Raw genomic sequence first — 56,628 nt, 5'->3', positions numbered from 1 at the left:
AGACGTCGGTGCTCCTGTCGGAGGCGAGCCACCAGACGACGACCAGCAGCGCCGGGAGCGCGACGGTGAACAGCGCCCGCAGCAGGAGGCCGCCCCACGGGTTCGGCCTTCCGGGCCCGGCCGGCAGGTCCTTCACACCGACACCTCCCCGCGCACCGACTGGTGCCAGGCCAGCGCGTAGCGCTCGATCGACCGCGCGCCCACGTTGATCAGCAGCCCGAGCAGACCCGTGACCACGATCAGCGCGTACATCTCGGGCACCGCCTGCGAGGTCTGGGCGACCGCGATGCGCGCGCCCAACCCCGGTGCCCCGATGACGAGTTCGGCGGTCACCGTGAGGATGAGCGCGACGGCCGCGGCGAGCCGGACGCCCGTCATGACGTACGGCAGCGCGGTCGGCCACAGCACATGACGGACCCGGGCCCAGGCGTCGAGCCCGTACGAGCGCGCCGTCTCCTCCGCCACCGGGTCCACGTCCCGCACGCCGTACATGACCTGCACGAGTACCTGCCAGAAGGACGCGTACACGACCAGCAGGAGGACCGACCTCAGTCCGGTGCCGTAGAGGAGGACGGCGAGCGGGATCAGGGCCACCGAGGGGATGGGGCGCAGGAACTCGATCGTCGAGGCGGTCGCCTCGCGCAGGTACGGCACGACCGAGACGAGCACCCCCGCCACGACGCCCGCGCCGACGGCGATCGCGAGGCCCAGGGCCCAGCCCGTGAGGGTGTCGCCGAGATCCGTCCAGAAGGCACGGTCGGTGATCTCGTCGCCGAGGGCCCGCGCGATCCGGCTTGTCGGCGGGAAGAACTGCTCCTTGACGATGCCGAGCCGCGGCACCGCCTCGCCGAGGGCGAGGAAGGCCGCGAGCCCGGCGGCGCCCAGTGCGGCGTTCACGGCCCGGTCGGTGGAGCCGCCGCGCGCTCGCGTCCGTGTCACGGCAGCAGCTCGTCCAGGTCGGGCGCCGTCTTGAAGAGGCCGTCCTGCTCGCCCAGCTTCTCCAGCGCCTCGATCGAGGCCCGGTTCTCCTCGGCCGGCCACTTGGGCAGGGTCACCTCGGCCAGCACGTCCGCCGAGATCTTCGTGTACGTGGTGACGATCTGCCGGACCTCGTCCGGGTGCGCGTCGGCGTAGGCCAGGGACTCCGCCGTGGCCTCCTGGAACTTCTCGACCACGTCGGGGTGTTGCTGCGCGTACTGGTTCGAGGTGAAGTACATGGCGACGGTGAGGTTCTTCGCCACGTCGACCAGGGAGGAGGCGATCTCGGTCGCTCCCTGGCTCTTGACGGTGGCGAGCGCCGGCTCGACCACCATCGCGGCGTCGATCTGACCGCTGTCGAGGGCCGCGGGCATCTGGTCGAAGGCGAGCTCGACGAACTTCACCTCGGAGGGATCGCCGCCCGCCTTGCGCACCGACTCGCGCACGGCCGTCTCGTTGATGTTCTTCAGCGTGTTGACGGCGACCTTCTTGCCCTCCAGGTCCTTCGCCGACGTGATCGCGCTGCCCTTCTTCACCGTGATGGCGCCGAAGTCCGCGCCCGTCACGCCCGTCGAGGCGACGCCGTTCGCGATGGCCTTCACGGGAACGCCGTTGGACTGGGCGATCATCAGCGAGGTCACGTTGGAGAACCCGAACTGGAACTGGCCCGAGACGACACCCGGGACGATCGCCGCGCCGCCCTGCGCGGCCGTCATCGACAGGGTCAGCCCGTGCTTCTTGTAGAAGCCCTTCTTCTGGCCCAGATAGACGGGGGCGACGTCGACGATGGGGATGACGCCCAGCTTCACGGTGGTGGTACCGCCGGACGAGGAGTTCTTGTCCGAGGCGCCACCGCCGTCGGACGAACCGCAGGCCGACGCGGCGACCAGCAAGGCTCCGACCGCGATACCGGCGAGCAGACGACGCATGGCTCCTCCTGTGCAGACGAGAGTGTTCCGACAGGGCGTGCGCACACCGCACAATGGTGCTCAGCGCGAAGGTAGAACCCCGTCCGTGCCGGGTCAATGGCTATGGCTGACAATATTGTTGACAGTTATCGGAATGCTCCCGTTCCGTGCGAGGGCGTTCCGTGCGTCCCCCTGGAGGCGACGATGCCTGCAGCAGACCGAGCCCCCCACTTCGTCCGCTCCTTCGAGCGAGGACTCGCCGTCATCCGCGTGTTCGGCGCCGAGCGGCCGGAACTGACGCTCAGTGAGGTCGCGCGCGGCTGCGGCCTGACCCGCGCGGCGGCGCGCCGCTTCCTGCTGACCCTGGTCGACCTCGGATACGTCCGCACGGACGGCCGCGTCTTCCGGCTCACCCCGCGCGTGCTGGAACTCGGCTACGCCTATCTCTCGGGCTTCACGCTCCCCGAGCTCGCGGAGCCCCATCTGAAGCAACTCGCCGAACGGGTAGGGGAGTCGAGCTCGCTCTGCGTCCTCGACGGCGACGACATCGTGTACGTGGCGCGGGTCCCGGCAAGGCGCATCATGACGGTGGCGATCACCGTCGGCACCCGCTTCCCCGCCCACGCCACCTCCGTGGGCCGGGTGATCCTCGCGCACCTCACCGACGACGAGATCGACACCCGGCTGGAGCGGGCGGACCTGCGCCCCCTGACCGCGCGCACGATCGTCTCACCGGACCTGCTGAGAGCGGAACTGGCCCGGGTGCGGCGCCAGGGGTACGCCGTCGTCGACCAGGAGCTGGAGGAGGGACTCCGCTCTGTCGCCGCCCCCGTGCGCGGCCGGGACGGCACCGTGGTGGCGGCCGCGAACATCCCCGTGCACGCCAGCCGCAACACCCTGGAATCCGTCCGCCGCGACCTGCTGCCGCACCTGCTGGAGACGGTCGCGCGGATCGAGCGGGACCTCGCGGTCACAGGTCCAGGACGAGCCGCTGCCCGCGACAGCGGGACACGCAGATGAGCATGGTTCCGCCCGCCTCCCGCTCCTCGTCGGTGAGCACCGAGTCCCGGTGGTCCGGGGTCCCTTCGAGCACGTCCGTCTCGCAGGTCCCGCACGTTCCCTCGGCGCAGGAGTAGAGGACGTCGACACCGGCGGCGCGCACGGCGTCGAGGACGGAGACCCCCGGGACGACGACGACCGTCCGCCCCGAACGCTCCAGGGCGACCTCGAACTCCGTCTCCCCGTCGAACTCCGTCTTCCCGTCGCCTTCCCGGTCCTTCGGCCGGAACCGCTCGACGTGCAGCAGGGCGGCCGGACAGCGCTCCTCGACCGCGTCGAGCAGCGGTCCGGGACCGCAGCAGTAGACGAGGGTGTCCCCGAGGACCCCGCCGAGCGCGCAGGAGAGGCCGAGGGGTCCGGTCTCGTCCCGGGGAGCGAGGGTGACCCGGTCCCCGTACCGCCCCAGTTCCTCGGTGAACGCCATGGAGCCGCGGGTCCGGCCGCCGTACAGCAGGGTCCAATCGGCGCCCGCCGTCTCGGCCGCGGCGAGCATCGGCAGGATCGGGGTGATGCCGATCCCGCCCGCGACGAAGAGGTAGCGCGGGGCGGGCACGAGCGCGAAGCGGTTGCGCGGGCCCCGGACCCGGACCTTGTCGCCCTCGCGCAACCGGTCGTGCACGTACGCCGATCCGCCGCGCCCGTCCGGTTCGCGCAGCACCGCGATCCGCCACGTCCCGCGGTCGGCCGGATCGCCGCACAGGGAGTACTGCCGTTCGAGCCCGGGCCCGAGCAGCAGGTCGACATGGGCGCCCGGCTCCCAGGGCGGGAGTCCGCCGCCGAGCGGATGCCGCAGGATCAGCGCGAGCACGTCCGCGGCGACGGACTCCCGCCGCTCGACGACGAGTTCCCGCTCGTGCGCGCTCTCGCGGGCCGGACCGGTCACCGCACCCTCTCCGCCGGCTTGTCGCCCTCCTCGACCAGGCGGGCCAGGACGCGCCGGGCGGCGAGACCGCCGGCGTCGATGGCGATGCTCAGCTCCTGGTGGCCGACGCGTTCGGAGGCGAGGGTCCGCTGGAGGAGGTTGAGCGCGTCGACGTCCTGCATCACGACCCTGTGGTTCAACTCCCGCATGAAGGAGCTGACTTCGTCGTCCGAACGGGCGAAGTCGCGCGAGACCGCCCAGAAGTCGTACACCTTTCCCTCGCGCGACGGCGTGATGGCGTAGGTGATCTCGGTGTGGAAGGCGTTCGGATCACCGCCGTCCGTCTCCGGCGGCACGCCGGCCGGAGCGATCCTGCTGTGCAGCAGGTACAGGCACGGCGCGTGGTACTCGATGTCCTGCCAGCGCGTGACGCGGCCCTCGATGCCGGTCGACCGCGCGTAGAAGGGCGGGCACTCGGCGTCGCCCATGCGCCGGGAGACGCGCACGATCCCCGCCTCCTCGTCCACCTCGGTGGTGATCGGCGTCTCGGCGACCTCGGGCGTGCCGATGTAGCCGCCGTGCAGGTACGTCTCGTGCGAGAGGTCGAGGAGGTTGTCGACGAGGAGTCCGTAGTCCGCGTCGACGGGTTCCATGCCGCTGACCGTCGTCCAGCCGGGCGAGTCCATGTGCGGCGCGCGCGGGACGGACGCGGGGTCGGCGAGCGCGGGGTCGCCGATCCAGACCCAGACGAACAGGTCCTGCTCGACGACCGGGTAGGAGGCGATACGGGCGGTGCGCGGTATCCGCTTCTGCCCCGGCACGTACACGCACGCGCCGGTCGGGTCGTAGGTGAACCCGTGGTAACCGCACACGATCCGGTCACCGTCGAGACGGCTCTCCGAGAGCGGGAAACGCCGGTGCACACACCGGTCCGACAGCACGACGGCCGCCCCGTCCTCCTCGGTCCGGTAGAGCACGAGCGGCTCCCCGAGGACGGTCCGTCCGACGAGTTCGCGCCCGATCTCGTAGGTGAAGGCGACGACGTACCACTGGTTCCTGGCGAAGGCGGTCATGTGCGGCATGGCTGCGGCTCCCGTCGTTGGGCGGCGGCGACCTCGTCCGGAAGGGCGTCACGGGGACGCGACACGGCTTCCGCCCTGCCACGGTAGCCAGGGCCGCACGTCGTGCACAGATTCCGGGTGTGCCGATTCGGCGGCCCCGCGCCGCCGTTCCCCGGACCGTGGTCCTCGATCGCCTTCGGCGCCGGAGCCGCTGAGGGGCACCGCCGGCCGGTGCGGGAGGGTGTCGCTCCCGCACCGGCATGACGGATCGTCAGGAGGCTTTGTCCATGGGGCAGTCGAAGCGGCCTCCGGGGCCCCAGTGGGTGACGCTCTTCGCGCCCTGGGAGAGCACTCCGCAGGTCAGTTCCGTGTGCTTCTTCCCGTCGGGAGTGATCTCGCGGACATGGATCTCCTTGTCCGGGGGGTAGTGGTGGTCGCGGTCCAGGGTGATGATCCCGGACTCTCCGGCGTAGTCGTGGACACCGGGATCCTGCAGCCGGGTGACCAGTGCCTTCGACGAGAAGTCGTCGTCCGTCGCGAAGACGGCGTTCATGGTCGAGGAGAGGATGCCGACGGCGTCGTAGCCGAGCGCGGCGTCGTTCTCGGCGGACAGGTGGAATGCCTTGCTGAACTTCTCGCCGAACGGTCCGTCAGGCGGGGGCAGGCTGAACTGGTTGTAGAAGAGCCTCAGCGCGTAGTAGTTCACCGTCATCCGGCTCGGATGCAGAACGACTTCCGGAGCCGGGCTCTCCGCCAGCACCGGCACCGGTGTCCAGGGGCCCCGGCAGTCCCGGTTGCGTTGCATCGCGTCGAACAGGTCCTCCATGACGCTGGCGCGGCCCGCGTACAGGACGAAGCCCTTGGTCCGCTGGACGAGACCGCAGACCTTGGCCGCGGTGTCCTGCGTCAGGCGCCCGTCCGCCGCTTCGGGGTAGTCCACGAGGTGCACCGGCCCGGTCGAGCGGTAGGCGTCGCCGAAGCGCTGGGCGAGGTCGGCGCTGAAGTACTCGTCCTTGGGGTCGTGGACGACGACGGCGGCAGGGCCGGAGCTGCCGGGAGCCGGTTTCGTCAGAGCGCGCAGTCCGGGGGAGTTGCGGGCGAAGGTGGCCATGACCTCGGCGATGCGCGCGTCGGGCGGTGAGAGCTGGAAGTACGACACGGGCGAGCCGCCGTCGACCATGCGCTGGCCCGAGACGCCGGTCCCGAGGACGGTGATGCCGTGTTCTCCCAGTTCGATCGCGGCCTGCTGGGACTCCGGGCGGCTCTGGGCGAGGCCCATGACCGCCGCGATGTGGTCCCGTTCCGCGCGGTCGACGATCATCTGCGCGACGTCCACACCGCTGTCGTTGCTCGTGTTGAGGCCGCCGCGCGAGCCGTAGCGGAAGTATTCGCCCGCGTTGGCGACGAGCAGTCGTACGGGCACCTGGACCTTGAGACGCCGGTCGTTCACGTCCTTCTGGGCGAGCAGCGCGCCGCGCAGTGTCTGGAAGCCGATGGGCGCGGTGCGCTTGGACTCCGAGCCGACGCTCAGCGGCGCGAAGAAGACGATCGTGCGGTACGGCTTGTCCGTGTTCACCTGCGCGTTCTGCCGGCCGAGGATCTTCTCCAGCTTCCGCAGGTCCGCCGCGTACTCGCCGTGGGCCAGGTCGCAGCCGTCGTTGCCGTCGGTCAGACCGACGACCTCTCCTTTCTCCACGTGGCGGCAGGAGTCCGCGAGACTCCCGTCGGGGAGGAACCCCATCAGCTCCCGGGCCAGTACCAGACCGCCCGTGCACAGCATCGCCGCGGCGGTGGCGGCGGCCACCGGGCGCCACCAGTCGAGGACACGGGGACGACGGAAGTCCATCGCGGGAGGCGGGGGAACCTCCGCCGCCGGAGTGCCGTTGTCCGGTGCGCCCCCGTCGGGGGTGCCGTTGCCCGGGGTGCCGCCGTCGGACGTGCCCTCGTCCGGGGTGCGCGGCAGGGGCAGCACGTGCACCGCCTCGGTGGCGGTGCCCGCCGTCGCCGCCGAGAACAGCGCCGTCACCGCCTGGCCCAAGGGGTGCGCGTCGGATGTGCCTCTCTGCGCGGGCAGGGCCTGCGGCGGCGGACTCGCGGCGTACGGGGGGAGCGCGCCGGTGGCGGCGTCCAGCACCAGGAGCGGACTGCTCTCGATGCCGCCCGAGACGGCGGCGTAGGTGTCCAGGAACTCGCGGCAGGCGGATCCCGCGCCGCCCACCGTCGGCAGGAACACCACGAAGGCCCAGGTGCGCCGGGGGCGGAGGTGACTCCACGCGCGGGGCCGGGCCGCCCTGGCGAGGTCGCGGATCAGCGCGGTGAGGAGGATCTCTCGGACCAGCTCCGCCTCGCGCGACCCCGCGGGCCGCACCGCCTCCCGGGCCAGGGCGATCCGGTGCGTCACCCGCAACTGCACCGCCGCTCTGAGGAAGCTCCGGCCGGGCAGGTCCAGCATGCGGCTCACCCACAGGTGGCGCTTGTCGACGCGCATGCCGTACCACTGGCGCCACAGCCAGGCGGTCACGGCGCCGAGCAGGCGGAAGGGGGCGCCCCACAGTCCGTCCAGGGCGTTGCCGAGCTGGGTGACGGGGACGGACTCCTGGAACCTCTGGGAGTACGTGTCGCACAGCAGCTTCCGCAGGGCGCGCCGCTGCCCCGCCGCGTCGTTCTCCCGGACGGAAGCGCGCAGCACGGACAGACAGGCGTCGAACGCGGGCAGCCGCAGCGTCCCGGCACCTTCCGGCATGGACTTCCTGAGCTGCTCCGCGACATCCTCCAGTGGCAGCGGGCGCGGGTGCGGTCCGTCCGCCTGCACGTCGGGTCCGTCCGCCTGAGTGCCGGGCTCGTCCGTCCTCGCGTCGGGCTCGTCCGGCAGTGCGCCGGGTCCGTCCGGCAGCGCGTCGTCGACGACCGCGTGCGGGACGAAGTAGGTGCTCCTCGCCTCGGTCCTGGAGGACTTGAGGCGTTTCACGAACTCCAGCAGGAGCGCGGTGAGTTCCGGATCCGGACCGGCGGCGTCCGTGGCCGCGCCGCCGTCCGGGCCGTCCGGCCGGGTCAGCAGGAGGGCCGGGAGCCGGTGTTCGCGGGGCCCGTTCCGGCGGGGCGAGCCGGCCCGGCGGTCGGTGACGTACGGGTCGAGCACCCGGACGATCGAGTGGAAGTCGGTGGACACGACACGGGGCCGCTCGTCGTCGAGGGGCGGATGCGGCAAGGACAAGGGGAACCTCCAACTGGCATATGTCAGGAGGGTGTTGTGCGAGTCTATGGACGGAATGCGCGGTACTGCGGATTTGTCGCTAGTCGACCGCTAATGAAAAGGCGCGCACGCGGTGCGCTCGTATCGCGATCGCCCGCACGCCGCCTCCCTCGTCCTGGCCGGGCGCACGGATCTCTCCGTGGCCGGGATCACCCGCTCTCCGATGTCGCTCTGATCATGTCCACCTCAGGCGTTCGGGTAACCGCCCGAGGTCAGGCGATTCCGGTGGAACGCGTGTGGTCCGGCACCCGTCTTGGCGTGCGAGGGGCCGTCGGCCCGACGCTCCGTCAGCACCAAACGCACCGCAAGGAATTCGCCATGCTCTTCGTCGCCGTCGTTGTCGTCGTCATCCTGTCCGCGATCGTGGTCGCCCCGGTCGTGGCGGGTGTGGCGGCGGTCAGGAAGGTGCGTCGGCGGACACGGGCGCAGCGGCACGGTCTGCGTACCGAGGGCAGATGCATACGGGTCGAGACGGTGCGGCGCTACGGCGGGGGCCGCGCCCCCTCGACGCGGCGCCACTACCTCTTCGAATACGTCACCCACGACGGCCGGCAGGTCCGGTTCGAGGACGCCGCCCCGCACACCACCGTGCCGGGCGACCTGCTCACCGTCTCCTACCTGCCGCAGGATCCGGAAGGGGCCACGGTCGCCCTGCCCGGCGACCGGACGGCCCAGCGGGAACTCGGCTGTCTTCTGGCCTTTCTCGGCGTCGCGTTGGTGGTCTCGCTGGTCATCGCCGGGGCCGGGATCGGCGTGGTCTCCCTGTTCGCGTCCGGAGGCTAGTGCGGGACGGGGGTCCGCCCCGGCCGCTCCGCCGACCGGAGCGGCCCGTCGGCCGGAACGGTTCGCCCGGCGTACCGCCGACCTTCACGCACGGGACAGTGGGCCCTTTCCTGACGTTCGGTGCGCTTGGAAAACTCCCTTCGCGCACGGTCCATCACCCTCCGGCCAAAGGGCCCGTCAGGACAAGAGGTCACCCACCCATGCCCCAAGTGAATCGGCGCCGTTTCTTCCAGATCGCCGGCGGTACGGCGGCGTTGACCGCGCTGGCCGGCAGCGTCCAGCGGGCGGCGGCCCTGCCGGCGCACCGTCGTTCGGGCACGATCGAGGACGTCGAGCACATCGTCGTCCTGATGCAGGAGAACCGTTCGTTCGACCACTACTTCGGCTCGATGAGAGGTGTCCGCGGCTTCGGCGACCCGCGCCCGGCGTCCCCGGCAGGCCCCAAGCCGGTCTGGTACCAGTCGGACGGCACCAAGGACGTGCTCCCCTTCCGCCCGGAGCTGGACGACCTCGGTCTCGCGTTCATCAAGGACCTGCCGCACGGCTGGAGCGACGGGCAGGCCGCGTTCAACAGGGGCAGGTACGACAAGTGGATACCCGCCAAGTCGGCCACGACGATGGCGTATCTGACGCGCGAGGACATCCCGTTCCACTACGCGCTGGCCGACGCGTTCACCGTCTGCGACGCGTACCACTGCTCGTTCATCGGCTCGACGGACCCCAACCGCTACTACATGTGGACGGGGTACACGGGCAACGACGGCAAGGGCGGCGGCCCGGTCCTGGGCAACGACGAGACCGGGTACGGCTGGACGACGTACCCGGAGCGGCTGGAGGAGGCCGGGATCTCCTGGAAGGTGTACCAGGACGTCGGCGACGGACTGGACGCGAACGGCTCCTGGGGCTGGATCCCCGACGCCTACCGGGGCAACTATGGCGACAACTCGCTGCTGTACTTCGACCGTTACCGCAACGCCCGGCCGGGCGACCCGCTGTACGACAAGGCCCGCACCGGCACCGACGCCCGCAGGGGCGAGGGGTTCTTCGACCGGCTCAGGGCCGACGTGCGGGGCGGCACACTGCCGCAGGTCTCCTGGATCGCCGCTCCCGAGGCGTTCAGCGAGCACCCCAACTGGCCCGCCAACTACGGAGCCTGGTACATCTCGCAGGTGCTGGACGCGCTCACCTCCGACCCCGGGGTGTGGAGCAGGACGGCCCTGTTCGTCACGTACGACGAGAACGACGGCTTCTTCGACCACCTGGTGCCGCCCTTCCCGCCGCAGTCACCGGCACAGGGCAGGTCCACGGTCGACGTCGGCCCGGATCTGTACGCGGGCGACGCGACCCACGCGGCCGGACCGTACGGACTGGGCCAGCGGGTGCCGATGCTCGTCGTCTCGCCCTGGAGCAAGGGCGGTTACGTCTGCTCCGAGACGCTCGACCACACCTCGGTCATCCGGTTCATGGAAGCCCGGTTCGGGGTGTGCGAGCCCAACATCTCGCCCTGGCGGCGCGCCGTCTGCGGCGATCTCACGGCCGCCTTCGACTTCTCCCGCGAGGACACCGCTCCGGTCACCCTGCCCTGCACCGACGGCTACCGGCCGCCGGACGGCGACCGCCACCCCGACTACGTGCCGACCCCGCCCGCGAACCCCGCCCTGCCCCGGCAGGAGCGCGGCTCGCGTCCGACCCGTCCGCTCAAGTACGCGCCGTTCGTGGACGGTTCGGCGGACACCGCGGCCGGCACGTTCACGCTGGCCTTCGGCTCCGGCGCCGGGGCGGGCGCGGCCTTCCTCGTCACCTCCGGCAACCGCGCCGACGGCCCCTGGACGTACACCACCGCGGCGGGCGGCACGGTCTCGGACACCTGGAACCAGGCCCGCTCGGGCGGCTCGTACGACCTCACGGTGCACGGTCCGAACGGCTTCCTGCGCGCCTTCAAGGGTGCGGGCAAGGCGGCGGAACCGGAGATCACCGCCCGCCACACCGGCGGTGACGTGGAGCTCACCTTCGTCAACAAGGGTGCCGCCACGGCGACGCTCAGGCTCACGAACGGCTACGGGGGACCGTCCAGGGTCTTTCGGGTCCGGGCGGGCGCGACCGTGAAGCACATGGTGGACCTGCGGGCGAGCCGGCGCTGGTACGACCTCGGCGTGGCCGTCGACGGCCGGGCGGGCTTCCTGCGGCGGTTCGCCGGACACGTCGAGAACGGCCGTCCCGGCGTGAGCGACCCGGCCCTCGTCACCGTCTGACGGGACACGGACGCGACCGAAGGGCGGCCGCGGAGAGCTCCGCGGCCGCCCTTCCGGCGGGTCCCGTCCGCCACCCGTGCCCGGTCTCCCGGGGCGACGTCCTGGCGTACGGCCTCCTACCGGGGCGTCAGACGGCCCGAGCCGTTCTGCCGGGGCAGCAGCGGGGGCTCGTACGCGGCCCCGTGCGCTCCCAGGGCCAGGACGGCGGCGACCGGGTGGTCGTCGTCCGCCGGGCTCTTCGGACCGGTACCCGTCGGCGCCGCGGCGGGCTCGGGCGTCGAACGGGACAGCGTCACCACGCCCCACGCGGCGATCGACGCTCCGCCGAACGCGAGCAGCAGGCCCGCCGCGCCGCCCTGGAGGCGCTCGCCGAGCAGGGACAGCCCGATCGCCGCCGCGGCCAGCGGGTTGGCGAGCGTCACGACGGCCAGCGGGGCGCCGAGCCCGCCCTGGTAGGCGGTCTGCGACAGCAGCAGCCCACCCGCCGCGAAGGCCGCCACGAGCAATGCCACCACGACGACCTGCGCGCTGAGCGGTGAGTCCGAACGGTCGGTCGCGGCGACCGTCACGGTCTGGGTGAGGGCCGAGGCCACGCCCGAGGCGAACCCCGAGCCCGTCGCGTGCCGCAGGCCCGGCCGGGCACCGCGCGTCAGCGCGCCGATCACCGCGGCGGTCGTTCCCGCGACCGCGAGCGCCTGCGGCAGGCTCAGCGTCTTCTCCGGCGCGGACCCCGACGCCGCGACGAGCAGTGCGGCGAGGCCGGTCAGCGTGAGCGCCGTGCCGCGCCACTCGACCGCGCTGACCCGCCGCCCGGCGGCCCGCGCGCCCAGCGGCACGGCGGCCACCAGGGTGAGCGCCCCGAGCGGCTGGACCAGCGTGAGGGTTCCGTACCTGAGGGCCGCCACGTGCAGCAGCGCGGCCGAGGCGTTCAGGGCCACCGACCACCACCAGGCGCCCCGGGCCAGCAGGCGCAGCGTGCCCGAGCCCGCCGACCGGGCGGCGAGCCGCTCCTGCGCGACGGCCGCGGAGGCGTAGGCGACGGAGGAGAACAGGGAGAGGACGACGGCGACGAGCGTCGGGTTCATCGCCCGGCTCCCGCGGGTCCGGACGGATCGCGTACGGGGTCCCCGACGGGCCCGCGGCCCGGGCGCGGACGCGTGGGGGCGGCCGCGCCGTGCGGCGCGGCCGCGGGTGTCGCCGCGTCGGGCGGCTCCGCTCGTGACGCGGACCCGGATGCCGGGTCCGCGGGCTCGGTTCGGGAATCCATCCCAGGTCCCCTTGCTGACGGTCTGGTCTCGTGAGGTGCGCGGTGAGCCCAGGACGGGAGCCGGTCGGGCTTCCCGGCGCGGGACGACCGGCTCCCGTCCGAGGCTCATCGATACGGTAGTGTACCGATACGGCAGTGTACCGATACGGAGGTGTACCGATACGCTTGTGTATCGATACGGACTCGTACCGGTACCTTCCCGTGTCGATTACACTGAGCGCAAGACCGCACCGGCATCGGCCGGTTGGAGCTAGGAGAAGCGCCATGACGTCGCAGGCCGCGGACGGACCGGAGACGGTCGTCGCCTCGCGCCGCTCCAAGATCACGCCCGAGCGTGAGCAGGAGTTCTACGACGCCGTGCTCGAACAGATCCGGGAATGCGGCTACGAGGCGCTCACGATGGAGGGCGTCGCCGCCAGCACCCGGTGCAGCAAGTCCACGCTCTACCGGCAGTGGAAGACGAAGCCGCAGTTCGTGGCCGCGGCGCTGCGCAACAACCGCTGTCCGCGGTTCACGGGGATCGACACCGGCTCGCTCGCCGGCGACCTCCGCGCGGCGGCCGCGGCGGCGGGCGAGTGGTCGGCCCGGGACGGCACGCAGCTCCTGCAGGGCCTAGGCAACGCCGTGATGCAGGACGCGGAGCTCCAGCGGGCGCTGCGCGACGCGCTCGTCGAACCCGAGGTCGCCGAGCTGCGGGAGATGATCGGCCGCGGTGTCGAGCGCGGTGAGGTCGACGCGGGTCACCCGGCGCTGGAGTTCATCCCGGCCCAGATGCTCGGTGTCCTGAGGGTGCGCCCCCTGCTGGAGGGGCGGTACGCGGACGCGGCGTACCTCACGCGGTTCGTGGAGGCCGTCGTGCTGCCGACGCTCGGCCTCGACTGAGTCTCAGGCCGTCGTCCGTGGGATGACCGGACGTCGGCCTGTTCGCGCCGCACCGTGGGGACGGGGGCGGCGCACACCCCCCGGCCGGGTGGGGTTCCCCTTGAGCGGAGGGGCGCTCCACCCGGCCGATCCACGTCCGCGGTGTCCCGGCGGCGGGACGGGGCGTCAGGCGTCCGATGTCGGCGTTCTCAGACGTTCTGCCCGTTTCCGCCCGCTCCGGCCGCCACCTTGATGCCCTTGGTGATCTTGTCGATGACCGACTGCTCGGGGGCCTTGGAGCTGATGTCGAGGCCGAAACGGACGACGACGAGCGAGCCGGGGACGGCGGGGGACGGGAACACGAGCGACTGGACGTACCCGTCGTCGCCCTTGCTCGTCACGACCTTCCAGCGCACCAGGTAGCCCTTCTCGCCGGCCACCGTGACGGCCTTCGAGGCGAGCTCCGTGTGCGAGGTGATCGAGCCGTAGCCCTTGCCGTACGACTCGGTGGCGTTCTTGGAGATGTCCTCCTTGGCCGCCGCCTCCGCCGTCGTGGACTTCAGCTTCTGCGCCGACGCCGGGGCCGAGTAGGCGCCGCCGCGCTGGCAGTTCTGCGAGGTGTCGCCGGGGCATTTGTAGGTGTCCTCGGTGGAGACCGCCGCCGTGCCCGCACCGCTCTGGCCGGTCCATCCGTCCGGCACCGGGATGCTGATGCCGTTGTAGACGTCCGTGGCGTAGCCGGGGTCGGTCTGCGGCCGTCCCGGCTCGCCGGGCGCCGGGCTCTGCCCGTCGGAACCGCCCGAGCCCCCCGAGTCGCCGCGGCCGTCCGAGCCGCCGGGCCCTCCGTCCGGGCCGCTCTCCTGGCCGCCGGGGCCGCCCCGCGGTCCGCCGCGGCCGTCCGGCCCGGTGGAGCCGGAGGACGCCGTGCCGCCGGGCCCGTCGTCGCCGGCCAGCGCGTACACGCCGCCGCCGATCCCCGCGAGGACGGCGACCGCCGCCGCGACCGCTATGCCCGTACGGAGCCCGCGCCGCGGACCGCTCGGGGCGTACGCCGGGTAGGGGGCGGTGCCCGCCGGGTACGCCGAGTACGCCGAGTACGCCGGGTGCGCCGGGTATGCCGGGGGACCCCATGCGGCCGCCGGCCCGACGGGACGGACCTGGTCCGTCCATGCCTTACCGTCCCACCAGCGCTCGGTGGCGGGAGCGTCATCTGTCTGCCCGGGGTCGGGATACCAGCCGGGGGGAGTCGCCTGCGTCATGGGCCCACCGTATGAGGCCAGGGTGAAAGGCGGATGAGAGGGTTCCCCGAAGCCCGCTCCGGGACTGCTCCGGGACTGCTCCGGGACTGTCCCCGGGGTCGCTCCAGGGCGGCTCCGGGCTCGCTCCCGAGCCGCTTCATGGCCTGACGCGGCCATGCCGATGAGGGCCGGCGGGTACGGAGATCCACCGGACGGATGAAGAACGCCAGTGCCAACACCGCACGTCCCTCGTCCCTCGTCCCGGCCGGCTGCCGTCCTCCGGGGACGAGGTGCCGGAGACGGGGGCGCCGGACCCGGAGGGTGGCGGACGGACGTCCGCGGCACCCGGGGGCGGGGTCGCCGGGAGCACCGGAGGAGAGGGCGCGCAGGTCACGGCCGCGCGCGGGGGCGCTCGTGCCGGTTCTCCCCGGAGGCGCGGCGCCCGCCGGCAGCCGCGCGGGGCGAGCGGACGAAGGAGGAAAATTACCTTCATTTTTCCAGTGTTTGACCAACCGTCAGTTCCCTTGCCGGTCACGGGCCGTCCGGTCCCGTCGCGGTCGCGAGTCCGCCGTCACCCCTCCCGGCAACTGCTGCCGGGTCCCGCCTCCGCCACGGCTTCCAGGAGGCTAGGCTCGTTGCAGTTAAGTCGTTTGGGCGACCTGGGGAGGTAGCGGGATGACGGAGGTACGGCCCGGAGCGGTCGCCTCGGCTTCCCTGTGGGAGCGCGAGGGCGAGGTCGCCGTTCTCGAAGAGGCGATCACCGCGCTGCGAGCGGACTCCGCGACCTCGGGCACCCTGCTGGTGCTCAGCGGAGAGGCGGGTCTCGGCAAGACCGCCCTCCTCGCCGAGGCCCGCAGGATCGCGGAGGGCAACGGCTGTTCCGTGTGGTCGGCGCGCGGCGGGGAGACCGTCACGTCCGTCCCCTTCAACGTCGTACGGCAGTTGCTCCAGCCGGCCCTCGTCTCGCTGCTCCCGGAGGAGGCGCGCGAGTACCTGGGAGACTGGTACGACATCGCGGGACCCGCCCTCGGCATAGTCGAACCGGGTGACCGGCAGCCCGACCCGCAGGGCGTCTGCGACGGCCTGGTCGCCGCGGTGCGGCGCCTCGCGAAGCGGGACTGGCCGCTCGTACTGCTCATCGACGACGCTCACTGGGCCGACCAGGAGACCCTGCGCTGGCTGGCCGCGTTCGCCGAGCGCCTGGACGACCTGGCCGTCCTCGTCGTGGTGGCCCGCAGGGTGGGCGGGGTCAGCGGCGAGAGCGCCCGGCTGCTCGACGCGGTGGCCGCGGCGGGCCGTCCGGTCTCCGCCCTGACCGCGCTGACCCCGGCCGCCACCGAGGGACTGACCCGCGCCACGCTCGGCGAGCACGCCGACGCGCCCTTCTGCCGCGAGGTGTGGGCGGTCACCGGCGGCAACCCGTACGAGACCGTCGAACTGCTCGCCAAGGTCCAGGACAGCGACCTGGAGCCGGTCGAGGGCTCGGCCGCCGAACTGCGCGACCTGAACCGCTCCGCCCGCGGCCGCGGACTCGTCGCCCGCCTCGAAGGACTCGGCGTCGACGCCACCCGGTTCGCCTGGGCGGCCGCCATCCTCGGCACCGGGATCTCCCTCGACCTCGCCGCCCAACTCGCCGGAATGCCCGACGAGGACGCCTCCCGCTGCGCCGAACTGCTCGGCGCCGCCCGCATCCTGACCTCGGCCGGATCCACGGGCGGCCACCGGCCGGACGGCGAGCTGGAGTTCGTGCACCCGCTGATCGAGACGGCGGTCTACCGCTCGATCCCCGACGCCCTGCGCACGGCGATGCACGGCCAGGCGGCCTGGGCGGTCACCGAGTCCGGACGCGGTGCGGCCGCGGCCTCCCGCCATCTCCTCGAAGTGCATCCGGACGACGACCCCGAACTCGTCGAGCAGATGCGCGAAGCCGCCCGCGAGCACCTCGCCGTCGGCGCCCCGGACGCGGCCCGGCGCTGCCTGGAGCGGGCGCTGGAGGAGCCGCCGCTGCCCGAGGTGCACGCACGGGTGCTCTACGAACTGGGCTGCGCCACGCTCCTGACCGCCCCGTCCACGACCATCGGCCATCTGCGGGCCGCGCTCGAACGGCCCGGACTCGAAGCCGCCGAGCGGGTCGACGCCGTGTTCCGGCTCTCCCAGGCACTGGTCCACAACAACCAGCTGGACGAAGCCGTCCGCACGGTCGACGCCGAGGTCGAGCAACTGGAGCCGGGGCCCGCCCGGATGCGGCTCCAGGCCGTGCACTACATGTGGGAGGGCATCCAGGCGGGCGAGGAGCGCGCCGGACACTCCAGCGGTCTCGCCGAACTGGTCACGACCTGCACGGGCCGTGACAACTCCGAGCGCGCGCTGCTCATACTGCGCGGCTTCGACGCGATGACCCGCGGCGAGAACGCCGAGGAGGTCGTGGAACTCTGCGACCGGGCCCTCGTCAACGGCCGCCTCGCGCCCGGACTCGCCTGGACCGACACCGAGTGGGGCGTCGAACTCCTGCTGATGCTGGGCAGCGCGTACGCCTACACGGACCGGCTGGACCGGGCCGAGAGCCTGTTCAGCGAGGCCCTGCACGCCTATGTGAAGGCGGGCTGGAGCGGCGGTCACCTCTCCCTGGCCAACGCCTACCTCGGACTCGCCCACCGCAGGCGCGGCCGCCTCGCCGACGCCGAGCACTACCAGCGCGAATCGCTGCGCCTCGCGGAGCGCGTCGGACGCGGACTGCCCCTGTACTGGTCGGCGACCTGCGGTCTCATCGACACCCTGCTGGCCCGCGGGCACGTCCAGCAGGCCGCGGAGATCGCCGAACGCCACGGCTTCGCGCCTCCCTACCCCTCCACGATCGTCCTTCCCGACACCCGCTCGGTGCGCGGCCGGCTGCTGCTCGCCGTCGGCCGCACCAAGGAGGGCATCAACGAACTGGAGGCCGCGGAGAAGGCCGCGGCCGCCCGAGGCCACCACAACACGGTGCTCGCGCCCTGGGCCGTCGACCTCGCGAGGGCACTCGCCAACGAGGACCCCTCGCGCGCCGCCTCGCTGGCCGGCGACGCCCGCCGCCAGGCCGAGCGCTTCGGCACCGACACGGCGATCGGCGAGGCCCTGCGCTGCGCCGCCGCCCTGGAGACCGGTCAGCGCGCGGTCCGGCTGGCGGCCCAGGCGGTCACCTACCTCGAATCCTCCCCCTGCCGGTACGAACACGCGGCGGCCCGCGTCGAGTACGGCATCGCGTCCCGCTCGGTGATGGAACTGAACAAGGGCCTGACCCTGGCGCGTGCCTGCGGGGCGGACGGCCTGGTGACGAAGGCGGAGGCCGCACTGAGGGGCCTGTAACGAGCCCCGGCCGGGAGCGCGGCCCGCGCACCCCGGCCGGGGCGGTTCGCGGATGCCTTGCCGACCGGGGCGGCGGCCCGTGTGCGGCCTGGCCGGGGCGGCAGCCCGCAGGTGTCTCTTCCGGCCGGGGCGACGGCCCGCGCGTGCGCCTGCCGGGGCGCCGCCCCGCGGGGGCCCCTGGCCGGGGCTCGGCCTGCGGGTGCCCTGACCGGGTTCCGGCCCCGGTGTCGGCGCCGGGACGGGGTCAGCCCGCGGAACCCGTCGGGGAGGCGCCGCCCTCCGCGTGGTCCTCCCCGTCCTCCTCCGCGCAGGGCTCCGCCAGAACCCGCTGCGCCACCGCGAACGCCGAATTGGCGGCCGGGACACCGCAGTAGACCGCCGTCTGGAGCAGCACCGCGCCGATCTCCTCGGGCGTGAGCCCGTTCCGCCGGGCGGCACGGACGTGCATCGCCAGCTCGTCGTGGTGGCCGCGTGCCACCAGCGCGGTCAGCGTGATCATGCTGCGCTCACGGCGGGTCAGTGTCGTGTCGGTCCAGATCTCACCCCAGGCGTAGCGCGAGACGAAGTCCTGGAACCGGGCCGTGAACGGGCTCTGCCGCGCCTGCGCACGGTCCACGTGCTCGTCGCCGAGGACCTGGCGCCGTACCGCCATGCCACGCCGCGCGACCCCCGCCGAGAAGTGCGCCCGCAGCGCCGTCAGCACGGCCTCCGGGCACTGCGCGGGCGCCAGGTGCGAGGCGCCCGGGATCTCCACGAGCGTGGCACCCGGCACCGCGTCCGCGATCTCGCGCAGATGCGCGGGCGGGGTCGCGGGGTCCTCGCGCCCGGCGATCAGCAGCGTCGGTACGGTGATCGACCCCAGCCGGTCCCGGATGTCGAACGAGGCCAGGGCGTCACAACAGGCGGCGTACGCCTCCGGGTCGGCGTCACGGAGGTCCCGTACCAGCTCGGGCACGGTGAAACCGGCGGTGAACCACCGGGTGCCGGCGGTCGCCGCGAGGGGTCCGAGACCTTCGCGGCGCACCAGTTCGGCCCGCTCCTCCCACGGCTTCGATCCGTCGAAATGGGCCGAGGAGCAGACGACGGCGAGGGACGAGAGCCGCTCGGGGTGATGGACCGCCAGGTGCAGGCCCACCGCGCCGCCCAGCGACACACCGGCGTACGCGAAACGCCCGATGCCCAGCGAGTCGGCCAGTTCCAGCACGAGCGCGGCAAGGTCGGCGACCGTCGCTCCCGGTCCGATCCGGTCGGCGGGCGAGCCGCCGTGCCCGGGCAGGTTCCAGCGCACCACCCGGTGGGCGGCGGACAGTTCGGGCGCGATCTCGTCCCACAGGGCGTACGACGTCCCGAGCGAGGGCCCGAGCAGCAGCGGGGGAGCGGTGGGGGACCCCTCCGCGCGGTGGGTGAGCGGGTTCGCGGTCAACGTCGCTCCAGAGCACGGTCGGTGAGGACTCCGGCGGAGCCCGTGTAGCGGGCCGGGTCGGTCAGCCCGGTGATGCCGGCACCCGGGAGGTCCCGGAGAGCGGGTTCCTCAGCGAGCACGTCCGCGAGGGGCCGCCGTTCACCGGCGGCCCGCTCGGCGGCCCGCGTCAGCAGCTCCTTGGCGCGCACCCGGCCGAGAACCGGGGCGAGTTCGGCGGCCAGCCGCTCGGAGACGATCAACCCATGGGTCAGGCCCAGGTGTTCGCGCATCGCATCGGCGTCGACCCTCAGGTTCCCGGTCAGTTCGGCCGTGTCGCGGGCCGCCCCGCCGGTCAGCCGGAGCAGGTCGCGCAGGGGTTCCCACTCGGCGTGCCAGGCCCCGGCCGGCCGCTCGTCCTCGGCCGCCAGCGATCCGTACAGGCCGGCCGCGAGCAGGGGAGCGCGCCGGGCGGCGGAGGCCACGAGGGTGGCCCGCACCGGATTCGCCTTGTGCGGCATCGCGGACGAGGCGCCCCCGGACCCCTCGGCCAGTTCGGCGATCTCGGTGCGCGAGAGGGTGAGCACGTCGACGGCCGTCTTGCCTAGGGCACCCGTCGTGAACGCCAGGGCTCCGGCCAGGTCCGCGATCGGCGTGCGCAGGGTGTGCCAGGGCAACACCGGCTCGGTCAGGCCCAGTTCGCGGGCGTACGCGGCGGTCAGGGCCCGGGTGTCGTCCGCGCCGAAGGCGGTGAAGGCGGCCAGGGTGCCGGCCGCGCCGCCCAGTTGGGCGGGCAGGGAGGCCCGTACGGCACGCAGCCGGTCCCTGGCGTCGAGCACCAGGGACCGCCATCCCGCCGCCTTCAGCCCGAAGGTCGTCGGCACGGCGTGCTGGGTGAGCGTGCGGCCGGGCAGGACGGTGTCCCGGTGCCGCTCCGCGAGCCGGGCGAGGTGGTGCCCGGTCCGCTCCAGGTCGTCCAGGACCAGGTCCAGGGTGCGGGCCGCGACGAGCATGGTGGCGGAGTCCAGGATGTCCTGGCTCGTCGCGCCCCGGTGGACGTACGGGCCGAACGCGGCGGGGACGGCGGCCGTCAGGTCCGCGACCAGGGGGATCACCGGGTTGCCGCCGTCGCGGGCGCGCAGCGCGATCGAGGCGACGTCGAAGTCCGCGCCACGGGCGGCTAGGGTCACCGCCGTCGCGGCATCGGCCGGGGCCAGCCCCAGGGACGCCTGGGCCCGGGTCAGCGCGGCCTCCGCGTCGAGCAGGGCCCGCAGATAGGCGGTGTCGCTCGTCGCCTCCGACGCCGGGGAGCCCGCCCGGCCGGGAGCGAGCAGACCGGCGTCGGGCCCGGCGGGGCCGGCGGCGGTCAACGGAACTCCAGGAAGACCGTTTCGCCCTCGCCCTGGAGGCGGATGTCGAAACGGTACGTCCGCGGCGGGCCCGCGGTCGCGATCAGCGTGGCGCGCCGCTCGTCCGGCAGCGCGTCCAGCAGCGGATCCGTGCCGTCGGCCAGATAGGCGCGGGTGAACAGGTGGTGGGTCAGACCGCGCGCGAACACGCACACGGCGACGTACGGCAGTCCGGTGTTCCCCGGCGGCAGGGTGCGCAGGACGTAGCGGCCGTCGGCGTCGGTGGCGACCCTGCCGAAGCCGGTGAAGTCGACGCCGTCGCGGCCGAGGAAGCCGCCCGTGGACGGGTCGCGGCGCAGGGAGCCGGGGGCGCCCGTGAGCGAACCGTCGGGCGCGGCCTGCCAGAAGTCGAGCAGGGCGTCGGGGACCGGCGCGCCCGCCCCGTCGAGCACGTGGCCGTGCAGGGTGATCGTGTCGGGCCGGCCCGGGGGCGCGATGTCGCCGCCGCCCGGGAACGGGAGCGCGTGGCCGTAGAAGGGGCCGATGGTGTGGGCGGGGGTGGGGAGCGGCGGCTCGGTCATGCTCACCGGCCTTCCTCGGTCCAGGTGGCGGAGGGGCCGTCGAGGACGATGTCCCACGCGTAGCCCAGGGAGAACCCGGGCCGCGACAGGTCATGCTCGTACGAGGCGACCAGCCGGTCGCGGGCCGCCTCGTCCGTCACGGACCGCAGGATCGGGTCGTACGGGAACAGCGGGTCGCCCGGGAAGTACATCTGCGTCACCAGCCGTTGGGTGAAAGCGGTGCCGAAGACCGAGAAGTGGATGTGCGCGGGCCGCCAGGCGTTGGTGTGGTTACCCCAGGGGTACGGCCCCGGTCTGACCGTGGTGAACGCGTACCGTCCCTGATCGTCCGTCAGGGTCCGTCCCACACCGGTGAAGTTGGGGTCGAGCGGCGCCGGGTGCTGCTCGCGCAGATGGGCGTACCGTCCCGCCGCGTTGGCCTGCCAGATCTCGATGAGCTGGCCGCGCACCGGACGGCCCGCGCGGTCGAGCAGCCGGCCCGAGACGGTGATCCGCTCACCGATCGGCTCGCCCCGGTGCTGCAGGGTGAGGTCGTTGTCGGTCCCGGTGATGTCGGTGACGCCGAAGACCGGGCCCGACAGCTCGACGGTCTCCGGGTCGCCGCCGCTCACGGCGACCAGCGGCTGCTTCGGGTGGCGCAGCCGTGAGCTGCGGTACGGGGGGTAGTCGCGCACGGCGTGGTGCCGTACGGGCGCGCCGCCCGCCACCGCCTCGTCGTACGCGCCCTGGAGGTCCCGCATCTCGGCGTCGACGTCCGACTGGGCGGGAGCCACGGCCGGGTTCCCGGTGTCCGGGGACGAGGGCTTCACGGGCGGACCCCCTCCGCGAGACGGACCTCGGCGGCGGTCCTCGCCACGACCTCCGCGGCCGTGACCCCCGGCGCGGTCTCCACCAGGAGCAGGCCCTCGTCGGTGACGTCGAGGACGCCGAGGTCGGTGATGATCCGGTTCACACAGGCCTTGCCGGTGAGCGGCAGATCGCACTCCCGCAGGATCTTGGGCGAGCCGTCCTTGGCGGTGTGGGTCATCACGACGATGACCGTACGGGCCCCGTGGACGAGGTCCATCGCCCCGCCGATGCCGGTGACCATCTTGCCGGGGACGGCCCAGTTGGCGAGGTCGCCGCCGGCCGACACCTGCATCGCGCCCAGCACCGCGACGTCGATGTGCCCGCCGCGGATCATCCCGAAGGACAGCGCGGAGTCGAAGTACGAGGCACCCGGCAGGACCGTCACGGTCTCCTTGCCGGCGTTGATCAGGTCGGGGTCGACCTGGTCCTCGGCCGGGTAGGGGCCCGTGCCCAGGATGCCGTTCTCCGACTCCAGGACCACCTCGACGCCCGGGGGGAGGTGATTGGGGATCAGGGTCGGCAGACCGATGCCGAGGTTCACGTACTGGCCGTCCCTCAGCTCACGTGCGGCCCGTGCCGCCATCTCCTGCCTGCTCCAGGCCGTCACTCGCTCACCGTTCCGTGTGGCGCGGACACCGAGACCGTCCGCTTCTCGATCGTCTTGGCGCTCGCCTGCTCGCGGGTCAGGGCCACGACGCGCTGCACGAAGATGCCGGGCAGGTGCACGGCGTCCGGATCGATGGCGCCCGGCTCCACGAGCTCCTCGACCTCGGCGACCGTCACCCGGCCGGCCGTCGCGGCGAGCGGGTTGAAGTTCCGGGAGGACTTGTTGAAGACGAGGTTGCCGTGCCGGTCGCCCTTCGCGGCCCGTACGAGCGCGAAGTCGGTGCGGATGCCGTGCTCCAGTACGTACGCGGTGCCGTCGAACTCGCGCACCTCCTTCGGCGGGGAGGCCAGCGCGACACCGCCCCTGCCGTCGTACCGCCACGGCAGCCCGCCCTCGGCGACCTGTGTGCCGACCCCGGCGGGCGTGTAGAAGGCGGGGATCCCGGCGCCGCCCGCGCGCAGCCGCTCGGCCAGCGTGCCCTGCGGGATCATCTCGACCTCCAGCTCGCCGGCCAGGTACTGCCGGGCGAACTCCTTGTTCGCGCCGATGTACGAGCCGGTGACACGGGCGATGCGCCCGGCGGCGAGCAGGGTCGCGAGCCCGGATTCCATGGCCCCGCAGTTGTTGGAGACGACCCCGAGTCCCCGGACGCCACGTTCGAGGAGAGCCGCGATCAGCACGTCCGGTACACCGCAGAGGCCGAATCCGCCGACCGCGAGGGTCGCGCCGTCCGGTACGTCGGCCACCGCCTCCAGCGCCGTGGCGATCACCTTGTCCATCCGCGCGGCCTCATCTCTCCCGGGTGTCCGGCGCTCCGCGCCGACCGGTCGGTTTAATCAGGGCACTGACTGTTCGTTCGAGGTGACCGACACGCTGCCACCCGGGCTCCGGCCCGTCAATACTCCAGAAAGGCGGCGTGATCCGGGGTGGAGGCGAGGCCGACGGAGGTGGAACGGCCGTCCGGGGGGCGGGTATCGTTCAGTGCACCAACGAATTCTGCATCAACGGATTCCGCACAGACAGATTCGGCAGCGACGGATTCGGCAGCGACGAGGGCGGGAGCGCACATGGCCGCGGTGGACCTCTCCACCCACCCCGGGCACCTGGCCCGGCGACTGCAGCAGGCGCACCACCTGCTGTGGAACACGATGGTCTCCGAGGAGATCACCTCGCCCCAGTTCGCGGTCCTGAACGCGCTCGTCGCCGAGCCCGGCCTCGACCAGCGCACGGTGGGGGAGCGGGTGGGGCTCGACCGCTCCACGATCGCCGAGGTCATCGGCCGGCTCGGGCGCCGCGCGCTCCTCGACAAGGTGCGCGACCCGCAGGACGGGCGGCGCTTCCTGCTCCGCCTCACCGATGACGGGCTGCGCGTCCACCGCAGGCTGACCGTGCGCACCGCGCGCATGAACCAGGTCTTCCTGGCCCCCCTCTCCGCCGAGGAGCAGGGGCTCTTCCTCGACCTCGTCCAACGCGTCTCGGACGCGGCCGAGGGGCTCCGCAATCCCGCGGAACCCCTGCGCGCCAGGTCCTAGGGCCCGTGCCCGGGGGGCTCACGCCTCGGCGAGGACCACCCACACCTGGCCCCGGGCGAAGTTCATCGGCGTGCCGTCCGGGGTGGTGAACCGCGTGCCGTCGGCCGCCTCGGGGCGCGTCCAGTCGGCCTCGAAGGCGCGGCCGTCGCGCAGCACCCGGGCGGTGCCCGAGCCCACCGACTCGGTGAACGGCGAGTTGTTGCCGAGGAAGTCGTGGTATTGCGAGGGCCGCACCTTCACGTACTGGATGACCACCGTCGCCGGAGCCACCGGGGTGCCGTCGGTCGTCACCGTCGGCGTGCCGTCCATGGCCACCAGCCAGCGTTCGCGGTCGGGCGACCAGGTGAAGGTGAAGCGGGCCGACGGGAAGCGGACCGTGCGGGAGGTCTCGGGGGTGCCGCCCGTGGGCGCGGGGCCGAAGCGGAAGCCCGTGGTCAGCGCGGCGTCGCCGGGCGCGGAGTCCATCAGCCGCCGCGGACGCAGGTACAGGTTGTGCGGCGCAGCCTTGCCCGTGCCCCGGTACCAGGCGTCGGGCACCTTCCCCGCCGGCTCGGGATCGAGCGGGGCGTCGTCTATCAGCGGCAGCAGCTTGTGCTGGGCTCCGGAGAACGCGAGCTTCGGGTCGTGGAACTGTCCCAGCAGTTCGAGATCCGACTCGCGGGCACTGCGCACGGGGCCGATGCTGTCGGGCAGGGTGCTCGCGAAGACCGCCATCAGCCGGCTCAGACCGCCCTCGACCTGCTCCGCGTAGACCACGTCCGCCGCGTCGAGCCCCGTCTGGGGGCGGGCGTCGGGCGCGTTGTCGATCTTCACGGCGAGCACCGGGCCGACGTCCGGCCTGGGGGTCACGCCGTCGCTCGGTTCCAGGGACTGGTTCGGGCTCGGGGTCCGGCTCGGGGTCCGGCTGTCGTCGGCCGCTCCGCCGCCCGAGGTGCAGCCCGTCATCAGGGAGCCCGTCACGGTGACGGCCAGCAGCGCCGCCGTCCATGCGCCCCGCCGTATTCGCCCCGTCTCTCGCATGCCCACCGTGCCACCCGTCCCGTGCCATCGATTGTGCGTTCAATAGTTCATCGATGGCCATACCCGATCGTTCCTGGTTGCATATAAGGGAGAGTTGACCGGTTGGGCGGGACGGTCCGTGCGGGATCGAACGGGGGCGCGGAGAAAGCGGTTCCGTGCCCGGTGCGTCAGCTCCGCGGCCCCAGGATCTCCGCCAGGTCGTAGCCGACCGGCTCCTCCAGCTGTCCGTACACGCAGCTCTCGGCGGTGCGGTCGGGGCGCCATCGGCGGAAACGGGCCGTGTGGCGGAACCGTACGCCGTTCTCCATGTGGTCGTAGGCCACCTCGGCCACCCGCTCGGGCCGGACCGGTACCCAGGACGGGTCCTTCCTCGCCGACCACCTGCTGGGCGCGCCCGGCAGCCGGGCGCCCTCGTGCGCCGCCTCCTGCTCCCAGGCCGCCCACGGATGCCCGGCCGCGTCCTCCAGCCGCAGGGGCTCCAGCTCCTCGACCAGCTCCGCCCGCCGCTTCATCGTGAACGAGGCGCTCACGCCCACGTGCTGGAGGGTGCCCCCGGTGTCGTACAGGCCGAGCAGCAGCGACCCGACGACCGGCCCGCTCCTGTGGAAGCGGTAACCCGCGACCACGACGTCCGCCGTCCGCTCGTGCTTGATCTTGTACATGGCCCGTTCGTCCCGCAGGTACGGCAGCGTGAGCGGCTTCGCGACGACCCCGTCGAGCCCCGCTCCCTCGTACTGCTCGAACCAGTGCCGCGCCACCTCGCGGTCCGTGGTCGCGGGCGCCAGGTGCACCGGTGCCGTCACCCCGGACAACGCCTCCACCAGCAGCGCCCGCCGGCCCTCCAGCGGCACGTCGAGCAGGGAGGCGTCGGCCAGGGCCAGCAGGTCGAAGGCCACGAGGAAGGTGGGAGTGCTCCCGGCCAGCATCCGCACCCGTGAGTCCGCGGGGTGGATCCGCTCCGTGAGCGCGTCGAAGTCGAGCCGCCCGTCCCTGGCGATCATGATTTCCCCGTCCAGCACGCAGCGCTCCGGCAACCGCTCCCGCAACGCCTCGACGAGCTCCGGGAAATACCTGGTCAGCGGCTTGCCGGTGCGACTGCCGAGCTCCACCTCGGCACCGTCGCGGAACACGACGGCCCGGAACCCGTCCCACTTCGCCTCGTAGTGCATGCCCGGCGGGATCTTCGCCACGGACTTGGCGAGCATCGGCTTCACGGGCGGCATCACCGGCAGATCCATACCTCGATTCTGCGCGGCGGCACGGGCATCCGCCCGGTGTGCGGGGGCCGTGGGCCGGGCCTACCGTGGCTCGCATGGGTGATGCGGTGGAGCTCGAAGCGGCCGGCAGGAGCGTTCGTCTGTCCAGCCCGGACAAGGTCTTCTTCCCGGAGCGCGGGTTCACCAAGCTGGACCTCGCCCAGTACTACCTGGCCGTCGGCGACGGCATCCTGCGCGCCCTGCGCGACCGTCCCACCACGCTGGAGCGCTACCCGGACGGGGTGACCGGCGAGTCCTTCTTCCAGAAGCGGGCGCCCGGGAACATGCCCGACTGGATCCCGACCGCCGGCATCACCTTCCCCAGCGGCCGCGGCGCCGACGAGATGTGTCCCACCGAGCCCGCCGCCGTGCTGTGGGCCGCGCAGTTCGGCACGCTCACCTTCCATCCGTGGCCGGTCCGCCGCGACGACGTCGACAGCCCCGACGAACTGCGCATCGACCTCGACCCGCAGCCGGGCACGGACTACACCGACGCGGTGCGCGCCGCCCACGAACTGCGCGAGGTCCTGCACGAGTACGGCGGTCTGCGGGGCTGGCCCAAGACCTCCGGGGGCCGCGGGCTGCACGTCTTCGTGCCGATCCGGCCGCGCTGGACCTTCACCCAGGTGCGCCGGGCCGCCATCGCCGTCGGGCGCGAGCTCGAACGCCGTGCGCCCGAGCTGGTCACCGTCGCGTGGTGGAAGGAGGAAAGGGGGGAAAAGGTCTTCGTGGACTACAACCAGAACGCCCGGGACCGCACCATGGCCTCGGCCTATTCCGTACGGCCCCGCCCACACGCCCCGGTCTCCGCACCCCTGCGCTGGGACGAGGTGGAGGACGCCAGGCCCCGCGACTTCGACCTGGCGACCATGCCGGGGCGCTTCGCCGAACTCGGCGACGTGCACGCCGACATGGACGACCACTCCTTCTCCCTGGAAGCCCTGCTGGAACTCGCCGACCGCGACGAGCACGACCACGGCCTCGGCGACCTCCCGTACCCGCCCGAGTACCCGAAGATGCCGGGCGAGCCCAAGCGGGTGCAGCCGAGCCGCGCCAGGCACGAGGACGGCGAGGACGACGAGCCCTCGGGCGCGTGACCCCCTTCGGCCCGGCCGGACTGACGTCCGAGGAGGTCAGGAAGGCACCCCTGCTGCCAAGTCGCCCTTCGGAGAGATCAGTTCGAGCCGTTCTCGATGATCGGGGAGCACTCCCGCGGAGCGGGCGGTCGCACGGCTATCCTGATCAGCATCCGCCGAGGAGGTGCCCTGAGGTGACCGAGACAGCGCCGCGCCCCACCCTGGAGGCCGTGGCCGCCCGGGCCGGGGTCTCCAGGGCCACCGTGTCACGGGTCGTGAACGGCGGGGACGGGGTCCGTGAGCCGCTCGTCGAGCGGGTGCGCCGGGCCGTCGAAGAGCTCGGGTACGTTCCCAACCAGGCCGCCCGCAGCCTCGTCACCCGGCGCCACGACGCGGTCGCCGTCGTGATCGCCGAGCCGGAGACCCGGGTCTTCGCCGACCCGTTCTTCGCACTCCAGCTCCGGGGGATCAGCAAGGAACTGACGGCCCACGACTCCCAGTTGGTCCTGCTGCTCACGGAGGGCCGCGACGACCACGCCCGTGTCGCCCGCTACCTCGCCGGCGGCCATGTCGACGGCGCGCTCGTCTTCTCCCTGCACCTCGACGACCCGCTGCCGGGCCTGATCCACGGCGCGGGTGTCCCGACCGTGTTCGGCGGACGGCCCGGCTGGGGCGACGGCGTCCGCGAGGCGGTCTACGTCGACTGCGACAACCGCGGCGGAGCCCGCCAGGCCGTCCGTCACCTCCTCGGTCTCGGGCGGACCCGCGTCGCCCACATCACCGGTGCCCTCGACCAGACGTCCGCGGTCGACCGGCTCGACGGCTACCGGGACGTCATGGGCGACGCCGGTCCCGAACTCGTCGCGCGGGGCGACTTCACCCCGGCAGGCGGCGAACGCGCGATGCGGGAGCTGCTGGAGCGCCGCCCCGACGTGGACGCGGTGTTCGTGGCGAACGACCTGTCGGCCCTCGGCGCGCTGCGCGTACTGCGTGAGCACGGACGGCGGGTGCCCGAGGACGTGGCCGTGATCGGCTTCGACGACATGCTGCCGATCGCCGAACAGGCGGAGCCGCCGCTGACGACGGTGCGTCAGGAGATAGAGGAGATGGGCCGGTTGATGGCCCGGCTGCTGATCCGCGGACTGGGGGGCGGGGCCGGTGCGGAGGTCCCGGTGTCCGGGTCCCCCGGAGTGGTCCTGCCTACGACGGTCGTACGGCGGGCTTCGGCGTAGGCCCGACGGCGGGCCTCGGCGCCGGACGCGTGACGCTCGGCGCGGGCCGGCGTTTTCTGCCCCGCGTCCGCCCCGGTGACCGGGGACGTCAGTTCCGCCGCGGTGCGCTCCTGATCACCGCGAAGCGCGCCCCGTACGGATCGGCGAGCCTGGCCGTGCGGCCGATGCCCTCCAGGTCCGTGGCGGGCATGCGGACCGTGCCTCCGAGTTCCCGGGCCCCGGCCACCACGGCGTCCGTGTCGGGGACCTCGATGTACGGCAGCCAGTACGCGCCGGACCTCGCCTCGACCGGGTCGTCGGCGAGCGGCGTCAGGCCGCCGAACGTGTCCTCCTCCTCGGTTTCCGCCGGGTTGACGCAGGTGTGGATCCCGCTCGGGAACGAGAACGCCGAGGTGTTCCAGCCGAAGACCGCGTTGTAGAACGCGGCGGCCGCCGCGACGTCCGGGGTGACGAGCTCGACCCAGCACAGGGAGCCCGGGTCGCCGGCCATCTCCAGGCCCTCGGTCCGGCCGGGCTGCCGGACGCCGAAGGTCACGCCCGCCCGGTCGGCGAACACGGCCGTGCGCCCCTCGCCCAGCACGTCCACGGGCGGTACGAGCACCTTCCCCTTGGCGTGCTCGACCGCCTCGGAGGCGGCCTCGGCGTCCACGGTCCGGAAGTAGACGTTCCAGGACGGCGGGCCCTGCTCGGCGGTGATCCGCACGACCCCGGCCACGGTCCTGCCGTCCACCTGGAAGAAGCCGTACCCCCCGGCGTCCGGCCCCGCCGACCGGAACCGCCAGCCGAAGAGGCCCCCGTAGAAGGCGACGGCGCCCTCGACGTCGGCCGTGCCGACGTCCAGCCAGTTCGGGGAGCCATCGACGAAGCGGGTGGTGAGCATGATCGCCCTCCTTCGAGGGATTTCGTCGCCTTTGGTGGCCACTCTTCCACCGCCCGCCGGCAATCGTCGCGGGGGCGCGCGAACCGCCCGGAGGCGGCACCCGTCACTCCGGGTGTCCGGCACGATTCTCTTCGTCGCCGCTTTCTCCCGCGCGCCGCCGTGCCCGGGACCCTCCCGCGAGGCCATCATCGAGGCCGCCGGAAGCCTCGGAACGCGACGTTGATCCCGCGTTGATCGAACGTTTTTCGCCGTGGGACACGCTCTTGGGCATGTACTCGGAAACCATCACTCCGTCCGACCTCGCCTGGCAGGAACAGGCGCTGTGCGCGCAGACGGGGGCGGACTTCTTCTTTCCCGAGCCGGGCAGCTCGGTGCGCGACGCGAAGCGCATCTGCGGGATGTGCGCGATGCGGCCCGCGTGCCTCGACTACGCGCTGAGCAACGACGAACGCTTCGGCGTGTGGGGCGGACTCTCCGAGAAGGAGCGTCTCGGCCTGCGGCGCGCCCTGGAGTGACGCCGGCCCCGGCCCGGGCGTACCCGGACACGCGTGGGCCCCGGATCGCGCCGCCTCGGGTGAGACGGCACGGGCCGGGGCGAAGGGCGCACCGCGGGATCACGCGGTTCGCCCGTGTGGACGAGCGGGGCGTCGTCGCTGCCCGCGGGCGGGGCTACGCGCCGGCGCGGGCCGCCATGCGCGCCTTGCGGGCGGCGAGCTTCTCGTCGAACTTCGTGGCCTCGGAGTCGAGTCCGCCCATGAAGTAGCCCAGCTCCTCCTGGGCCTTGAGACCGTCGGGGCCGAGGCCGCCGATCTCCAGGACCTTGAGGTGGCGCAGCACCGGCTGGAGCACGTCGTCGTGGTGGATGCGCAGGTTGTAGACCTCGCCGATGGCCATCTGCGCGGCCATGCGCTCGAAGCCGGGCATGCCGTGACCGGGCATCCGGAAGTTGACGACGACGTCGCGGCACGCCTGCATGGTCAGGTCGGGGGCGAGCTCGAACGCGGCCTTCAGGAGGTTGCGGTAGAAGACCATGTGCAGGTTCTCGTCGGTCGCGATGCGCGCCAGCATGCGGTCGCAGACCGGGTCGCCCGACTGGTGCCCGGTGTTGCGGTGCGAGATGCGGGTCGCCAGCTCCTGGAAGGCGACGTACGCCACCGAGTGCAGCATCGAGTGGCGGTTGTCCGACTCGAAGCCCTCGCTCATGTGCTGCATGCGGAAGGCTTCGAGCTTGTCCGGGTCCACCGCGCGCGAGGCGAGCAGGTAGTCGCGCATCACGATGCCGTGCCGGCCCTCCTCCGCCGTCCAGCGGTGCACCCAGGTGCCCCAGGCGCCGTCACGGCCGAAGAGGGACGCGATCTCGTGGTGGTAGCTCGGGAGGTTGTCCTCGGTGAGCAGGTTCACGACGAGCGCGATCCGGCCGATCTCGGTGACCTTGGACTGCTCCTTGTCCCAGGCCTCGCCGTCCTCGAACTGCCCCGGGAAGTTGCGGGCGTCGCTGAAGGGCACGTACTCGTGCGGCATCCAGTCCTTGGCCACCTTCAGGTGGCGGTTGAGCTCGGTCTCGACGACTTCCTCCAGCGCGTACAGCAGGCGAGCGTCGGTCCAGGCGGCCGCCGGGCTGCCGAGGTCGGGGGAAGTGATCGTCACTGGTGCTCCAGGGAGGGACGGGACAACGAGCGAAAAGCCAACCTACGGCATCGTAGGCTACGTCTCCGTAGGTTACGACTCCGTAGGTTAAGGAGCCCGTAAAGGTCGCTGATCAGCGGCGTTGTGGACGAGAGCGCTCCGCCTCCCGGCAGTGCCGGAGGGGCCCGGGGCGTCGAGGGTCCCGGGCCGCGCGGAAGGCTCGCTCACCCGTTCAGCCGTACAGCTCCCGAAGCCGTACCGAGAGACATGTCACACAGCCTTCGAGCTTCTCGAACTCGCCGATGTCCACCACGACCGGTTCGTGGCCGAGGCCGGCGAGCAGTTCCGCGGTCCTCGGGGCGGACGCCGCCATCAGCAGCCTGTTGCCGCCCAGGAGCACCACGTGCGCCCCGGACTCCTCCGGCACCGCCAGGAAGCGAGGGAACAGCGAGGGGGTGTCCACCAGCGGCTCGTGCCCGATCACCGTTCCGTCGGGCAGCGCGGTGACCGCCGACTTCAGGTGCAGCACCTTGCCGACGGGAACGGCGACGACCCGCGCCCCGAGCGGTTCGAAGACCGCGCGCAGCTGCTGGACCCCGGCCGCGTTCGTCCGGCCGCCGCGGCCCACGTAGACCGTGTCGCCCACCTTCAGGACGTCGCCCCCGTCGAGGGTGCCCGGATGGCGGATCCGGTTCACCGAGCAGCCGAGGCGGGCCACGGCCTCCTCCACCGCCGGGGTCTCGGCGCGGCGGGACTCGGCGCCCGGGCGGGTGACGAGGGCGACGTTGCGGAAGACGACGACGGCGTCCTCGACGAACACCGAGTCCGGACAGTCCTCGGCCGGGTCCACCTCCACGGTCTCCCAGCCGTGCGCGCGCAGCGCCCCGGTGTACGCCTCCCACTGCCCGACCGCGCGACCGACGTCCACGGCCGTGCGTTCCACGTGCGTCACCAGCCCCTCGGCGAGGCGGGGGCCGGGCCGACGGACGAGCGCTTTTCGACTGGGCACGGGCGGGTCTCCGAATCGGACGGGGGTGGCGCGCCATCACGGAACGCACTTCACGGAGCGCACTTCACGCACGCGAAACGGCCCCCGGTTTGGCACCGGGCACCGCCCACCCCGACGCTAGGCCGCCCCCGCTCCCCGCACTATGAGGAATACCCGACAGTTTCCGGAGCGATTTCTTTCAGTTCTCCTCCTTCCAGCAGCAGCCACCGCGTGATGCCGATCGACTCCAGGAACGGCATGTCGTGACTGGCGACGACCAGCGTCCCCTCGTACGACTCCAGGGCCGTGGTGAGCTGGCGGACGCTCGCCATGTCGAGGTTGTTCGTCGGCTCGTCGAGCATCAGCAGCTGCGGGGCGGGCTCGGCCAGCATCAGGGCCGCGAGCGCCGCGCGGAAGCGCTCGCCGCCGGAGAGCGTCGCCGCCGGCTGGTCGGCCTTCGCGCCCTTGAACAGGAAGCGGGCGAGACGGGCCCGGATCCGGTTGTCGGTGGCGGCCGGCGCGTACCGGGCCACGTTCGCGGCGACGCTCAGGGAGTCGTCCAGGACGTCGAGCCGCTGCGGCAGGAAACGCAGGGGAACGTGGGCCCGCGCCTCGCCGGACACGGCGTCCAGCTCCCCGGCGACCGTGCGCAGGAGCGTCGTCTTGCCCGCTCCGTTGCGCCCGACGAGCGCCACGCGTTCGGGTCCGCGAAGCTCGAACACGCCGTTCACCCGCGAGCCGTACCGCAGCTCCAGCCGGTCGAGGGTGAGGACGGTGCGCCCCGGCGGCACGGCCGTGTACGGCAGGTCGATCCGGATCAGATCGTCGTCGCGTACGGCCTCCACCGCCTCGTCGAGACGCTCCTTCGCCTCGCTGAGCCGGCCCTCGTGCATGATGCGGTGCTTGCCCGCGGACTCCTGCGCCGCCCGCTTGCGCGCCCCCATGACGATCTTCGGTTCGCGCTTCTGCTCGTACATCTTCTGCCCGTACCGCTTGCGCCGAGCCAACTTGACCTGGGCGTCGACCAGTTCGCGTTTCTGCTTCTTCAGATCGGACTCGGCGACGCGCACCATGCGCTCCGCCGCCTCCTGTTCGGCGGCGAGCGCCTCCTCGTACGCGGAGAAGTTCCCGCCGTACCAGGTGACCTCGCCGGAGCGCAGATCGGCGATCTGGTCGGCCAGGTCGAGGAGTTCACGGTCGTGGCTGACCACGACCATGACCCCGGACCAGGCCTGCACGGCCGCGTACAGCCGCCGCCGCGCGTACAGGTCGAGGTTGTTGGTGGGTTCGTCGAGCAGCAGCACGTCGGGCCGGCGCAGCAGGAGCGCGGCCAGCCGCAGCAGCACCGACTCGCCACCGGACACCTCGCCGATCGTGCGGTCCAGGTCGATGTGGCCGAGACCGAGCTCGCCGAGGGTCGCGCGGGCCCGCTCCTCGACGTCCCAGTCGTCGCCGACGACGTCGAAGTGCTCCTCGGCCACGTCACCCGACTCGATCGCGTGCAGGGCGGCGCGGACCGCGCGGATGCCGAGCGCCTCGTCGACCCGCAACGTGGTGTCGAGCGTGACGTTCTGCGGCAGGTGACCGACCTCGCCCGCGACCCGGACGGTGCCGTCGGCCGGGGTGAGCTCTCCGGCGATCAGCTTCAGCAGGGTCGATTTGCCCGATCCGTTGACGCCGACGAGTCCGGTGATGCCGGGTCCGAAGGCGACCTGGAGACCGTCGAGGACGTCGGTGCCGTCCGGCCAGGCGAAGGACAGGGACGTACAGGTGATGGAAGTGGGGGACGTTGACATACGGGCCTCGCGGTTGCTGGATGCGGTCGGGGGTACGCGTACGGGACACCGCGAGGCGACGACGATCCAGTTCGGAGGAGAGCGACAGGAAAAGGCTCCGCACCCTGGGACGGCTCGAACGCCGAGGTCGCACGCTGCGCACACGCGGGTCCGACAGGACCGGCTGTGCGACGCGGTGTCTCAGACCTCAGACGAGCAACGTCCTTCTCCGTTCGACGGCAACAGAACCGCTCCACACCGTAGGGGCGGTCCTGAGGGCTGTCAAAGGATTAACGCGCCCCCGACGAACCGAGGAGATCCCGTGCCGAACGGCCCGCTCTCGTTGCCCGCCCGGCTCCACCTCTTGGCGTGGGACACCACGAAACGGAGGATCACAGGCTCCACCCACCTCCACCACCTGGTGCGCGCCGGCGCCCTCACCGAGCTCGCCCAGCGCGGGCTGCTCGTCGACGACGACGGCATCGTCACCCCCGTCGACCCCGACTCCCGTACCGGGGACGTCGTTCTCGACGGGCTCCTGGAACTCGTGTCGGAGTCCAGGCCCCGCAGGTGGAAGCCGTGGGTCACCTCGCGGGCCCGGGTCACCCTGGACGCCGTCCAGGCCCAGCTCGCCGCCGAGGGCTACCTGCGGGCGCGGCGCAAGCGGGTCCTCGGGATCTTCCCGTCCGTCGAGTACGAGCTGGACCGGGTGCCCGTGGTGGAGGCCCTGCGCGAGGAGGCGCGGGGAGTGCTGGAGGGCCCGGTGCCCGTCGCCGACGTCGGTGACCGTGACGCGGCCCTGGTCGCCCTGGCCACCGCCGCCGGGCTCCGCACCTTCGCGTCGCCCGAGGAGCGGGGGCTGCACCGGGCCCGTATCGACGAGCTCACCGAACGCGCGGGAGCCGCGGCCCCCGCCCTCAGGAAGGTCGTCCAGGACGTCCGTACGGCGGTGGTCGTGGCGGCCGCGGCGGCCTCCTCCACGGCCCCGGCCACGACGGCGTCGAACTGAACCCCACGGCCGAACCGAACCCCACGTACGTGTCGGATTCCCGCCAGCTCCCCGCGCGCCGCCCGTGCTTGGCTTGTCCCCATGACCGACATCGAGCGACTCCGCGACTCCGCCCTGGCCTTCCGCGCCCTGCACGTACCCGGCCGGCCCCTCGTCCTGGCGAACGCCTGGGACGCGGTGACCGCGAGGATCGTCGAGGACGCGGGTGCCGCGGCGGTCGCGACGACCAGCGCGGGCCTCGCCTGGGCGCTGGGCGTGCCGGACGGGGACCGGCTGGACCGGCGGGACGCGCTCGCGGCCGTCGCGCGGATCACCGCCGTGGTCCGGGTGCCGGTCAGCGCGGACATCGAGAGCGGCTACGCCTCCGGCACCGAGGGGCTCGGGGACACCGTCCGCGCGGTGCTCGCGGCGGGCGCGGTGGGCGTGAACATCGAGGACGCCCTGTACGGGGAGGGGGCCGGGCCGCTGCGTCCGCAGGCGGAGCAGGCGGAGCGCGTCGCGGCGGTCCGCGCGGCCGCCGACGCGGCGGGGGTTCCGCTCTTCGTCAACGCCCGCATCGACACGTACCTGCGCGGCGCGGGCGGGGTGGAGGAGACCCTGGAGCGGGCCGCGGCCTTCCTGGCCGCGGGAGCCGACGGCGTCTTCGTCCCCGGAACCGTCGACGGGACGACCGTGAAGGCGCTCGTCGAGGGCATCGACGGCCCCCTGAACATCCTGGTGGGTCCCGGGTCGCCGTCCGTGGGCGAACTGGCCGCGCTCGGCGTGGCCCGGATCAGCGCGGGGTCGAGCGTCGCCGCGGCCGCGCACGCCCTGGTCCGCCGTGCCGCGCGGGAGCTGCTGGACACGGGGACCTGCGAGAGCCTGACCGGCGGGTTCGACTACGCCGGCCTCAACTCCCTGATGGGACGCGCCGGCTGACCGCACCCGCGGCGCCTCAGCAGGTGCCCCGCATGAGCTCCTCCAGGTCGCGGTCCAGGTCCACCTGGAGGTGTTCGAGGCCGACCGGCACCAACTCGGTGCTCTGCCGGAGGAAGTTGCGCACCTCGCCCGAGCGCACGTGGATCACGGCGGTGCCCTCGGGGGCGTGGAACTCCATTACGGTGCGGTCGAATCCGTACGGCCGCACCCGTACGTCGCCGTGCCCCACCGCGTCCTCCAGACCCGACACGAGCAGCTCCCGGGCGAAGGTCCAGCAGACCTCGACGCCTTCGAGCGTGGCGGGCGCCGGGAAGGTCATGCGGACGGCGAACGGGTCGGTCCGGTCGTAGTGCAGCGTGGCCGGAATGCTCGGCATCCGCGGCGCGGCGGCGACGAGGCGGGCCTCAACGGGCTGCTCGATGACGGTGGACAACGCCTTGCTCCCTTGTGACGGCTGGACGAACTCCGGGCGGATGAAGCCGGTCAATTGAAGAGACGGAAGAATGACCCGGCGCGTGCACCTCTGACCCGAGTGACATCTGTCACCGAGGTCTGCACCGAAAGATCCACTTCTCCGACCGTGGTGATTCCTTTCCGCGACCGTGGTGATCCCTTTCCGTTCCGCGCTCACCCGACACCGAAGAGGACACCCCGACGGCCCCCGAGGTTCCCGCCGACCGCCATGTGGACACCATTGGGGGACGGAGGCCGTCTGGACGCGGCCGGGTGAGTGGACTAGCTTCGCCCGCCATGAGGGGCTTGGGGAAGACGAGACGCACGGGCCGGACGGTCGGCGTGGGTTCGGCAACGGCCTTGCTCGCCGCGGCACTCGTGGCCGCGGTGCCCGCGGCGGCCGCGCCCGCACCGGCGCACGACGCGGCGCGGACACCGCACTGGGCGCTCAAGGACAGTGGTACGGAAGCCCGTTTCCGCGGACTGTCGGCCGTCAGCAGGGACACCGCGTGGGTGGCGGGCTCGAAGGGCACCGTGCTGCGCACCACCGACGGCGGCGCGCTCTGGCGGAACGTGTCGCCGCCCGGCGCCGCGGACCTGGAGTTCCGCGACGTCGAGGCGTTCGACGCGCGGCGTGCCGTGGTCCTGGCCATCGGCGAGGGCGAGGCGTCCCGCGTCTACCGGACCGAGGACGGTGGCGCCACGTGGACCGAGTCCTTCCGCAACACCGACGCCAGGGCCTTCTACGACTGCCTCACCTTCCTCGACCGGCGGCACGGCCTGGCGATGAGCGACCCGGTGGACGGCAGGTTCCGCATCCTGTCGACCAGCGACGGCGGCCGCTCCTGGAAGGTGCTGCCCGGCGAGGGGATGCCCGCCGCCGAGGACGGAGAGGCGGGCTTCGCCGCGAGCGGCCAGTGCCTGGTCGGCTCGGGGCCCCGCGACGTGTGGCTGGCCACGGGAGGGGGCGCACGCGCGCGCGTCCTGCACTCCGCGGACCGCGGACTGACCTGGACCGCCACCGGCACCCCGGTCCCCGCGGGCGACCCGGCGCGCGGCGTCTTCGCCCTCGCCTTCCGCGACCGCGTCCACGGACTCGCGGTGGGCGGCGACTACCGAGCCGGCCAGGCGTCGCCGCGGGCCGCGGCGGTCACCCCCGACGGCGGCCGCACCTGGACCACCGCGGACCGGCCCCCGCCCGCCTACCGCTCCGGCGTCACCTGGCTCCCGCGCAGCCGCACCGCCGCCCTCGCGGTCGGTCCCACCGGCACCGACCTCACCACCGACGGCGGCCGCACCTGGCGCACCCTCGACACCGGCTCGTACGACACCGTGGACTGCACCCCGGACCTAGTGCCGCGGCAGGCAACGTTCGCCCCGTCGCGACGCCCGGCACGCTCCCCCAAGCTCTTCGAGCAGGGGGCACCCCCACTCGCCGCACCGGCCGAAAGCCCAAGTGCGTCCAGTACGAGGACTTCCGGCCGGCACACCGAGAGCACGCTCCCCCAAGCTCTCGGCTTCGCTCGAGCAGGGGGGACCCCCATGACGCCGCTCCTTGACGGGCGAACGTTGCCTGCCGCGGCACTAGGCTGCTGGGCCTCCGGGGAGAAGGGCCGGATCGCCCGGCTGGAGCGCTGAGGGGCGGGGAGGGGCGTCAGCCGGGGGTCTCGCGGTAGTGATCGAGGGCCGTTCCCGCAACTTCCCCGGCCCGGAGTCAGGTTGAGGCCGGCCCGGCACGGACCCCGGGGACCGGGACCCGCCCACGGGCCGGTACGCGACCGGCCGGGCCGGCCACGGGCGCAGCGCCCCGCGCGGTCCCGGGCGGGGCGCTGCCCGTAGGCTCGTCCGCATCATGACGATCGTGAGGATTCCCGCGGACTGGCCCGTCACCGAGGAACAAGCCCGCGCCGTGCAGGACGAGTTGCGCGAACGGGTGGTGCTCGGCGAGCCGGGCCCGCCGCCCGGCACCGGCCGGGTGACGGGCGTCGACGTCGCCTACGACGACGAGCGGGACGTCGTCGTCGCGGCCGCCGTCGTCCTCGACGCGGCGACCCGCGAGGTCGTGGCGGAGGCCACCGCCGTCGGCAGGGTCTCCTTCCCGTACGTCCCCGGACTGCTCGCCTTCCGCGAGGTCCCGACCGTTATCGCCGCGCTGGACGCCCTGCCCTGCCCGCCCGGCCTGGTCGTCTGCGACGGGTACGGACTCGCCCACCCGCGCCGTTTCGGCCTCGCCAGTCACCTCGGCGTCCTCACCGGACTCCCCACGATCGGGGTCGCCAAGAACCCGTTCACCTTCTCCTACGAGGAACCGGGCGTCCGGCGCGGCAGCGCCTCACCGCTGCTCGCGGACACCGAGGAGGTGGGCCGCGCGCTGCGCACCCGGGACGGGGTCAAACCGGTGTTCGTGTCCGTCGGCCACCGCGTGGACCTCGACAACGCCTGCGCCCACACCCTCGCGCTCACCCCGGAGTACCGCCTGCCGGAGTCCACCCGCCGGGCGGACTCCCTGTGCCGCAGGGCCCTGCGGGAGGCGACTTCCTGACTCCACGCGCCCGTCGGCCCGGGGGCACCCGTCCCGGCGGACGAGGGTTCTTCCCGGCGACCGCCGCGACGCTAACGGCGGCCCAGGAACTCGGCGATGCGCGTGAACCCGTCGGCGCCGTGGCCCAGGCCGATGGCCCGCCGGGTCACGGCCTCGGCGGCGCGCATCACGCCCGCGTCGATGCCGTGCGCCTCGGAGGTGTGGACGATGTGCGCCATGGAGGACACGGCCGAGGTGATCGGGTTGGCCTCGCCGGAGTAGTCGCCGCTGTCGGCCTCCCGCGCGGTCGATTCGAAGAGCGGCGGGAGGATGTCGCCGATGCCCTTGGCGAACGGGGCCAGCTCCCGCGCGGTGATGCCTTCGGCCCGCGCCACCGCCAGGGCGTGCGCGTAGCCCGCCATCGCGGTCCAGAAGATGTCGAGCAGCGCGATGTCGTACGCAGCCGCCCTGCCGATCTCCTCGCCGAGGTGGGTGTGGGTGCCGCCCAGCGTCTCGAGGACGGGCAGGTGCTCCTGGTAGAGCTCCTCCGGGCCGCTGTGGATGAACACCGCCGAGGGCGTTCCGACGGTCGTGGTCGGCGTCATGATCGCGCCGTCCAGGTAGCGGACACCGTGTTCGGCCGCCCACGCCGCGGTTTCCCGGGCCCGGACCGGGGTGTCGGCGGTCAGGTTGACCACCGTGCGCCCCTTGAGCGCGCCCGTGACCGCCTCGCGCCGCAGGACGGCGTCCACCGCGTCGTAGTTCACCACGCAGACCACGGTCACCCCGGAGGCGGCGACCGCCTCCTCGGCGGACCGGGGGCTGTCGGCACCCCGGGCGACCAGCTCCCGGTCCCGGCCCGGGGTCCGGTTCCACACCGTGGTCCGCAGACCGGCGTCGAGGAAAGCGCCCGCCAGGGACCGGCCCATCGGACCCAGGCCGAGGACGGTGACGGCAGACTGTTCAGTGCGTAAGGACATGGCTCGACTCCCGTGAAATATCGGCATTCTGTGATGAAAAGGACGACGATGACGCGCAGCCGTGCCCAGGATCCGAACGTCTGTGGGGTGACTGCCGCGATCTCCGTGATCGACGGAAAGTGGAAGACGGTTCTGCTCTGGCTGCTGGAAGCCGCTCCCCACCGTCCGGGCGAGCTGTTGCGACGGCTGCCGGACCTCAGCGAGAAGGTGCTGACCCAGGCGCTCCGGGAGATGGAGGCCGACGGACTGGTGCACCGGGAGGTGCACGACGTACGCCCGTTGAAGACCGTGTACTCCTTGACGGAGTTCGGCCGGGAACTGTCCGAGGCGTTGGCCCCCCTCTCGGACTGGGGTCACCGCCGCCTGGAGAAGCTCACCGGCACTCGGCCGGCCTCATGACCCATCACCTCGCCACCCGCGTCTCGCCGCGATTCCGCGGCCCCGGGCCGCCCCCATCAGGATCACCCGGCCGCCGGTCATCGCCAAGTACCCACAAAAAGGTGGCTACCGAGGGGGCGGATCTCCGGTGTGCGCGGCGAGCGGTGGCGGCACGCTCCGGGACGGGGCGCGACCTGAAGGGCCCCGCCCGGGGCGGCGACAGGACGGCGCGGGACGGGAGGGGCGCTCCTGCGGGCGCTTTCCCGGCCCCACGCCCCCGTCGGCCCGCCCGCGCGCCTGAGTACGGTCCCTGAGTACGGCCCCTGAGTACTCGTACGGATGTACGGCCGTGCCGCGACCGGCAGGCTGGTCCGCATGACGACGCACCGAGCCCTCGACCCTTCCGCCGGACCCGCGCGGCCCGCCGGGCGTGCGGTGACCACCGCGCTGGTCCTCGCCGTTCCGGCCGGCCTCGCCTGGATCGGCGGGATGGTCTACACGGTGATCGCCTGGGCGTCGTGAGGACCACCAGGCCCCCACGACCACGCCCGGCCCCCACGACCACGCCCGGCCCGTACGACCACGCCCGGCCCGTACGACCACGCCCGGCCCGTACGGACGGCAGTCCTAGTGCCGCGGCACTAGCGAACCGCCGCCACCCGGAAGACGATCCCCGCCGCGCGCAGCCGTTCCAGCAGCGCGTCGCCCATCGCCACCACCGGTGTGACCTGGCCGGACGTCTTCGGCAGCTCGTCCAGGGCCAGGGACAGGGCCGACTCCGCGAGCATCTTCGCGGTCTCGCCGTAGCCGGGGTCGCCGCCCGAGACCTCGGTGTACACGCGCCGGCCGCCGCCCTCGCCGACGAAACGCACCGAGAACCAGCTCTTCGCGCGGAGCTCGGCGTCGGGGCCCTCGCCCGGCCTGATCCGGCCGGACAGCCAGCGGCGCGCGGGCGGGAGCTGCGCGGCGGCGAAGAGCGCGCTCACCCCGGCGACCCCGCCGAGGGCGACGGGCAGCCGCTCGACGGCCGCGTAGTGGCGGTAGCGGAAGTCCGGCCCGTACCGCGCCAGGGCCCGCGCCGAGCGCTGCACCACCTGGGCGTCGATCGTGGGCAGCGGCAGGGCCCACGCCCCGACCTCCTTGGCGAACCGCGGCGCGCCCAGGGGGGCTTCCACCCGCCGCCCCATCAGGCGCGGTTCGTGGTACCTGCGCTCCCGCGCAGCGGCGAGCATGTGCCGGCCGCGCGCGAACTGGTTGAGGGCGGAGGCGAAGGTGCCGCCCGAGAACATCGCCCGGGAGCGCACGAATCCCTCCACCCGCAGCGGCACGTCCTCCGGGAGCTGCTTGACGGTGAAGTAGGCGCCCAGGTCGTGCGGGACGGAGTCGAAGCCGCAGGCGTGGACGAGCCGCGCGCCCGTCTCCCGCGCGCGTGCGTCGTGCCGGACGTACATCAGGTCCACGAACTCGGGCTCGCCGGTCAGGTCCAGATAGTCGGTCCCGGCGTCCGCGCAGGCGGCCACCAGGTCCTCCCCGTAGGTGATGTACGGCCCCACGGTCGAGGCCACCACGCGCGCCTGTCCGGCGAGCTCGCGCACCGAGTCCGGGTCCGTCACATCGGCCCGCAGCACGCCGGGCGCGCCGCCGAGCCGCTCCCGCAGCCGTTCCAGCTTCCCGGTGCTGCGCCCGGCGATCGCCCACCGCAGTCCCTCGGGAGCGTGGGCGGCCAGATACTCCGCGGTGAGCTCCCCGACGAACCCCGTGGCTCCGAAGAGCACGATGTCGTACGCGCGGTCCGGCTCGTTCACCCTGCTCATGACACCCTCCACCCCTGTGGGCCGCGTTCGAACGCACGGTCCGCGCCACGTCGTGCGCGAAGCGCCGTTGTCGGTGGCTGAGGCTAGCGTGAGGTGCGAACAGTCGGACGACGAGGTCGCACGAACAGGCCGGAGGCAGCCGTGACCGTGTCGGAAAACGCGCTGAAAAAGTGGCAGAACGTGCGCGGGTCCGCGCTCGGCCCGGTCGAGCCCGGCCGGATGCGGGTGTCCCCGGAGGGGCGGGGGACCCCGGCGGCGGAGCCGCTGTGCGACCGGGCCGGGGAGGGCCGTCGCGTCATAGCACCCGAAAGGCTGACCGCCGGGCCGGACCGCCGTTGATCGCCGGGCCGGACCACCGCTGACCGTGGGACCCGGCCGGTGCGGACCGCGGTGCCGGGCCGGCGGCGGAACCGGTGCGGAGCCGGCCCCGGTCCCGGAATTTGACTAAGCGCTTGCTCGCCAGGGGCTTGCCCAGAGTGGAACGCGTTCTTAACATCACTGATGTCACATCAGTGGTGTCACAGTGATGGGGGCTTGATGACAGCGGCAGGATCGCCGGGGCAGGGTCCCCTCGCAGGAGTGCGCGTGGTCGAACTGGCGGGCATCGGTCCCGGCCCGTTCGCGGCCATGCTCCTGGCCGACCTCGGAGCGGACGTCGTCCGGGTGGACCGGCCGGGGGGCGCCGGGATCGGGGTCGCCCCGGTCCACGACGTCACCAACCGCAACAAGCGGTCCGTGATCGTCGACCTCAAGGCCGAGGACGGGGCGTCCCGCGTCCTCGACCTGGCCGAACGGGCCGACATCCTGATCGAGGGCTACCGCCCCGGCGTCGCCGAGCGGCTCGGCGTGGGCCCCGAGGACTGCCGTGCCCGCAACCCGAGGCTCGTCTACGGCCGGATGACGGGGTGGGGCCAGGAGGGCCCGCTCGCCCAGCGCGCCGGGCACGACGTCGCCTACATCGCGCTCACCGGCACCCTCGGGATGATCGGCGCCCCGGACGGACCGCCGGCGGTCCCCGCGAACCTCCTGGGCGACTACGCGGGCGGTTCGCTCTACCTCGTCGTCGGCGTCCTCGCCGCCCTGCACCACGCGCGCGCGACCGGCACCGGCCAGGTCGTGGACGCGGCCATCGTCGACGGCACCGCGCACCTCTCGACGATGATCCACGGCATGATCGCCGCGGGCGGCTGGCAGGACCGGCGCGCCGCCAACCTCCTCGACGGCGGCTGCCCGTACTACGGGACGTACGAGACCGCCGACGGCCGGTACATGGCCGTGGGCCCCCTGGAGCAGCGGTTCTACGACCGGTTCGTCGACCTGCTCGGCATCCCCGGACTCGGTCCCGCCCACAAGGACCCGGCGCGCTGGGAGGAACTGCGCGCGGCGGTCGCCGGCCGCTTCAGGACCCGTACGAGAGACGAGTGGACCGCCGTCTTCGAGGGCACCGACGCGTGCGTGGCACCGGTCCTGTCCCTGCGCGAGGCGCCCGGGCACCCGCATCTCGCCGCCCGGGGCACGTTCGTGGACCACGACGGCATCACCCAGCCCGCCCCCGCCCCGCGCTTCTCGGCCACCCCCACCGCGGTCCGGAGCGGTCCCGCCCTGCCGGGCGCCGGCACCGCGGACGTGGCCCGCGACTGGGACGTGCCCGGGCTGACGAAGGACGGCGCCTGATGCGGTCGCGCCGGCCGCCCCTCCCCGGCCGGGACCCGGCGCCCGCCCGGGCCTGCGCGAGCCCGGCCACCGTCCTCCCCGAAGGTTTCCGTACACACTCCAGGAAGGCCCTTCCCGCATGAAGCGGCAGATCTTCACCGCCGAGCACGACGCGTTCCGCGAGACCGTGCGCACCTTCCTCGCCAAGGAGGTGCTGCCCCACTACGAGCAGTGGGAGAAGGACGGCATCGTCTCCCGCGAGGCGTGGCGGGCGGCCGGGAAGCAGGGGCTGCTCGGACTCGCCGTCCCCGAGGAGTACGGAGGCGGCGGGAACACCGACTTCCGCTACAGCGCCGTGCTCGCCGAGGAGTTCACGCGCGCGGGAGCGGCCGGGCTCGCCCTCGGGCTGCACAACGACATCATCGGCCCGTACCTGACCGACCTCGCCACCGAGGAGCAGAAGCGGCGCTGGCTGCCCGGCTTCTGCGACGGCTCGATCATCACCGCGATCGCGATGACCGAACCCGGCGCCGGCTCCGACCTCCAGGGCATCGCCACCCGCGCCGAGGACAAGGGCGACCACTTCCTGCTCAACGGCTCCAAGACGTTCATCTCCAACGGCATCCTCGCCGACCTGGTGATCGTGGTCGCCAGGACCACCCCCGAGGGCGGCGCGCACGGACTGTCGCTGCTCGTCGTCGAGCGGGGCACGGAAGGCTTCGAACGCGGCCGCAACCTCGACAAGATCGGCCAGAAGTCGCAGGACACCGCCGAGTTGTTCTTCAACGACGTCCGCGTCCCCAAGGAGAACCTGCTCGGCACGCTGAACGGCGCGTTCGTCCACCTGATGACCAACCTCGCGCAGGAGCGCATGGGCATCGCCGTCGCGGCCATCGCGGGGGCCGAACACCTGCTGGAGATCACCACCGCGTACGTGAAGGAGCGCGAGGCGTTCGGGCGTCCGCTCGCCAAGCTCCAGCACATCCGCTTCGAGATAGCCGAGATGGCCACCGAGTGCGCCGTCACCCGCACCTTCCTCGACCGCTGCATCGTCGACCACTCGGACGGCGAACTCGACGCGGTGCACGCCTCCATGGCGAAGTGGTGGGCCACCGAACTGCAGAAGCGGGTCGCCGACCGGTGCCTCCAACTGCACGGCGGCTACGGCTACATGACGGAGTACCGGGTCGCACGGGCCTTCACCGACGGACGCATCCAGACCATCTACGGCGGAACGACCGAGATCATGAAGGAGATCATCGGTCGCTCCCTGCTCGGCTGAACCCCCATCGAAAGGCTTACCAGTGAGCACCGAAGCGTACGTGTACGACGCGATCCGCACCCCGCGCGGTCGCGGCAAGCAGAACGGCTCCCTGCACGGGACCAAGCCCATCGACCTCGTCGTCGGGCTCATCCACGAGGTGCAGCGGCGCTTCCCGGGCCTCGACCCGGCCGCCGTCGACGACATCGTGCTCGGTGTCGTCGGCCCGGTCGGCGACCAGGGCTCCGACATCGCCCGGATCGCGGCCATCGCCGCCGGACTGCCCGACACGGTGGCCGGCGTCCAGGAGAACCGCTTCTGCGCCTCGGGCCTCGAAGCGGTCAACATGGCCGCGATGAAGGTCCGTTCGGGCTGGGAGGACCTCGTCCTGGCGGGCGGCGTCGAGTCGATGTCGCGCGTGCCCATGGCCTCGGACGGCGGCGCCTGGTTCGCCGACCCGATGACCAACCTCGCCACCAACTTCGTGCCGCAGGGCATCGGCGCCGACCTCATCGCCACCATCGAGGGCTTCTCCCGCCGCGACGTCGACGAGTACGCGGCTCTTTCCCAGGAGCGCGCGGCCACCGCCGTGAAGGAGGGCCGCTTCGAGAGGTCCGTCGTCCCCGTCAAGGACCGCGGAGGTCTCACGGTCCTCGACCACGACGAGTTCCTGCGCCCCGGCACCACCGCCGACTCGCTGGCGAAGCTGAAGCCCTCGTTCGCGGACATCGGCGAACTGGGCGGCTTCGACGCGGTCGCGCTGCAGAAGTACCACTGGGTCGAGAAGATCGACCACGTCCACCACGCGGGCAACTCCTCCGGCATCGTGGACGGCGCCTCGCTGGTCGCCATCGGCTCCAAGGAGGTCGGCGAGCGCTACGGCCTGACCCCGCGCGCGCGGATCGTCTCCGCCGCCGTGTCCGGCTCCGAGCCGACCATCATGCTCACCGGCCCCGCGCCCGCGGCCCGCAAGGCGCTCGCCAAGGCAGGCCTGACCATCGACGACATCGACCTCGTCGAGATCAACGAGGCCTTCGCGGCCGTCGTCCTGCGCTTCGTGAAGGACATGGGCCTGTCGCTGGACAAGGTCAACGTCAACGGCGGCGCCATCGCGCTCGGCCACCCCCTCGGCGCCACCGGCGCGATGATCCTCGGCACCCTCGTCGACGAGCTGGAGCGCCAGGACAAGCGCTACGGCCTCGCCACCCTGTGCGTGGGCGGCGGCATGGGCATCGCCACGATCGTCGAGCGCGTCTGACCTTCCCAACGGATCAAGGATCTACGGAGCATTCCCTGATGAGCACTGAGCCCACCACCATCCGCTGGGAACAGGACGAGACCGGCGTCGTCACCCTCGTCCTCGACGACCCCAACCAGTCCGCCAACACCATGAACGCGGCGTTCCGCGCCTCCCTCACCGCGGTCGCCGACCGCCTGGAGGCCGAGAAGGACTCGATCCGGGGCGTCGTCTTCACCTCGGCCAAGAAGACCTTCTTCGCGGGCGGCGACCTGCGCGACCTCATCCGGGTCACGCCCGAGACCGCCCAGGACCTCTTCGACGGCGGCCTCGCCATCAAGCGCGATCTGCGCCGCATCGAGACCCTGGGCAAGCCGGTCGTCGCCGCCATCAACGGCGCGGCCCTGGGCGGCGGCTTCGAGCTCGCCCTCGCCTGCCACCACCGCGTCGCCCTCGACACCTCCGGCACCAAGATCGGCTGCCCCGAGGTCACCCTCGGCCTGCTCCCCGGCGGCGGCGGGATCGTCCGCACCGTGCGCCTGCTGGGCATCGCCGACGCCCTGCTGAAGGTCCTCCTCCAGGGCACGCAGTACAACGCGACGCGCGCCCGGGACAACGGCCTCGTCCACGAGGTGGCCGCCACCCCCGAGGAACTGCTCGCCAAGGCCCGCGCGTTCATCGACGCCAACCCCGAGTCGCAGCAGCCCTGGGACAAGCCCGGCTACCGCATCCCCGGCGGCACCCCGTCGAACCCGAAGTTCGCGGCCAACCTGCCCGCCTTCCCCGCCAACCTGCGCAAGCAGACGAACGGCGCGCCCTACCCGGCCCCGCGCAACATCCTCGCGGCCGCCGTCGAGGGCTCCCAGGTCGACTTCGAGACGGCCCAGGTCATCGAGGCCCGCTACTTCGTCGAGCTGGCCGCCGGCCAGACCTCGAAGAACATGATCCAGGCGTTCTTCTTCGACCTCCAGGCCGTCAACTCCGGCGCCAACCGGCCCAAGGGCATCGAGCCGCGCCCGGTCCGCAAGGTGGCCGTCCTCGGCGCCGGGATGATGGGCGCGGGCATCGCCTACTCGTGCGCCCTCGCGGGCATCGACGTCGTCCTCAAGGACGTCTCGGCCGACGCGGCGGACAAGGGCAAGGCGTACTCGGAGAAGCTCTGCGCCAAGGCGGTCGCCCGGGGCCGTACGACCCAGGAGAAGGCCGACGCGCTGCTCGCCCGCATCACGCCCACCGCCGACCCCAACGACCTCGCGGGCTGCGACGCCGTCATCGAGGCGGTCTTCGAGGACACCTCGCTCAAGCACAAGGTGTTCCAGGAGATCCAGAACATCGTCGAGCCCGACGCCCTGCTCTGCTCCAACACCTCCACCCTGCCCATCACCGCCCTCGCCGAAGGCGTCGAGCGGCAGGAGGACTTCATCGGGCTGCACTTCTTCTCGCCCGTCGACAAGATGCCGCTCGTGGAGATCATCAAGGGCGAGCGCACCGGCGACGAGGCCCTGGCCCGCGCCTTCGACCTGGTCCGCCAGATCAGGAAGACCCCGATCGTCGTCAACGACTCGCGGGGCTTCTTCACCTCCCGGGTCATCGGGCACTTCATCAACGAGGGCGTCGCGATGGTCGGCGAGGGCATCGAGCCCGCCTCCGTCGAGCAGGCCGCGGCCCAGGCCGGCTACCCGGCGAAGGTCCTCTCCCTCATGGACGAGCTGACCCTCACCCTGCCGCGCAAGATCCGCAAGGAGTCGCAGCGGGCCGTCGAGGAGGCGGGCGGCACCTGGGAGACCCACCCGGCCGAGGCCGTCATCGACCGCATGGTCGACGAGTTCGGGCGCCCCGGACGCAGCGGGGGAGCGGGCTTCTACGAGTACGGCGAGGACGGCGGCCGCGGGCTGCTCTGGCCGGGGCTGCGCGAGCACTTCACGAAGCCGGGGCACGAGATCCCGTTCGAGGACATGAAGGAGCGCATGCTCTTCTCCGAGGCGCTGGACACCGTCCGGCTCCTGGAGGAGGGCGTCCTGACCTCCGTTGCCGACGCCAACATCGGGTCGATCCTCGGTATCGGTTTCCCGGGCTGGACCGGCGGTGTGCTCCAGTACATCAACGGCTACGAGGGCGAGGCCGGGACGGGTACGGCCGCGTTCGTGGCCCGCGCGCGGGAGCTCGCCGAGCGCTACGGCGACCGTTTCCTGCCGCCGGCGCTGCTCGTCGAGAAGGCGGAGAGGGGCGAGCGCTTCACCGACGCGTCCTGACCCGGGCCCGGACCGGGCGCGTCCTGACCCGGGCCCGGACCGGGCGGCGGGCGGGACTCGCGCCACGGGGGCGGGTGCCGGACACCTTGTCGGTGTCCGGCACCCGCCCCCGCCGTCGTGCAGCGGTCGTCAGGATTCCTTGAGCCACTCCCGCAACTCGTTCTTCAGGGAGCGCTGGAACGCGGTCAGCAGCGCCTGCACGACCAGCGGCTGCATGTGCGCCGACAGCGACTTCACGGCCGCCACGGACTCCTGCTCGCCCACGGCGTCACGCAGCAGCCCGGACAGCTCGCGGGCCGCCGCGCGCGCGTGCTCCAGCAGGACGTTCCGCGCGGCGAGGAGCGACTCGTCCGCGATCGGTACGTCCAGGAGCTCCAGGCCGAGCTTCAGCAGCCCGGGGTCCAGCCGGACGGGGTCCCCCGTCCCCTCGACGACGCTCATCGCGGCGAGCCGCTCCAGGTCCGCGTCCCCGAGGGACCGCCCGGCCCGGCGTTCCAGCTCCTCCCGGGTCACCTCCTCCGTCGCGTCGGGAGCCCAGGAGGCCACCACGGCACGGTGGATGGCGAGGTCCTGCGCGCTCAGATCCGGCGGCAACTGCGTCAGGTACCGCTCGATCGCGGCCAGCGTCATGCCCTGGTGCTGCAACTCCTCGATGAGCGCGAGCCGGGCCAGGTGCTCCTGGCTGTAGTGCCCCACCCGGCGGGGGCCGATCACCGGCGGCGGCAGCAGACCCCGGGCGCTGTAGAAGCGGACGGTACGGACCGTGACACCCGCCCGCGCGGCCAGTTCGTCGACCGTGAGCTTCGGCTCCTCGGTGTCCGTCGTCATGGCAGGTTCTCGCCTCTCGCGTCGTGCGGCGCCCGCCCCTGGTGACCGCTGACGGCGCGGTGCAACAGTATTGCTGTCCCACCAGCGTTGTGAAAGTTCTCGTCCGCCGTCGGGGCGGCGCCGTTGTCAGTGGCGGCACCTACGGTGGTGGCATGTCGGAGATCAGATACGTCCGCGGCGATGCCACCGTTCCCTCGATCAAGGGCGTCAAGCTGATCGCCCACGTGTGCAACGACATCGGGGGCTGGGGAAAGGGCTTCGTGCTGGCGCTCTCCCGCCGCTGGCCGGAGCCCGAGGCCGCGTACCGAGCCTGGCACCGCGGCCGCGCGGGCAACGACTTCGGCCTGGGCGCGGCCCAGTTCGTCCAGGTCGAGCCGTACGTATGGGTGGCGAACCTGGTGGGCCAGCGGGGGATACGCACGGGCAGCAAGGGCGTGCCCGTGCGCTACGAGGCCATCGATGCCGCCCTCGGACTGCTGGCAGACAAGGCCGTCGAACTCGGCGCCTCCGTGCACATGCCGCGCATCGGATGCGGTCTGGCCGGCGGCACCTGGGCGCGGGTGGAACCCCTGGTCACCGAGCGGCTGGTGCGCCGGGGTCTGTCGGTGACCGTGTACGACCACGGCGGCTGACCGACGCGGAGGTTCCAGGGCGGCGACCGACAGGATTTGCGCAAGTTTCTGCAACTCCTTGCGGTGATCGTCAGGGGACTGGTTGACTCGCTGCTTGCGTCAGAGAGGGAGAGTCATGAGCCGCGACATCGACGTCCTCGTCCTGGGTGGTGCGGGTGTGGACACCATCGTCCACGTCCCCGAACTGCCGTTGCCCTACGCCGACAGCTACATGATCCGTCCGGGCATCGAGACCCGCGCCGGGCAGACCGGTGACTTCGTCGCCCTTGGCCTGCACAGCCTCGGCCTGCGCGCCCACCACCTCGACCTGCTCGGCGACGACCCCGAGGGCGACCTCGTGCGCGCCCTGCACCGCGACCGGGGCATCCCGCTCACCGAGGTCTCCCAGCCCGCGGGCACCAAGCGCGCGGTCAACCTCGTCGGCCCCGACGGGCGCAGGCTGTCCCTGTACGACGACAGCCGGGCGGGCGAAGGGGACCGGCTGCCCGAGGAGACGGTGCGGCGGCTGGCCGTGTCGAGCCGGCACGCCCACGTGTCCATCACCCACCCCTGCGCCTTCGCCCTGCCGGTCCTCCGGGAAGCCGGGGTGACCATCTCGACCGACCTGCACAACTGGGACGGCGAGAACCCGTACCACGAGCCGTTCGCCTACACCGCGGACGTCGTGTTCGTCTCCGCCACCGCCCTCGCCGACCACGAGCGCACCATGCGGAAGATCATGGAGCGCGGCCGTGCCGAGGTGGTCGTCGCCACCGCCGGTGCCGAGGGCGCGTACGTGCTGACCGACGGCGAGGTGACCCACGTCCCCGTGGTCCCGCCCCGCACGCCGGTCGTCGACTCCAACGGCGCGGGGGACTCCTTCGCGGCGGGCTTCCTCTACGGCCGTCTGACTGGAGAACCGGTCGAGCGCTGCGCCCTGTTCGGCGCGGTGGCCGGCGCCTACGCCTGCACGGTCCCCGCGACCCGCGCCGACGCCATCGGCCGTGCCGAACTCCTCGACCAGGTGGCCGAGTCGGAGGTGAAGGCCGCCACCCGCTGAACCCCGCGCCACGGGTGCCCGCCACCGGACGGCGTCGGGCGCCTTTGGCCACCCCCGTCACACGACCGCCATTCGGCCGACATGAGTCATCCGTTCCCAAGGGTCTGTCAAATACCCTCTGTCGCAGGAGAGTTGACCGGGGTACGTTCCGCCCATGCCGACATCCACACCAGTGAGCCGCATGCGCTTCACGACCTGGAGACCGCTCGCGGCGGCGGCCGTCGCCGCCCTGATGGCCGCGTTACTCGTCCCGGCCGCCGCACACGGCGCCCCGAGACAGAGCACCCCGGTCTACTCGTACGAGAACGCGATCCGTGAGTCCGTCTGGGTCGACACCGGCCTCGACGGCGACGGCGACGGACGGCACGACCGCGTCGCCGTCGACGTCGTCCGGCCCCGCGAACCCGCCCGCCAGGGGCGCAAGATACCCGTGATCATGGACGCCAGCCCGTACTACTCCTGCTGCGGGCGCGGCAACGAGAGCCAGAAGAAGACGTACGACGCGGACGGCCGCGTCGTACGGATGCCGCTGTTCTACGACAACTACTTCGTGCCGCGCGGCTACGCCTTCGTCGGCGTCGACCTCGCCGGCACCAACCGCTCCGACGGCTGCGTCGACGTGGGCGGCCGCTCCGACATCCAGTCCGCCAAGGCGGTCGTCGACTGGCTGAACGGCCGCGCCAAGGGCTACACCACCCGCACCGGCACCGCGACGGCCCGGGCGACCTGGACCAATGGCAGGACCGGGATGATCGGCAAGAGCTGGGACGGCACCATCGCCAACGGCGTCGCCGCCACCGGCGTGAAGGGCCTGAGGACCATCGTGCCGATCAGCGCCATCTCCTCCTGGTACGACTACTACTTCGCCGAGGGCGCCCCGCTCTACGACTCGGGCCCCGACTGGCTCTCCGGATACGTCGACAGCCCCGACGCCCGCGCCAAGTGCGCGGCCGTACAGCGGAAACTGGTCGACGGGGCGCCGCGCACCGGCGACTGGACGCCGCTGTGGACCGAGCGCGACTACGTCAAGGACGCCGCGAAGGTGAGGGCCAGCGTTTTCCTCGTCCACGGCATGCAGGACCTCAATGTCCGCACCAAGCACGTCGGCCAGTGGTGGGACGCCCTCGCCCGGAACGGGGTCGAGCGCAAGATCTGGCTCTCCCAGACCGGGCACGTCGACCCCTTCGACTTCCGCCGGGCCGCCTGGGTCGACACCCTGCACCGCTGGTTCGACCACGAACTCCTCGGCTACGACAACGGCGTCGACCGCGAACCCATGGCCGACATCGAACGCCACCCCGACCGGTGGACGACCTCCGCTGTCTGGCCGCCCCGCGCCACGAGCGCCACGACCCTGCGGCCGGGCACGGGCGCGCAGGCGGGCGTCGGCACCCTCGGACTCGGCCGCGAGCCGGGCACCGAGACCTTCACGGACGACCCGCGGCGGAGCGAGACCGACTGGGCCGCGCACATAGACCGGCCGACCGCGGACAAAGCCGGCTTCACCACCGGGCCGCTCACCCGCGACCTGCGGATCTCCGGCTCCTCCGAGGTGACCGTCACCGCCACGCCGACCACGTCGGCCGCCCATCTGTCGGCGGTGCTCGTCGACCTGGGCCCGGACACCGTCCGCGACTACGCCGGCCCCGGCGAGGGCATCACGACCCTCACCGACCGCACCTGCTGGGGCGCGAGCACCGCCGGCGACAGCTCCTGCTACAAGGTGACCGAGGCGGCCGGGGCCGACGTCGACTTCACCGTCGTCAGCCGCGGCTGGGCCGACCTCGGCAACCACGCCTCGGAGCGGCGGGGCGTCCCGCTCACCCCGGGCAAGGCGTACACCATCACGCTGGACCTGGCGGCCACCGACCACGTGGTCCCGAAGGGGCACCGGCTCGCGCTGATCGTCGCGGGAACCGACAAGGACCTGATCGACCCTCCCGCCGCCACGCCCACCCTGACCATCGACCTGGCCCGAACCTCGGCCCGGGTGCCCCTGGTGGGCGGCGCGGCCGCGTTCGCGCGGGCGACGAAGGGCTCCGCGGCGGCACCGGCAGTGTCCGTCCTCGACGGCGTACGCGCCCCGCACACCGCCCTCCGGCTCCCGGGGGCGGACGACTGACCCCCTGACCCGCCACCCCTCCCGCCCGCTGACGCGCCGGCCCACGGGCCGGCGCGTCAGCCACTGCCCACGGGCCTGTCGACCCTCCGGCCCGCCGTGGCCGGCCGGAGGGTCAGCGGGAGGCGGCCGGGCCGACGAGTCCGGCCGCCTCCCGCGCGCATCCCCACGCCACGGTGACCCCGGCGCCGCCGTGCCCGTAGTTGTGCACCAGCACCCGCCCGTCCGGCCGGACCTCGCGCTCCAGACGGACCGTCTCGCGCACCGGCCGCAGCCCCACCCGGTGACCGAGCACACGGGCTCCGGCGACCTCGGGGCGCAGCGCCGCGCACCGCTCGACGATCCGCGCCGCCGCCTCCGGGTCGGGAACCAGGGACCAGTCGTCCTCGTCCGTGGTGCCGCCCAGGACCACCCGGTCCGGCTGCGGGAAGACGTACGTCGTCGTCCCGGCCACCGGGTCCGTCGAGACGAGCCACTCGCGGATCCCGGGGTTCTCGACGACCACGAGCTGTCCGCGCACGGGCCGTACCGCCGGATCCGGGACGAGATCACGGGCGCCGAGGCCCGCGCAGTTCACGACGACCGGCGCGTCCGGCTCCGCGAGGTCCGCCACCGTCCGTTCCTCGACCGTCCCGCCCGCCCGCAGGAACCGCTCCCGCAGGTGGCGCAGATGCACGGGCATGTCGATCAGCGGCAGCCGCGCCCGCAGCGCGGTCCCCGGGTACTCCCCGGCCGTCGCCGCGCGCAGTCCGGGCACCCGGGCCGCCCACGAGCCCAGCCCGTCCAGCCGCGTCTCGCCCATGACCCCCTCGACCAGGCGTACGCCACTGTCCTCGGGCCGCGCCGCCAGCTCCTCGTACACGGAGAGCGACTCGAGGGCCCAGGCGCGGGCCAGTTCCGCCGGCGCGATGCGGTACGGCCACCACAGGGCCCCCGCAACGGCCGAGGTGGTCCGCTCGGCGGGCTCCCGCGTCCACACCCGGACCCGCCCGCCGGCCTCGGCCAGCACCACGGCCGTCGTCAGACCGACGACCCCGCAGCCGACCACGATCACATCACCGCTCAGGGGCTTCTCCATGCCGGGACGTTAGCGGAACATGCCACACGCGACCCCGTCACCCCGTGTGCTGGGATACTCACTCCATGTCCTTCGAGTACGCCACCTTCGGCCTGGCCCCGACGACGCGTGCCGGCGGGGCCCTCGCGGGCGGTGACCACCAGGTGCACCGGGACCTCACCGACTTCGTCGTCGACGGACGCCCGCTGCTGCTTTGGCTCTCCGAGCTCGACGCGGTCTCCCCGCTCGCCTCCGACGTACCGCCCGCGATCTTCACCGCACACGTGCGCAACCTCCTGCTGGAGGCGGACGCCCCGCTCGACGGGGGCAGGCACGTCATCTACGGCTGCCCCGAGTGCGAGAGCATCGAGTGCGGTGCCGTCACCGCGATCGTCGAGCGGGACGGCGACGACTACGTCTGGCGGGACTTCGCCTGGCAGACCGGCGAACGGGTCGATCTGGAGCGCAACGGCTACCACGGCGTGGGGCCGTTCCGCTTCCGCGGCCCCGAGTACCGCGGCGCGCTGAACTCCCTGCTCGGCGGTGACACGGGTTCCCGCGGCCGCGTTCTGCTGATCGCGGCGAGGAGCGCGCCCCTCGCGAAACCGGTTGCCGCCCTGCGCGCCACCGGCGGGCACCGGCGGTGAGGGACGCGACGGGCCGTCGAAGGTGCCGTGGCGGGCCGTTAAAATCGGCTCCCTGATGACTGCCACTCTCGTCGCCAAGAACCTCACCGCCGGCCACGGCGACCGCGCGCTCTTCTCCGGACTCGACCTCGTCGTCGCGCCCGGTGACGTGATCGGGCTCGTCGGCGCCAACGGCGCGGGCAAGTCCACGCTGCTGCGGATGCTCGCGGGCCTGCTCACCCCGGAGCAGGGCGAGCTGCGGCTCTCCCCGCCCTCCGCGACCGTCGGGCACCTGCCCCAGGAGCCGGAGCGCCGGGAGGGCGAGACCGTACGGGGCTTCCTCGCGCGCCGCACGGGCGTCGACGAGGCCCAGCGGGTCATGGACGCGGCGACGCAGGCGCTCGTCGACGGAGCGCCCGGCGCCGATGACGCGTACGCGAACAGCCTGGAGCGCTGGCTCGACCTCGGCGGCGCCGACCTGGACGAACGTGCCGAGGAAGTCGCCGACTCGCTCGGGCTCGGCGTCGGTCTCGACCAGCCGATGACGTCCCTGTCCGGCGGCCAGGCGGCCCGGGCCGGACTCGCCTCCCTCCTGCTCTCCCGCTACGACGTCTTCCTCCTCGACGAGCCCACCAACGACCTCGACCTGGACGGTCTGGAGCGCCTGGAGCGCTTCGTCTCCGGCCTGCGCGCCGGGACCGTCGTCGTCAGCCACGACCGGGAGTTCCTCACCCGCACGGTCACCAAGGTCCTCGAACTCGACCTGGCCCAGCAGCAGATCACGCTGTACGGCGGCGGTTACGAGGCCTATCTCGAAGAGCGCGAGACCTCTCGCCGGCACGCACGCGAGGACTACGAGGAGTACGCCGACAAGCGTGCCGCCCTCGAAGGCCGGGCCCAGATGCAGCGCGGCTGGATGGACAAGGGCGTCAAGAACGCGCGGCGCAAGGCGAACAACGACAACGACAAGATCGGCCGCAAGTTCCGCAGCGAGGCCAGCGAGAAGCAGGCCGCGAAGGCCCGGCAGACGCAGCGCATGATCGAGCGGCTGGACGTCGTGGAGGAGCCCCGCAAGGAGTGGGAGCTGCGCATGGAGATCGCGGCGGCCCCGCGGTCGGGCGCGGTCGTCGCCACGCTGCGGGAAGCCGAGGTGCGGCGCGGGGACTACACCTTCGGTCCGGCGACCCTCCAGGTCGACTGGGCGGACCGGGTGGCCGTCACCGGCGCGAACGGCGCGGGCAAGTCGACGCTGCTGGGCGCGCTGCTCGGCCGGGTGCCGCTGTCCGCCGGCCACGCCGTGCTCGGGTCCGGTGTGATCGTCGGCGAGGTGGACCAGGCCCGCAAGCTCTTCCACGGCTCCGAGTCGCTGCTGGAGGCGTTCGGCGCGGCCGTCCCGGACACGGAGCCCGCCGAAGTCCGCACGCTGCTGGCCAAGTTCGGGCTGAAGGCGGACCACGTCCTGCGCCCGGCGGCCACGCTCTCCCCGGGGGAGCGCACCCGCTCCGCGCTGGCACTCCTCCAGGGCCGGGGCGTCAACCTGCTGGTCCTGGACGAGCCGACGAACCACCTCGACCTGCCGGCCATCGAACAGCTCGAATCGGCCCTCGACTCCTACGAGGGCACGCTCCTGCTGGTCACCCACGACCGCCGCATGCTGGACGCGGTCCGCACGACCCGTCGCCTGGAGGTGGCGGACGGCAAGGTGACGGAGCGCTGATCCTCGCCGCCGAGGTCCTCCGGCATGCGGAAGGGGGCGGCCAACCCACGCGGGGGCGCCCCCCACCCAAGAACCCCCCCGGGAAAAAGCCCCCCCCCCG

General features: G+C 72.8%; 47 protein-coding genes and 2 pseudogenes (1 of these 49 only partly in view). 24 read left to right on the top strand and 25 right to left on the bottom strand.

The features are described 5' to 3' along the window. The 3 genes in view from ACFW6B_RS33995 to ACFW6B_RS33985 are tightly spaced (at most 5 nt apart) and all read right to left on the bottom strand, a layout consistent with a single transcriptional unit that may run on beyond the window. Positions 1–127, bottom strand: the 5' end (the start) of a protein-coding gene (locus tag ACFW6B_RS33995; RefSeq protein WP_386602345.1) for an ABC transporter permease. It extends 683 nt beyond the left edge of the window; the window shows 127 of its 810 coding nt (coding positions 1–127); the start codon lies at positions 125–127; its stop codon lies off the left edge, out of view. A gap of 5 nt (positions 128–132) precedes the next feature. After that, the gene (locus tag ACFW6B_RS33990; RefSeq protein WP_386602303.1) at positions 133–939 is read right to left on the bottom strand and encodes an ABC transporter permease; all 807 of its coding nucleotides are present in this window, start codon (positions 937–939) and stop codon (positions 133–135) included. Further along, the gene (locus ACFW6B_RS33985) at positions 936–1,907 is read right to left on the bottom strand and encodes an ABC transporter substrate-binding protein (protein WP_386602301.1); all 972 of its coding nucleotides are present in this window, start codon (positions 1,905–1,907) and stop codon (positions 936–938) included. The genes ACFW6B_RS33990 and ACFW6B_RS33985 overlap by 4 nt, the downstream gene beginning before the upstream one ends. A gap of 183 nt (positions 1,908–2,090) precedes the next feature. Here ACFW6B_RS33985 and ACFW6B_RS33980 point away from each other — a divergent pair, with 183 nt between their 5' ends. Next, positions 2,091–2,906, top strand: a complete 816-nt coding sequence (locus tag ACFW6B_RS33980) for an IclR family transcriptional regulator C-terminal domain-containing protein (protein ID WP_386602299.1) — start codon at positions 2,091–2,093, stop codon at positions 2,904–2,906. Here ACFW6B_RS33980 and ACFW6B_RS33975 read toward each other — a convergent pair. The 3 genes from ACFW6B_RS33975 to ACFW6B_RS33965 form a co-directional block, all read right to left on the bottom strand. Continuing rightward, positions 2,857–3,828, bottom strand: coding sequence for a PDR/VanB family oxidoreductase (locus ACFW6B_RS33975; protein WP_386602297.1), 972 nt, complete (start codon positions 3,826–3,828; stop codon positions 2,857–2,859). The two genes, ACFW6B_RS33980 and ACFW6B_RS33975, sit on opposite strands and share 50 nt — an antisense overlap. Further along, positions 3,825–4,889 carry a Rieske 2Fe-2S domain-containing protein gene (locus tag ACFW6B_RS33970; RefSeq protein ID WP_386602295.1) on the bottom strand — a complete coding sequence of 355 codons (1,065 nt, stop codon included), beginning with the start codon at positions 4,887–4,889 and terminating at the stop codon, positions 3,825–3,827. Before ACFW6B_RS33970 ends, ACFW6B_RS33975 begins: the two co-directional genes overlap by 4 nt. Before the next feature lie 250 nt (positions 4,890–5,139). Beyond that, positions 5,140–8,082, bottom strand: a complete 2,943-nt coding sequence (locus ACFW6B_RS33965) for a hypothetical protein (RefSeq protein ID WP_386602293.1) — start codon at positions 8,080–8,082, stop codon at positions 5,140–5,142. Between the two features lie 357 nt (positions 8,083–8,439). Between ACFW6B_RS33965 and ACFW6B_RS33960 the strand changes: the two genes are divergently transcribed. After that, positions 8,440–8,904, top strand: coding sequence for a DUF3592 domain-containing protein (locus tag ACFW6B_RS33960; RefSeq protein WP_386602291.1), 465 nt, complete (start codon positions 8,440–8,442; stop codon positions 8,902–8,904). A 200-nt stretch (positions 8,905–9,104) separates the two neighbouring features. Then, the gene (locus tag ACFW6B_RS33955) at positions 9,105–11,156 is read left to right on the top strand and encodes a phosphocholine-specific phospholipase C (RefSeq protein WP_386602289.1); all 2,052 of its coding nucleotides are present in this window, start codon (positions 9,105–9,107) and stop codon (positions 11,154–11,156) included. Positions 11,157–11,272: 116 nt separating this feature from the next. Here the strand turns inward: ACFW6B_RS33955 and ACFW6B_RS33950 are convergent, their stop codons facing one another. After that, positions 11,273–12,241: a hypothetical protein gene (locus ACFW6B_RS33950; protein ID WP_386602287.1), complete on the bottom strand. Its 969-nt coding sequence runs from the start codon at positions 12,239–12,241 to the stop codon at positions 11,273–11,275. A 446-nt stretch (positions 12,242–12,687) separates the two neighbouring features. Between ACFW6B_RS33950 and ACFW6B_RS33945 the strand changes: the two genes are divergently transcribed. Continuing rightward, positions 12,688–13,305, top strand: coding sequence for a TetR/AcrR family transcriptional regulator (locus ACFW6B_RS33945; RefSeq protein WP_386602285.1), 618 nt, complete (start codon positions 12,688–12,690; stop codon positions 13,303–13,305). A 188-nt stretch (positions 13,306–13,493) separates the two neighbouring features. On the opposite strand, the gene ACFW6B_RS33940 is transcribed toward ACFW6B_RS33945, so the two are convergent. Then, entirely contained in the window at positions 13,494–14,543 is a 1,050-nt protein-coding gene (locus ACFW6B_RS33940; protein ID WP_386602283.1) for a DUF2510 domain-containing protein, read from the bottom strand. A 654-nt stretch (positions 14,544–15,197) separates the two neighbouring features. On the opposite strand from ACFW6B_RS33940, the gene ACFW6B_RS33935 reads away from it, so the two are divergent. Beyond that, positions 15,198–17,864: an ATP-binding protein gene (locus ACFW6B_RS33935; RefSeq protein WP_386602281.1), complete on the top strand. Its 2,667-nt coding sequence runs from the start codon at positions 15,198–15,200 to the stop codon at positions 17,862–17,864. Positions 17,865–18,108: 244 nt separating this feature from the next. On the opposite strand, the gene pcaD is transcribed toward ACFW6B_RS33935, so the two are convergent. From pcaD to ACFW6B_RS33905, 6 genes are read right to left on the bottom strand one after another with little or no spacing between them, the layout of a single operon-like run. Then, the gene (gene pcaD, locus ACFW6B_RS33930; protein ID WP_386602279.1) at positions 18,109–19,287 is read right to left on the bottom strand and encodes a 3-oxoadipate enol-lactonase; all 1,179 of its coding nucleotides are present in this window, start codon (positions 19,285–19,287) and stop codon (positions 18,109–18,111) included. Further along, positions 19,284–20,633 carry a 3-carboxy-cis,cis-muconate cycloisomerase gene (pcaB, locus tag ACFW6B_RS33925; protein WP_386602277.1) on the bottom strand — a complete coding sequence of 450 codons (1,350 nt, stop codon included), beginning with the start codon at positions 20,631–20,633 and terminating at the stop codon, positions 19,284–19,286. Before pcaB ends, pcaD begins: the two co-directional genes overlap by 4 nt. Then, positions 20,630–21,193, bottom strand: a complete 564-nt coding sequence (gene pcaG, locus ACFW6B_RS33920) for a protocatechuate 3,4-dioxygenase subunit alpha (protein WP_386602343.1) — start codon at positions 21,191–21,193, stop codon at positions 20,630–20,632. Before pcaG ends, pcaB begins: the two co-directional genes overlap by 4 nt. Before the next feature lie 2 nt (positions 21,194–21,195). Beyond that, positions 21,196–21,966, bottom strand: a complete 771-nt coding sequence (gene pcaH / locus ACFW6B_RS33915; protein ID WP_386602341.1) for a protocatechuate 3,4-dioxygenase subunit beta — start codon at positions 21,964–21,966, stop codon at positions 21,196–21,198. Between the two features lie 32 nt (positions 21,967–21,998). Further along, positions 21,999–22,649 (bottom strand): CoA transferase subunit B, encoded by a 651-nt coding sequence (locus tag ACFW6B_RS33910; RefSeq protein WP_386602275.1) that lies wholly within the window; start codon positions 22,647–22,649, stop codon positions 21,999–22,001. Further along, entirely contained in the window at positions 22,646–23,428 is a 783-nt protein-coding gene (locus tag ACFW6B_RS33905; RefSeq protein ID WP_386602273.1) for a CoA transferase subunit A, read from the bottom strand. The genes ACFW6B_RS33910 and ACFW6B_RS33905 overlap by 4 nt, the downstream gene beginning before the upstream one ends. A gap of 288 nt (positions 23,429–23,716) precedes the next feature. On the opposite strand from ACFW6B_RS33905, the gene ACFW6B_RS33900 reads away from it, so the two are divergent. Beyond that, positions 23,717–24,181, top strand: a complete 465-nt coding sequence (locus ACFW6B_RS33900; protein WP_386602271.1) for a MarR family winged helix-turn-helix transcriptional regulator — start codon at positions 23,717–23,719, stop codon at positions 24,179–24,181. Between the two features lie 18 nt (positions 24,182–24,199). On the opposite strand, the gene ACFW6B_RS33895 is transcribed toward ACFW6B_RS33900, so the two are convergent. Together ACFW6B_RS33895 and ACFW6B_RS33890 are read right to left on the bottom strand one after the other, a co-directional pair. Further along, positions 24,200–25,201 carry a DUF3048 domain-containing protein gene (locus ACFW6B_RS33895; RefSeq protein WP_386602269.1) on the bottom strand — a complete coding sequence of 334 codons (1,002 nt, stop codon included), beginning with the start codon at positions 25,199–25,201 and terminating at the stop codon, positions 24,200–24,202. 167 nt (positions 25,202–25,368) lie between these two features. Continuing rightward, the gene (locus ACFW6B_RS33890) at positions 25,369–26,439 is read right to left on the bottom strand and encodes an ATP-dependent DNA ligase (RefSeq protein WP_386602267.1); all 1,071 of its coding nucleotides are present in this window, start codon (positions 26,437–26,439) and stop codon (positions 25,369–25,371) included. A 74-nt stretch (positions 26,440–26,513) separates the two neighbouring features. Between ACFW6B_RS33890 and ligD the strand changes: the two genes are divergently transcribed. Next, positions 26,514–27,554, top strand: a complete 1,041-nt coding sequence (gene ligD, locus ACFW6B_RS33885; RefSeq protein WP_386602265.1) for a non-homologous end-joining DNA ligase — start codon at positions 26,514–26,516, stop codon at positions 27,552–27,554. A gap of 173 nt (positions 27,555–27,727) precedes the next feature. Next, positions 27,728–28,765 carry a LacI family DNA-binding transcriptional regulator gene (locus tag ACFW6B_RS33880; RefSeq protein ID WP_386602263.1) on the top strand — a complete coding sequence of 346 codons (1,038 nt, stop codon included), beginning with the start codon at positions 27,728–27,730 and terminating at the stop codon, positions 28,763–28,765. Between the two features lie 88 nt (positions 28,766–28,853). On the opposite strand, the gene ACFW6B_RS33875 is transcribed toward ACFW6B_RS33880, so the two are convergent. Next, complete coding sequence (locus tag ACFW6B_RS33875; protein WP_386602261.1) at positions 28,854–29,645, bottom strand: VOC family protein; 792 nt, start codon at positions 29,643–29,645, stop codon at positions 28,854–28,856. Between the two features lie 269 nt (positions 29,646–29,914). Here ACFW6B_RS33875 and ACFW6B_RS33870 point away from each other — a divergent pair, with 269 nt between their 5' ends. Next, a complete protein-coding gene (locus ACFW6B_RS33870; protein ID WP_386602258.1) occupies positions 29,915–30,160 on the top strand; it encodes a WhiB family transcriptional regulator in 246 nt (81 codons plus the stop codon). 154 nt (positions 30,161–30,314) lie between these two features. Here ACFW6B_RS33870 and ACFW6B_RS33865 read toward each other — a convergent pair whose 3' ends face one another. The 3 genes from ACFW6B_RS33865 to ACFW6B_RS33855 all read right to left on the bottom strand — a co-directional run bounded on the left by ACFW6B_RS33865 (position 30,315) and on the right by ACFW6B_RS33855 (position 34,055). Beyond that, on the bottom strand, positions 30,315–31,292 hold the full coding sequence (locus ACFW6B_RS33865) for an acyl-ACP desaturase (protein ID WP_386602256.1): 978 nt from the start codon (positions 31,290–31,292) through the stop codon (positions 30,315–30,317). A gap of 211 nt (positions 31,293–31,503) precedes the next feature. Further along, positions 31,504–32,280, bottom strand: coding sequence for a dimethylargininase (gene ddaH, locus ACFW6B_RS33860; protein ID WP_386602254.1), 777 nt, complete (start codon positions 32,278–32,280; stop codon positions 31,504–31,506). Between the two features lie 140 nt (positions 32,281–32,420). Further along, positions 32,421–34,055, bottom strand: a complete 1,635-nt coding sequence (locus ACFW6B_RS33855; protein ID WP_386602252.1) for an ABC-F family ATP-binding cassette domain-containing protein — start codon at positions 34,053–34,055, stop codon at positions 32,421–32,423. Positions 34,056–34,356: 301 nt separating this feature from the next. On the opposite strand from ACFW6B_RS33855, the gene ACFW6B_RS33850 reads away from it, so the two are divergent. Continuing rightward, the gene (locus tag ACFW6B_RS33850) at positions 34,357–35,043 is read left to right on the top strand and encodes a GPP34 family phosphoprotein (protein WP_386602250.1); all 687 of its coding nucleotides are present in this window, start codon (positions 34,357–34,359) and stop codon (positions 35,041–35,043) included. 81 nt (positions 35,044–35,124) lie between these two features. Next, a complete protein-coding gene (locus ACFW6B_RS33845) occupies positions 35,125–35,961 on the top strand; it encodes an isocitrate lyase/phosphoenolpyruvate mutase family protein (RefSeq protein ID WP_386602248.1) in 837 nt (278 codons plus the stop codon). A 16-nt stretch (positions 35,962–35,977) separates the two neighbouring features. Here ACFW6B_RS33845 and ACFW6B_RS33840 read toward each other — a convergent pair whose 3' ends face one another. Then, positions 35,978–36,394: an SsgA family sporulation/cell division regulator gene (locus tag ACFW6B_RS33840; protein WP_386602247.1), complete on the bottom strand. Its 417-nt coding sequence runs from the start codon at positions 36,392–36,394 to the stop codon at positions 35,978–35,980. A 317-nt stretch (positions 36,395–36,711) separates the two neighbouring features. Here ACFW6B_RS33840 and ACFW6B_RS33835 point away from each other — a divergent pair. Together ACFW6B_RS33835 and ACFW6B_RS33830 are read left to right on the top strand one after the other, a co-directional pair. Further along, positions 36,712–37,767: pseudogene (locus ACFW6B_RS33835) on the top strand (WD40/YVTN/BNR-like repeat-containing protein); the annotation flags it as partial. 499 nt (positions 37,768–38,266) lie between these two features. Beyond that, a complete protein-coding gene (locus tag ACFW6B_RS33830; protein WP_386602244.1) occupies positions 38,267–38,956 on the top strand; it encodes an endonuclease V in 690 nt (229 codons plus the stop codon). Positions 38,957–39,027: 71 nt separating this feature from the next. Here the strand turns inward: ACFW6B_RS33830 and ACFW6B_RS33825 are convergent, their stop codons facing one another. Further along, entirely contained in the window at positions 39,028–39,915 is an 888-nt protein-coding gene (locus ACFW6B_RS33825) for an NAD(P)-dependent oxidoreductase (RefSeq protein WP_386602242.1), read from the bottom strand. Positions 39,916–39,963: 48 nt separating this feature from the next. On the opposite strand from ACFW6B_RS33825, the gene ACFW6B_RS33820 reads away from it, so the two are divergent. After that, positions 39,964–40,314 carry a winged helix-turn-helix transcriptional regulator gene (locus ACFW6B_RS33820; protein ID WP_386602240.1) on the top strand — a complete coding sequence of 117 codons (351 nt, stop codon included), beginning with the start codon at positions 39,964–39,966 and terminating at the stop codon, positions 40,312–40,314. Between the two features lie 354 nt (positions 40,315–40,668). Further along, positions 40,669–40,815, top strand: a complete 147-nt coding sequence (gene mmpA, locus ACFW6B_RS33815) for a morphogenic membrane protein MmpA (RefSeq protein WP_386602238.1) — start codon at positions 40,669–40,671, stop codon at positions 40,813–40,815. Between the two features lie 119 nt (positions 40,816–40,934). On the opposite strand, the gene ACFW6B_RS33810 is transcribed toward mmpA, so the two are convergent. After that, complete coding sequence (locus ACFW6B_RS33810) at positions 40,935–42,107, bottom strand: saccharopine dehydrogenase family protein (protein ID WP_386602236.1); 1,173 nt, start codon at positions 42,105–42,107, stop codon at positions 40,935–40,937. Positions 42,108–42,644: 537 nt separating this feature from the next. Between ACFW6B_RS33810 and ACFW6B_RS33805 the strand changes: the two genes are divergently transcribed. The 4 genes from ACFW6B_RS33805 to ACFW6B_RS33790 all read left to right on the top strand — a co-directional run bounded on the left by ACFW6B_RS33805 (position 42,645) and on the right by ACFW6B_RS33790 (position 48,510). Then, a complete protein-coding gene (locus tag ACFW6B_RS33805; RefSeq protein ID WP_386602233.1) occupies positions 42,645–43,781 on the top strand; it encodes a CaiB/BaiF CoA transferase family protein in 1,137 nt (378 codons plus the stop codon). Positions 43,782–43,899: 118 nt separating this feature from the next. After that, positions 43,900–45,042, top strand: coding sequence for an acyl-CoA dehydrogenase family protein (locus tag ACFW6B_RS33800; protein ID WP_386602231.1), 1,143 nt, complete (start codon positions 43,900–43,902; stop codon positions 45,040–45,042). Positions 45,043–45,064: 22 nt separating this feature from the next. Beyond that, a complete protein-coding gene (locus ACFW6B_RS33795) occupies positions 45,065–46,279 on the top strand; it encodes an acetyl-CoA C-acetyltransferase (RefSeq protein ID WP_151471100.1) in 1,215 nt (404 codons plus the stop codon). A gap of 38 nt (positions 46,280–46,317) precedes the next feature. After that, positions 46,318–48,510: a 3-hydroxyacyl-CoA dehydrogenase NAD-binding domain-containing protein gene (locus ACFW6B_RS33790; protein WP_386602228.1), complete on the top strand. Its 2,193-nt coding sequence runs from the start codon at positions 46,318–46,320 to the stop codon at positions 48,508–48,510. A gap of 129 nt (positions 48,511–48,639) precedes the next feature. On the opposite strand, the gene ACFW6B_RS33785 is transcribed toward ACFW6B_RS33790, so the two are convergent. Further along, positions 48,640–49,338, bottom strand: coding sequence for a MerR family transcriptional regulator (locus tag ACFW6B_RS33785; protein ID WP_386602226.1), 699 nt, complete (start codon positions 49,336–49,338; stop codon positions 48,640–48,642). A gap of 152 nt (positions 49,339–49,490) precedes the next feature. Between ACFW6B_RS33785 and ACFW6B_RS33780 the strand changes: the two genes are divergently transcribed. From ACFW6B_RS33780 to ACFW6B_RS33770, 3 genes are all read left to right on the top strand, one after another. After that, positions 49,491–49,970: a macro domain-containing protein gene (locus ACFW6B_RS33780; protein ID WP_386602224.1), complete on the top strand. Its 480-nt coding sequence runs from the start codon at positions 49,491–49,493 to the stop codon at positions 49,968–49,970. A 115-nt stretch (positions 49,971–50,085) separates the two neighbouring features. Next, a complete protein-coding gene (locus ACFW6B_RS33775) occupies positions 50,086–51,009 on the top strand; it encodes an adenosine kinase (RefSeq protein ID WP_386602222.1) in 924 nt (307 codons plus the stop codon). Positions 51,010–51,163: 154 nt separating this feature from the next. After that, the gene (locus tag ACFW6B_RS33770; RefSeq protein ID WP_386602220.1) at positions 51,164–53,131 is read left to right on the top strand and encodes a Xaa-Pro dipeptidyl-peptidase; all 1,968 of its coding nucleotides are present in this window, start codon (positions 51,164–51,166) and stop codon (positions 53,129–53,131) included. Between the two features lie 112 nt (positions 53,132–53,243). Here the strand turns inward: ACFW6B_RS33770 and ACFW6B_RS33765 are convergent, their stop codons facing one another. Continuing rightward, complete coding sequence (locus ACFW6B_RS33765; RefSeq protein WP_386602218.1) at positions 53,244–54,206, bottom strand: FAD-dependent oxidoreductase; 963 nt, start codon at positions 54,204–54,206, stop codon at positions 53,244–53,246. A gap of 65 nt (positions 54,207–54,271) precedes the next feature. Between ACFW6B_RS33765 and ACFW6B_RS33760 the strand changes: the two are divergent. Both ACFW6B_RS33760 and ACFW6B_RS33755 read left to right on the top strand, forming a co-directional pair. Continuing rightward, positions 54,272–54,817, top strand: a pseudogene (locus tag ACFW6B_RS33760) (oxidoreductase); the annotation flags it as partial. Positions 54,818–54,887: 70 nt separating this feature from the next. Beyond that, positions 54,888–56,528, top strand: coding sequence for an ABC-F family ATP-binding cassette domain-containing protein (locus tag ACFW6B_RS33755; protein ID WP_386602216.1), 1,641 nt, complete (start codon positions 54,888–54,890; stop codon positions 56,526–56,528). Positions 56,529–56,628: the final 100 nt, after the last annotated feature.

The organism is Streptomyces sp. NPDC058751 (assembly GCF_042746485.1).
Classification (GTDB): Bacteria; Actinomycetota; Actinomycetes; order Streptomycetales; family Streptomycetaceae; genus Streptomyces.
This window is presented reverse-complemented; position numbering and strand designations above follow the sequence as displayed.

What these genes read in the sequence shown, in the direction of transcription:
- ACFW6B_RS33830 (WP_386602244.1), top strand. Translation starts at nt 38,267, where the DNA reads ATGACGATCGTGAGGATTCCCGCGGACTGGCCCGTCACCGAGGAACAA.
- ACFW6B_RS33800 (WP_386602231.1), top strand. Translation starts at nt 43,900, where the DNA reads ATGAAGCGGCAGATCTTCACCGCCGAGCACGACGCGTTCCGCGAGACC.
- ACFW6B_RS33790 (WP_386602228.1), top strand. Translation starts at nt 46,318, where the DNA reads ATGAGCACTGAGCCCACCACCATCCGCTGGGAACAGGACGAGACCGGC.
- ACFW6B_RS33895 (WP_386602269.1), bottom strand. Translation starts at nt 25,201, where the DNA reads ATGCGAGAGACGGGGCGAATACGGCGGGGCGCATGGACGGCGGCGCTG.
- ACFW6B_RS33855 (WP_386602252.1), bottom strand. Translation starts at nt 34,055, where the DNA reads ATGTCAACGTCCCCCACTTCCATCACCTGTACGTCCCTGTCCTTCGCC.
- ACFW6B_RS33940 (WP_386602283.1), bottom strand. Translation starts at nt 14,543, where the DNA reads ATGACGCAGGCGACTCCCCCCGGCTGGTATCCCGACCCCGGGCAGACA.
- ACFW6B_RS33820 (WP_386602240.1), top strand. Translation starts at nt 39,964, where the DNA reads ATGACGCGCAGCCGTGCCCAGGATCCGAACGTCTGTGGGGTGACTGCC.
- ACFW6B_RS33825 (WP_386602242.1), bottom strand. Translation starts at nt 39,915, where the DNA reads ATGTCCTTACGCACTGAACAGTCTGCCGTCACCGTCCTCGGCCTGGGT.
- ACFW6B_RS33805 (WP_386602233.1), top strand. Translation starts at nt 42,645, where the DNA reads ATGACAGCGGCAGGATCGCCGGGGCAGGGTCCCCTCGCAGGAGTGCGC.
- ACFW6B_RS33870 (WP_386602258.1), top strand. Translation starts at nt 29,915, where the DNA reads ATGTACTCGGAAACCATCACTCCGTCCGACCTCGCCTGGCAGGAACAG.
- ACFW6B_RS33765 (WP_386602218.1), bottom strand. Translation starts at nt 54,206, where the DNA reads ATGGAGAAGCCCCTGAGCGGTGATGTGATCGTGGTCGGCTGCGGGGTC.
- ACFW6B_RS33985 (WP_386602301.1), bottom strand. Translation starts at nt 1,907, where the DNA reads ATGCGTCGTCTGCTCGCCGGTATCGCGGTCGGAGCCTTGCTGGTCGCC.
- ACFW6B_RS33945 (WP_386602285.1), top strand. Translation starts at nt 12,688, where the DNA reads ATGACGTCGCAGGCCGCGGACGGACCGGAGACGGTCGTCGCCTCGCGC.
- ACFW6B_RS33900 (WP_386602271.1), top strand. Translation starts at nt 23,717, where the DNA reads ATGGCCGCGGTGGACCTCTCCACCCACCCCGGGCACCTGGCCCGGCGA.
- ACFW6B_RS33810 (WP_386602236.1), bottom strand. Translation starts at nt 42,107, where the DNA reads ATGAGCAGGGTGAACGAGCCGGACCGCGCGTACGACATCGTGCTCTTC.
- ACFW6B_RS33950 (WP_386602287.1), bottom strand. Translation starts at nt 12,241, where the DNA reads ATGAACCCGACGCTCGTCGCCGTCGTCCTCTCCCTGTTCTCCTCCGTC.
- ACFW6B_RS33785 (WP_386602226.1), bottom strand. Translation starts at nt 49,338, where the DNA reads ATGACGACGGACACCGAGGAGCCGAAGCTCACGGTCGACGAACTGGCC.
- ACFW6B_RS33970 (WP_386602295.1), bottom strand. Translation starts at nt 4,889, where the DNA reads ATGCCGCACATGACCGCCTTCGCCAGGAACCAGTGGTACGTCGTCGCC.
- ACFW6B_RS33875 (WP_386602261.1), bottom strand. Translation starts at nt 29,645, where the DNA reads ATGCTCACCACCCGCTTCGTCGATGGCTCCCCGAACTGGCTGGACGTC.
- ACFW6B_RS33845 (WP_386602248.1), top strand. Translation starts at nt 35,125, where the DNA reads ATGACCGACATCGAGCGACTCCGCGACTCCGCCCTGGCCTTCCGCGCC.
- ACFW6B_RS33890 (WP_386602267.1), bottom strand. Translation starts at nt 26,439, where the DNA reads ATGGATCTGCCGGTGATGCCGCCCGTGAAGCCGATGCTCGCCAAGTCC.
- ACFW6B_RS33980 (WP_386602299.1), top strand. Translation starts at nt 2,091, where the DNA reads ATGCCTGCAGCAGACCGAGCCCCCCACTTCGTCCGCTCCTTCGAGCGA.
- ACFW6B_RS33780 (WP_386602224.1), top strand. Translation starts at nt 49,491, where the DNA reads ATGTCGGAGATCAGATACGTCCGCGGCGATGCCACCGTTCCCTCGATC.
- mmpA (WP_386602238.1), top strand. Translation starts at nt 40,669, where the DNA reads ATGACGACGCACCGAGCCCTCGACCCTTCCGCCGGACCCGCGCGGCCC.
- ACFW6B_RS33955 (WP_386602289.1), top strand. Translation starts at nt 9,105, where the DNA reads ATGCCCCAAGTGAATCGGCGCCGTTTCTTCCAGATCGCCGGCGGTACG.
- ACFW6B_RS33960 (WP_386602291.1), top strand. Translation starts at nt 8,440, where the DNA reads ATGCTCTTCGTCGCCGTCGTTGTCGTCGTCATCCTGTCCGCGATCGTG.
- ACFW6B_RS33755 (WP_386602216.1), top strand. Translation starts at nt 54,888, where the DNA reads ATGACTGCCACTCTCGTCGCCAAGAACCTCACCGCCGGCCACGGCGAC.
- ligD (WP_386602265.1), top strand. Translation starts at nt 26,514, where the DNA reads ATGGGTGATGCGGTGGAGCTCGAAGCGGCCGGCAGGAGCGTTCGTCTG.
- ACFW6B_RS33935 (WP_386602281.1), top strand. Translation starts at nt 15,198, where the DNA reads ATGACGGAGGTACGGCCCGGAGCGGTCGCCTCGGCTTCCCTGTGGGAG.
- ACFW6B_RS33905 (WP_386602273.1), bottom strand. Translation starts at nt 23,428, where the DNA reads ATGGACAAGGTGATCGCCACGGCGCTGGAGGCGGTGGCCGACGTACCG.
- ACFW6B_RS33775 (WP_386602222.1), top strand. Translation starts at nt 50,086, where the DNA reads ATGAGCCGCGACATCGACGTCCTCGTCCTGGGTGGTGCGGGTGTGGAC.
- pcaG (WP_386602343.1), bottom strand. Translation starts at nt 21,193, where the DNA reads ATGACCGAGCCGCCGCTCCCCACCCCCGCCCACACCATCGGCCCCTTC.
- ACFW6B_RS33770 (WP_386602220.1), top strand. Translation starts at nt 51,164, where the DNA reads ATGCCGACATCCACACCAGTGAGCCGCATGCGCTTCACGACCTGGAGA.